Annotated in this window: 49 protein-coding genes and 1 tRNA gene (1 of these 50 running past the window's edge); 24 read left to right on the forward strand and 26 right to left on the reverse strand. The window is 68.4% G+C overall.

All coding sequences use genetic code 11. The features are described from left to right. The 3 genes from ACZK39_RS00005 to mobF all read right to left on the reverse strand — a co-directional run. On the reverse strand, positions 1-3,367 hold a 3,367-nt coding region (locus tag ACZK39_RS00005; protein ID WP_527252174.1), incomplete at its 3' end, for a helicase-like domain-containing protein. A 101-nt stretch (positions 3,368-3,468) separates the two neighbouring features. Beyond that, positions 3,469-3,846: a TnpV protein gene (locus ACZK39_RS00010; RefSeq protein WP_463612193.1), complete on the reverse strand. Its 378-nt coding sequence runs from the start codon at positions 3,844-3,846 to the stop codon at positions 3,469-3,471. 103 nt (positions 3,847-3,949) lie between these two features. Beyond that, a complete protein-coding gene (gene mobF / locus ACZK39_RS00015) occupies positions 3,950-9,646 on the reverse strand; it encodes a MobF family relaxase (protein WP_463612194.1) in 5,697 nt (1,898 codons plus the stop codon). Between the two features lie 116 nt (positions 9,647-9,762). On the opposite strand from mobF, the gene ACZK39_RS00020 reads away from it, so the two are divergent. The 6 genes from ACZK39_RS00020 (at position 9,763) to ACZK39_RS00045 (ending at position 13,806) form a co-directional block, all read left to right on the forward strand. Next, on the forward strand, positions 9,763-10,146 hold the full coding sequence (locus ACZK39_RS00020; RefSeq protein ID WP_463612195.1) for a hypothetical protein: 384 nt from the start codon (positions 9,763-9,765) through the stop codon (positions 10,144-10,146). A gap of 477 nt (positions 10,147-10,623) precedes the next feature. Beyond that, positions 10,624-10,695, forward strand: a tRNA-Val gene (locus tag ACZK39_RS00025). Positions 10,696-10,744: 49 nt separating this feature from the next. After that, on the forward strand, positions 10,745-11,515 hold the full coding sequence (locus ACZK39_RS00030) for a sirohydrochlorin chelatase (RefSeq protein ID WP_463612196.1): 771 nt from the start codon (positions 10,745-10,747) through the stop codon (positions 11,513-11,515). Between the two features lie 29 nt (positions 11,516-11,544). Then, positions 11,545-11,961 carry a peptide-methionine (R)-S-oxide reductase MsrB gene (msrB, locus tag ACZK39_RS00035; RefSeq protein WP_182782835.1) on the forward strand — a complete coding sequence of 139 codons (417 nt, stop codon included), beginning with the start codon at positions 11,545-11,547 and terminating at the stop codon, positions 11,959-11,961. Between the two features lie 61 nt (positions 11,962-12,022). Then, positions 12,023-12,604, forward strand: coding sequence for a DUF3000 domain-containing protein (locus ACZK39_RS00040; RefSeq protein WP_459054358.1), 582 nt, complete (start codon positions 12,023-12,025; stop codon positions 12,602-12,604). Further along, positions 12,601-13,806 (forward strand): HRDC domain-containing protein, encoded by a 1,206-nt coding sequence (locus ACZK39_RS00045; RefSeq protein WP_182782836.1) that lies wholly within the window; start codon positions 12,601-12,603, stop codon positions 13,804-13,806. Before ACZK39_RS00040 ends, ACZK39_RS00045 begins: the two co-directional genes overlap by 4 nt. Here the strand turns inward: ACZK39_RS00045 and dxs are convergent. The 5 genes from dxs to ACZK39_RS00070 all read right to left on the reverse strand — a co-directional run bounded on the left by dxs (position 13,803) and on the right by ACZK39_RS00070 (position 22,317). Beyond that, positions 13,803-15,719 carry a 1-deoxy-D-xylulose-5-phosphate synthase gene (gene dxs / locus ACZK39_RS00050; protein WP_182782837.1) on the reverse strand — a complete coding sequence of 639 codons (1,917 nt, stop codon included), beginning with the start codon at positions 15,717-15,719 and terminating at the stop codon, positions 13,803-13,805. The two genes, ACZK39_RS00045 and dxs, sit on opposite strands and share 4 nt — an antisense overlap. 47 nt (positions 15,720-15,766) lie before the next feature. Further along, complete coding sequence (locus ACZK39_RS00055; RefSeq protein WP_182782838.1) at positions 15,767-16,156, reverse strand: hypothetical protein; 390 nt, start codon at positions 16,154-16,156, stop codon at positions 15,767-15,769. Positions 16,157-16,268: 112 nt separating this feature from the next. After that, positions 16,269-19,088, reverse strand: coding sequence for an aconitate hydratase (locus tag ACZK39_RS00060; RefSeq protein WP_182799744.1), 2,820 nt, complete (start codon positions 19,086-19,088; stop codon positions 16,269-16,271). 86 nt (positions 19,089-19,174) lie between these two features. Next, the gene (locus ACZK39_RS00065) at positions 19,175-20,329 is read right to left on the reverse strand and encodes a class I SAM-dependent RNA methyltransferase (RefSeq protein WP_463612197.1); all 1,155 of its coding nucleotides are present in this window, start codon (positions 20,327-20,329) and stop codon (positions 19,175-19,177) included. Further along, positions 20,326-22,317: an APC family permease gene (locus ACZK39_RS00070; RefSeq protein ID WP_182782841.1), complete on the reverse strand. Its 1,992-nt coding sequence runs from the start codon at positions 22,315-22,317 to the stop codon at positions 20,326-20,328. Before ACZK39_RS00070 ends, ACZK39_RS00065 begins: the two co-directional genes overlap by 4 nt. 113 nt (positions 22,318-22,430) lie before the next feature. On the opposite strand from ACZK39_RS00070, the gene ACZK39_RS00075 reads away from it, so the two are divergent. Continuing rightward, positions 22,431-23,078: a potassium channel family protein gene (locus ACZK39_RS00075; protein ID WP_459056572.1), complete on the forward strand. Its 648-nt coding sequence runs from the start codon at positions 22,431-22,433 to the stop codon at positions 23,076-23,078. Positions 23,079-23,085: 7 nt separating this feature from the next. After that, positions 23,086-23,757 carry a potassium channel family protein gene (locus ACZK39_RS00080; RefSeq protein WP_182782842.1) on the forward strand — a complete coding sequence of 224 codons (672 nt, stop codon included), beginning with the start codon at positions 23,086-23,088 and terminating at the stop codon, positions 23,755-23,757. On the opposite strand, the gene ACZK39_RS00085 is transcribed toward ACZK39_RS00080, so the two are convergent. From ACZK39_RS00085 to ACZK39_RS00100, 4 genes are read right to left on the reverse strand one after another with little or no spacing between them, the layout of a single operon-like run. Then, positions 23,745-24,110, reverse strand: coding sequence for an OB-fold nucleic acid binding domain-containing protein (locus tag ACZK39_RS00085; RefSeq protein WP_459054353.1), 366 nt, complete (start codon positions 24,108-24,110; stop codon positions 23,745-23,747). The two genes, ACZK39_RS00080 and ACZK39_RS00085, sit on opposite strands and share 13 nt — an antisense overlap. Before the next feature lie 4 nt (positions 24,111-24,114). Next, entirely contained in the window at positions 24,115-24,807 is a 693-nt protein-coding gene (locus ACZK39_RS00090; protein ID WP_370585734.1) for a DUF3710 domain-containing protein, read from the reverse strand. A 9-nt stretch (positions 24,808-24,816) separates the two neighbouring features. Beyond that, positions 24,817-25,245: a dUTP diphosphatase gene (dut, locus tag ACZK39_RS00095; RefSeq protein WP_182783101.1), complete on the reverse strand. Its 429-nt coding sequence runs from the start codon at positions 25,243-25,245 to the stop codon at positions 24,817-24,819. Positions 25,246-25,256: 11 nt separating this feature from the next. Next, the gene (locus tag ACZK39_RS00100) at positions 25,257-25,706 is read right to left on the reverse strand and encodes a DUF3093 domain-containing protein (RefSeq protein ID WP_459054352.1); all 450 of its coding nucleotides are present in this window, start codon (positions 25,704-25,706) and stop codon (positions 25,257-25,259) included. 60 nt (positions 25,707-25,766) lie between these two features. Between ACZK39_RS00100 and ACZK39_RS00105 the strand changes: the two genes are divergently transcribed. Next, positions 25,767-26,060, forward strand: coding sequence for a DUF4235 domain-containing protein (locus tag ACZK39_RS00105; RefSeq protein WP_182782845.1), 294 nt, complete (start codon positions 25,767-25,769; stop codon positions 26,058-26,060). A gap of 29 nt (positions 26,061-26,089) precedes the next feature. On the opposite strand, the gene ACZK39_RS00110 is transcribed toward ACZK39_RS00105, so the two are convergent. Next, positions 26,090-26,386 (reverse strand): DUF4193 domain-containing protein, encoded by a 297-nt coding sequence (locus tag ACZK39_RS00110; protein ID WP_182782846.1) that lies wholly within the window; start codon positions 26,384-26,386, stop codon positions 26,090-26,092. Positions 26,387-26,567: 181 nt separating this feature from the next. Here ACZK39_RS00110 and sepH point away from each other — a divergent pair, with 181 nt between their 5' ends. Beyond that, the gene (gene sepH, locus ACZK39_RS00115; RefSeq protein WP_182799743.1) at positions 26,568-27,446 is read left to right on the forward strand and encodes a septation protein SepH; all 879 of its coding nucleotides are present in this window, start codon (positions 26,568-26,570) and stop codon (positions 27,444-27,446) included. A gap of 18 nt (positions 27,447-27,464) precedes the next feature. Here the strand turns inward: sepH and ACZK39_RS00120 are convergent, their stop codons facing one another. The 4 genes from ACZK39_RS00120 to ACZK39_RS00135 are packed head-to-tail and all read right to left on the reverse strand — an operon-like array spanning position 27,465 to position 31,033. After that, entirely contained in the window at positions 27,465-28,115 is a 651-nt protein-coding gene (locus tag ACZK39_RS00120; RefSeq protein ID WP_182782848.1) for a thymidine kinase, read from the reverse strand. After that, a complete protein-coding gene (locus ACZK39_RS00125) occupies positions 28,108-29,352 on the reverse strand; it encodes a glycosyltransferase (protein WP_463612198.1) in 1,245 nt (414 codons plus the stop codon). The genes ACZK39_RS00120 and ACZK39_RS00125 overlap by 8 nt, the downstream gene beginning before the upstream one ends. Then, positions 29,349-30,470, reverse strand: a complete 1,122-nt coding sequence (locus ACZK39_RS00130) for an alkaline phosphatase family protein (RefSeq protein ID WP_459054350.1) — start codon at positions 30,468-30,470, stop codon at positions 29,349-29,351. Before ACZK39_RS00130 ends, ACZK39_RS00125 begins: the two co-directional genes overlap by 4 nt. Then, positions 30,470-31,033 (reverse strand): DUF5998 family protein, encoded by a 564-nt coding sequence (locus ACZK39_RS00135; protein WP_370586093.1) that lies wholly within the window; start codon positions 31,031-31,033, stop codon positions 30,470-30,472. The genes ACZK39_RS00130 and ACZK39_RS00135 overlap by 1 nt, the downstream gene beginning before the upstream one ends. A 36-nt stretch (positions 31,034-31,069) precedes the next feature. Between ACZK39_RS00135 and ACZK39_RS00140 the strand changes: the two genes are divergently transcribed. The 3 genes from ACZK39_RS00140 to ACZK39_RS00150 are packed head-to-tail and all read left to right on the forward strand — an operon-like array spanning position 31,070 to position 35,092. Further along, positions 31,070-32,098 (forward strand): App1 family protein phosphatidate phosphatase, encoded by a 1,029-nt coding sequence (locus tag ACZK39_RS00140; RefSeq protein ID WP_459054349.1) that lies wholly within the window; start codon positions 31,070-31,072, stop codon positions 32,096-32,098. A gap of 25 nt (positions 32,099-32,123) precedes the next feature. Beyond that, on the forward strand, positions 32,124-34,565 hold the full coding sequence (locus tag ACZK39_RS00145; RefSeq protein WP_463612199.1) for a DNA gyrase/topoisomerase IV subunit A: 2,442 nt from the start codon (positions 32,124-32,126) through the stop codon (positions 34,563-34,565). A gap of 35 nt (positions 34,566-34,600) precedes the next feature. Continuing rightward, positions 34,601-35,092 carry a beta-class carbonic anhydrase gene (locus ACZK39_RS00150; protein ID WP_463612200.1) on the forward strand — a complete coding sequence of 164 codons (492 nt, stop codon included), beginning with the start codon at positions 34,601-34,603 and terminating at the stop codon, positions 35,090-35,092. A 1-nt stretch (position 35,093) separates the two neighbouring features. Here the strand turns inward: ACZK39_RS00150 and ACZK39_RS00155 are convergent, their stop codons facing one another. Continuing rightward, positions 35,094-35,786 carry a FadR/GntR family transcriptional regulator gene (locus tag ACZK39_RS00155; RefSeq protein WP_459054347.1) on the reverse strand — a complete coding sequence of 231 codons (693 nt, stop codon included), beginning with the start codon at positions 35,784-35,786 and terminating at the stop codon, positions 35,094-35,096. 106 nt (positions 35,787-35,892) lie between these two features. Between ACZK39_RS00155 and ACZK39_RS00160 the strand changes: the two genes are divergently transcribed. From ACZK39_RS00160 to ACZK39_RS00175, 4 genes are read left to right on the forward strand one after another with little or no spacing between them, the layout of a single operon-like run. Continuing rightward, positions 35,893-37,587 (forward strand): L-lactate permease, encoded by a 1,695-nt coding sequence (locus ACZK39_RS00160; RefSeq protein ID WP_463612201.1) that lies wholly within the window; start codon positions 35,893-35,895, stop codon positions 37,585-37,587. A gap of 14 nt (positions 37,588-37,601) precedes the next feature. Further along, positions 37,602-38,354, forward strand: coding sequence for a (Fe-S)-binding protein (locus ACZK39_RS00165; protein WP_463612202.1), 753 nt, complete (start codon positions 37,602-37,604; stop codon positions 38,352-38,354). Continuing rightward, complete coding sequence (locus ACZK39_RS00170) at positions 38,351-39,823, forward strand: lactate utilization protein B (protein WP_463612203.1); 1,473 nt, start codon at positions 38,351-38,353, stop codon at positions 39,821-39,823. The genes ACZK39_RS00165 and ACZK39_RS00170 overlap by 4 nt, the downstream gene beginning before the upstream one ends. After that, positions 39,787-40,470, forward strand: a complete 684-nt coding sequence (locus ACZK39_RS00175; protein WP_182782858.1) for a LutC/YkgG family protein — start codon at positions 39,787-39,789, stop codon at positions 40,468-40,470. Before ACZK39_RS00170 ends, ACZK39_RS00175 begins: the two co-directional genes overlap by 37 nt. A 30-nt stretch (positions 40,471-40,500) precedes the next feature. Here the strand turns inward: ACZK39_RS00175 and ACZK39_RS00180 are convergent, their stop codons facing one another. Then, on the reverse strand, positions 40,501-42,579 hold the full coding sequence (locus tag ACZK39_RS00180; RefSeq protein ID WP_182782859.1) for a DNA gyrase/topoisomerase IV subunit B: 2,079 nt from the start codon (positions 42,577-42,579) through the stop codon (positions 40,501-40,503). Between the two features lie 88 nt (positions 42,580-42,667). On the opposite strand from ACZK39_RS00180, the gene ACZK39_RS00185 reads away from it, so the two are divergent. Next, positions 42,668-42,868 (forward strand): DUF7455 domain-containing protein, encoded by a 201-nt coding sequence (locus tag ACZK39_RS00185; protein WP_182782860.1) that lies wholly within the window; start codon positions 42,668-42,670, stop codon positions 42,866-42,868. Here ACZK39_RS00185 and nudC read toward each other — a convergent pair. From nudC to ACZK39_RS00200, 3 genes are read right to left on the reverse strand one after another with little or no spacing between them, the layout of a single operon-like run. Continuing rightward, positions 42,855-43,685: an NAD(+) diphosphatase gene (nudC, locus tag ACZK39_RS00190; RefSeq protein WP_463612204.1), complete on the reverse strand. Its 831-nt coding sequence runs from the start codon at positions 43,683-43,685 to the stop codon at positions 42,855-42,857. The genes ACZK39_RS00185 and nudC overlap by 14 nt on opposite strands. Beyond that, positions 43,682-46,861, reverse strand: a complete 3,180-nt coding sequence (locus tag ACZK39_RS00195) for an ATP-dependent DNA helicase (protein WP_463612205.1) — start codon at positions 46,859-46,861, stop codon at positions 43,682-43,684. Before ACZK39_RS00195 ends, nudC begins: the two co-directional genes overlap by 4 nt. Continuing rightward, positions 46,858-49,953 (reverse strand): PD-(D/E)XK nuclease family protein, encoded by a 3,096-nt coding sequence (locus ACZK39_RS00200; RefSeq protein ID WP_459054340.1) that lies wholly within the window; start codon positions 49,951-49,953, stop codon positions 46,858-46,860. The genes ACZK39_RS00195 and ACZK39_RS00200 overlap by 4 nt, the downstream gene beginning before the upstream one ends. Positions 49,954-50,032: 79 nt before the next feature. On the opposite strand from ACZK39_RS00200, the gene ligD reads away from it, so the two are divergent. From ligD to ACZK39_RS00220, 4 genes are all read left to right on the forward strand, one after another. Continuing rightward, the gene (gene ligD, locus ACZK39_RS00205) at positions 50,033-50,974 is read left to right on the forward strand and encodes a non-homologous end-joining DNA ligase (protein WP_182782864.1); all 942 of its coding nucleotides are present in this window, start codon (positions 50,033-50,035) and stop codon (positions 50,972-50,974) included. Positions 50,975-51,011: 37 nt separating this feature from the next. Then, positions 51,012-51,800 (forward strand): PP2C family protein-serine/threonine phosphatase, encoded by a 789-nt coding sequence (locus ACZK39_RS00210; RefSeq protein ID WP_463612206.1) that lies wholly within the window; start codon positions 51,012-51,014, stop codon positions 51,798-51,800. Between the two features lie 29 nt (positions 51,801-51,829). Then, a complete protein-coding gene (locus tag ACZK39_RS00215; protein WP_182782866.1) occupies positions 51,830-52,054 on the forward strand; it encodes a DUF3107 domain-containing protein in 225 nt (74 codons plus the stop codon). A 92-nt stretch (positions 52,055-52,146) separates the two neighbouring features. After that, entirely contained in the window at positions 52,147-53,577 is a 1,431-nt protein-coding gene (locus tag ACZK39_RS00220) for a DEAD/DEAH box helicase (RefSeq protein ID WP_182783103.1), read from the forward strand. Positions 53,578-53,580: 3 nt separating this feature from the next. On the opposite strand, the gene trpS is transcribed toward ACZK39_RS00220, so the two are convergent. Both trpS and ACZK39_RS00230 read right to left on the reverse strand, forming a co-directional pair. Further along, positions 53,581-54,675 (reverse strand): tryptophan--tRNA ligase, encoded by a 1,095-nt coding sequence (gene trpS, locus ACZK39_RS00225; RefSeq protein WP_463612207.1) that lies wholly within the window; start codon positions 54,673-54,675, stop codon positions 53,581-53,583. Positions 54,676-54,730: 55 nt separating this feature from the next. Beyond that, positions 54,731-55,582, reverse strand: a complete 852-nt coding sequence (locus ACZK39_RS00230) for a PHP domain-containing protein (RefSeq protein WP_182782868.1) — start codon at positions 55,580-55,582, stop codon at positions 54,731-54,733. Positions 55,583-55,624: 42 nt separating this feature from the next. On the opposite strand from ACZK39_RS00230, the gene ACZK39_RS00235 reads away from it, so the two are divergent. Next, positions 55,625-56,095, forward strand: coding sequence for a DUF2505 domain-containing protein (locus ACZK39_RS00235; protein WP_182799728.1), 471 nt, complete (start codon positions 55,625-55,627; stop codon positions 56,093-56,095). Between the two features lie 6 nt (positions 56,096-56,101). Here the strand turns inward: ACZK39_RS00235 and ku are convergent, their stop codons facing one another. Both ku and ACZK39_RS00245 read right to left on the reverse strand, forming a co-directional pair. Then, positions 56,102-56,899 (reverse strand): non-homologous end joining protein Ku, encoded by a 798-nt coding sequence (ku, locus tag ACZK39_RS00240; RefSeq protein WP_182799727.1) that lies wholly within the window; start codon positions 56,897-56,899, stop codon positions 56,102-56,104. Positions 56,900-56,917: 18 nt separating this feature from the next. After that, entirely contained in the window at positions 56,918-57,388 is a 471-nt protein-coding gene (locus tag ACZK39_RS00245; protein ID WP_463612208.1) for a DUF6912 family protein, read from the reverse strand. Between the two features lie 19 nt (positions 57,389-57,407). On the opposite strand from ACZK39_RS00245, the gene ACZK39_RS00250 reads away from it, so the two are divergent. Next, positions 57,408-57,671: the 5' portion of a cupredoxin domain-containing protein gene (locus ACZK39_RS00250; RefSeq protein WP_463612209.1), read on the forward strand. Its footprint extends 102 nt past the window's final position; only the first 264 of its 366 coding nucleotides appear in the window; it begins with the start codon at positions 57,408-57,410; its stop codon lies beyond the right edge, outside the window.

Below are 57,671 nucleotides of genomic sequence, written 5' to 3' on the forward strand. Positions count from 1 at the left end.
CGGACTTCGCGACGGTGAGCAGTTGCGGGAGGGGGGTGCCGTCGTGGCGGGGGGTGATGGTGGGGACGGGCAAGTTGAGGTCGGCGGCGGTTTTCACGTCGCCGAAGGAGTGGAACATGGTGAGCAGTTCGGGAACGTTGGTGAAGCGGGCGAATCTGGCGCGGAGTTGGAACTTGTCGCCGGTGATGTTGGTTTCGAAGCCGGTGACCACTTCCCCGAAGGTCGCGGCCCAGGAGTCGAAGTCGTTGATCCCGGCGTCGGTGAGGAGGTGGGGGGCGAGGTAGTGCTGCATGACGTACATCTCGGTGACGGAGTTCGCGATCGGGGTGGCGGTGGCGCCGGTCATCACCCGATGCCCGTAGCGCTCACGCAGGAACCACAGTTTCGCGTCGAGGTCCTGGGACCGTTGTGAGCCGTCGATGGAGGCGCCGGGGATGTTCGAGGCGACGCGCAGGTTCTTGTAGTCGTGGAGTTCGTCGATGACCAGGTAGTCGATGCCGGTTTCTTCGAAGCTGATCCCGGGGTCGCGGGGCTGGTCGAGTTTGGCTTTGAGTTTCTCTTCGGCGCGCAGGATCTGCTTCTCGATGGCCTTGACGCGGGACTCGGCGCGGCCCCCGGCGTCAGCGAGCCGGGTCAGGGCGGCACGGATGTCGCGGGTCTGTTCGGTGAGGTAGTCCAGTTCCCGGCGCGGGTCCAGGGAGATGGCTTGGAAGGCGGTGCGGGTGAGGATGACCGCGTCCCAGTCGTTGGCGGCGACGCGGGCGACGAACGCGCGGCGTTTGTCGGCGGTGACCTCATCGGCGCCGGCGGCCAGGACGGTGGCGTGGGGGTAGAGCTGCATCCAGTCGCGGGTGAACTGCGCCAGCAGGTTGTTGGGCACCACGATCGCGGGTTTCCGGATCATCTGGAGGCGTTTGAGTTCGGTGGCGCCGATGATCATCTCCGCGGTCTTCCCGGCGCCGACGACGTGGAACAGGCCCACGGATGGCTCGTTGAGCATCCTCGCGACCGCCGCCCGCTGGTGCGGCCGCGGGGTGAACGAGTTCACCAAACCGGGGAACGTCAGCTGTTGACCTTCGGCGCTGTAGTCGCGCAGCACGATCGAGTTGAACCGGCGGTTGTACTCGGCCTGCAGCCGCGCACCACGCTCGGGGTCCTCCCACACCCACCCGGCGAACCGCTGCGCCAGCAGGCGGGCTTTCTCCTGCGCGGCCTCGGTTTCGGTGGCGTTCAACGTGTCGATCTTGCGGCCGTCACGGTCGGTGTGGGAGTCCTTGACCAGGATCTGCGTCTGGGTCAGGAGACGTTGGATCAGTTCGGGGGCAGTCAGCCGGCGGGTCCCCCAATCGTGGGTGGCCGACATCGACCACTTGTTGCCCTCGACCACCCACTCGGAGCCATGAATATGAGTCACCTTCGCCTGCCGATCCTGGAGGATTTCACGCATGAACAAGGTGTGATCCTCGGCCGGGATCCACACCGCCCCCAGCGCGGCGGCGATGTCACCTGGCCCCAGATCGGGGGGCAGCACGGCCCGCAGCGCGGTCACGTTGTGATGCCAGCGGGGATCGACGGCGGCCGCCTGCCGGGCGAGGTCGAGCTTGTCGCGGACGTTGCCGGAGAGGTACTCGGCCCGCAACACCACACCGCTGCTGTCACCCTCGCGGGTGGGGGTCTCGAACACCAGATCATCAATCCGTTGTCGTGCCTGGGTCTGGTCGCAGCCCAGCAGGGCGGCGATGGTGGGCAGGTCGACGCGACCGAGGGTGTCCAGGCTGACACTGACAGCATCCGAAGGTGTCTCGGCCAAGGTGACGGGTTCCCGGGGCACGATCTGCCGGGCGGTCAGCAAACCCGCGGGCAGAGCCAGGCCGGTGTCGTCGTCGAAGCGTTCCAGGGCCGCGACCAGCGGACCGTAGGGGTCGAGGCGGGTCACCAGCCGCACCGCCGCCGGAATCAACCGCGCCGGTCTGCGGGTCGGGTCTTTCGGCTGCGTCAACGTGAACCGGTTGATCGGCCCAAACGTCTCGACGTAGCGTTCCCACGACCGCAGCAGCCTTCTCCGGTCCTCCTCCAACCCGGAATCACCATCGGCGGCGGTGGTCTCGCCCGCGATCACGCCTCGGGCCTGGTCCCGCAACTCGAGCAGGGCCAGCACCTCCACGTGTTGCCTGACCGGGACCTCCACCGCCACATTCACGCCCTCCGCCACCACGGTGAACCGGCCATCAGGGTGCGCGCTCAGATGCCCATCCCGCTCAGCCACCCCCTCCCCCACCACCACAGGCGAGTCGCCGGTGGCAGGGGTGAACGTCCACCCCCTCTCCCGCGCCTGCCGGGTGATCCCCGCCAGGGCCGCGCGGAGGGCCTCACTGGTGTCGATGTCGGGGGTGGGGGTGATGTGGAGGCCCGCCACACCGTGCATCCCGACCCGACACTCCGGCTGGCCGAGCACCAGCGACGGGTTGCTGGTCAGGCGACGGTTGACGTGGAGAGTCTCCTCGGTGCCGTGGGGTCCGGGGAGGGTGACCGGGTCGGTGAAGACCCAGTCATCCTCCCCCGGAGCCTCCCCTTCGACGCGGCGGCGGAGGATCAGCAGGTCGGTGACGGCCTCGGTGCCGGCGGCCGCAGTGTGGGCACCGCTGGGGAGCCGGATGACGCCGACCAGGTCAGCCAGGTGGTGCAGGTCGCGGCGATGCGCCGGGTCACGCGAGTCGAGGGTGTAGTGGCTGGTCAACACCGCCACCAAACCGCCGGGGCGGGTCAACTGCACCGACTTGGACAAGAAATGGTTGTGCATCACGTAGTGGTGCGGGTTGTGCAACGGGTCATGGAGCCGGACATCAGCAAACGGCACGTTCCCGACCACCGCGTCGAAGTACCCGCCCGGCAGGCGGGTCACGGCAAACGACTCGGCACGAATCCGCGCCGCTGGATACAGCAGGGCGGCGATGGCGGCGGTGGTCGGGTCCAGCTCGACGCCCATCATCGACACCGCCCCGGGGGCGGTCCCGATGAACACCCCCGCCCCGCAGCCCGGCTCCAACACCCGCCCCCCAGTGGTGGGGGCGCCGAGCTCGATCAGCGTGTCCCAGATCGCTCGGGCATACTCCACATGCGTGTAGTGCGCGTTGATCGTGGTGCGGCGCGCCGCATCGTAGGCGGCCGGGTCCAGCAACTCCCGCAACATCTGGCGCCGCTGCGCATGATCCGGTCGGGACTCGTCGAAGATCTGCGACAGGCCCTGCGCCCCCCACGACCCCCACCGGGCCAACACCTCCTGCTCCCCTGGCGTCGCAGGCCGGCCCTCGGCCTGCACCCGGCGCAGGACGCGGATCGCGGCCACGTTGGCATCGAACCTGGCCACCGCCCCCGACGGCGCCAAACCGTCCTGCCCCCCAACCCGAAACCCCACCCCCACCACCGGCCCGGCTGCCGCGCCGGCTGCGGTCGCTGGTGGGGTGGGGGTTACTGGTCCTCGATCAGGCCCGTCTTGTCGTGGATCGCGTGGTGGGCCTCCATCAGCAGCTGCAGGATCGAAGAGGTCTGCGGGTCGAAGCCCGCGTTCTCGTCGTCTTCTTCCAGGGTTTCCGGTTCCGGGGTCAGCATCTCGGCCCGGACGATCTCCTCGGCCTGCATCCGGATCGCGTTGAGCCGACCCACCTTCTCCCAATAGGTTTCGCCGGTCGGGTCGGGGCCCTGCATCTGCTCGGCCAGCCACACCACCCGCGTCTGGGCCTCCTGCCCCAACGTCGAGAAGAAGTGGTTGGGATCCTCCAACGCCGCGTACCTGGCCGGGGCCAGCATCTGCCACGACTGCTCCGCGAACCGGCCGTACTGATTCATCAACGGACTCCTCATCTGCGCTGAGCCACAACTCCTCAAGCGAGGGCTGGACAAAACGGGATCGACTTCTAGACGCCATGCCTTCGAAGAACCCCAACTCAGGTCACACACCGCGTGAACCATCATCGCGACCCACCCCTCTCCACAATCCTTGTAGCGTCATCATCTCGGGCCCCTCCGACACCTTCGAACCGGCGGGCCTCTGGCTGGCGAGGTTGCGCAGCACGTTCCGCAGCCCCGCTACCACCTTCTCCGGGTCGCGACCCGCCAGCCTCCGAGCCAGGGCGGTGAGGTCGGTGCCGGCGGCCTGCAACCTGGTCAGATCCGCCTGCACACTCCCCCACCCTTCACCCAGCAGGGTCGGGTTCACCGCTTGAGCCCAGGGACGCCAGTCGACCTCCACCGCAGCCCCCGGCTCGTGGTGTGCCAGGGTCGCGGCCGCCACTGCGGCCGGCACCCTCGCCAGCCGCCTCGCCAACAGCGGTATGTCGGCGCCGGCGTGGTGAAGTTCGTCGAGCCCGGCGGCGAGATGCGGCCACTCCCCCACCCCACCCAGGCCGGTCAGGTCGGCCCAGGACTGCCAGCGGTCGGCTGGGGGCTGGTCGAGGCGGCGGCGCATCTGCCTGGTCTGTTCGCGTGCGTGGTCGGCGGCCGCGGCCGGGGTGATGGTCCAGGCGTTGATCCGCGTCACCAGGTGTCGGGTCTGCTCCTCCGGCACCATCGCCTGGTGCTGCTTCCAGGTGGCTGGGGGGCGGGCGGCGAGGATCTCGGCGACCTGCCGGCCAGCCTCGGCGGGGTGGAGGAACGTGACCCGGTCACGGATCATCACCTCCCCCTGCACCGTGGTGGCCGTGACCAGAGCGTCGTGGAGGGCGTCGCGGCCGTGCTGTTGGAGTAGCTGTGCTGGGTCACCACCGGCGGGGAGGAGCAGGCGGCGTGGGTCGAAGCGGTGCTGCGCGAGGAGCCAGAAGGTGTTCTCGGCGGCGACGTGGCCGGCATTGTCAGCGTCTGTGGCGAGCAGCTGGGTGGGTCCGTCGCGCAGCAGCAGCGTCTGCTCCGGGGTCAGCGCGGTTCCCAGCGGTGCGACGCCGACGAAGGCCCCGTGGCCGGCGAGGGTGACCGCGATCGCGTCCATCGGCCCCTCCACAATCACCGGCGTGGCGGTGCCATGGAGGAGGTGGTGGCCGTAGAGGACGTCTCGTTTCGCAAACAGCGCGCTGGCGGGGCTGTTCAAGTATTTCGGGCCGTGGTCGTCGCCGGCGTCGGGGTGCCGGCGGCCGACGAACCCGACGATGACGCCTTCATGGGTGATGGGGAGGATGGCGCGGTCGCGGAAGCGGTCGATCACCGTGCCCTGCCGGGTGGTGGTGGCCACCCCCGCCGCGAGCAACTCGGCGGTGTCGAATCCTTGCTTCCGCAGCGCACTGACCAGGGAGGTCCAGCCCGCGGGCGCGTGCCCGACCCTGAACCGGGGGTCGCCGGCAAGATCCTCCCCGAACCGCTCCCTGAAGTAGTGCTGGCTCCATGAGCCGGGCAGCTGGGCCTCGAAGAACCCGGCCGCCGCCTCGGTGACCTGGGCGAGGCGCTGCGGGGTGTGGGGGGTCTCGGCCCAGCGGTCGGCGGCCGCGAACCCCTGCCGCAGCTCGACCTCGGTGAAGTCCGGATCGGTACGCTCCCGCAAACTCGCCGCCTTGGCGAGGTCGGCGGTGCGGGTGGACCAGTCGATGTCCTCGATTCCCTCAGGCGGCAGCTCGTCGGGATGCGGCGGCTCCTCCACCTCGTCGGGAGGCGGGGTGGTGAGGTGGTGTGTGCGCCACAGCATGGCCTGACATGCATCATCGAACCCGGACACATCCACCGTCGGGGTGATCAGATTGTCGAGGTGGTGTCCGTGGTCGGTGGCGTGGGTGATCGCGGCGGCCAGGTGGGGCCACCAGGGGCTGGCCTCCAACTCCGCCGCCGCCTCATACCCGAGCCGATCAACCAGATCCGATTCCCAGGCGGGGAGGGTGGGGCCGTCGGCGGCGGCGAGGTGGCGGGCCAGTCGCCACCACAACGCGGCCGCTGGCTGTTCCGCGGGCAGTGGCCCGTCGGCCACGGCTGCGGCGAGGTGCTCGGTGACGGGCACCCCGGCCTGATGGAGCGAGGCGAGGCGGTGCGCCAGGACGACCGCGTAGGGGTCGCGCGGCAAGTCGTGGCGGATGTCGCGCAGCAGATCGGTCCACACCCCCACCGGATGCGCAGGCCGCAACCGATCCAGGAGACGCTGCTGCCAGCGGTGCGCCGCGGCACCGAGCTGCGCGGGGCCGGTGGGGCGCCGGTCTGCGCGGTCGACCTGCCACGCCGCCCGCCACACCTCCACCTCCCCCACACTCGACGCCGTCAACGTCTGCCCGGGCAGCGCCCACACCGGCCGCGACACCACCGTCGCAGCGTCACGGACCTCGACAGCGAAGTCCTCCACCAGGTGGTGGCGCGCCGCCAGATACGGTCCCCACTGCGGATGCGCGGTGAGGGCGGAGGGGATGGCGGGGAGCCACGGCAACGGCCCCACCCCTGCGGGGTCGGGGAGTCGCCAGGTCAGCACCGCCGCCGGATCCGCAGCCGTCCCCAGCTCACGGGCATCGACCGCCGCCCGCAGAACTTCCAGCGGCGTAGCGGCGCTGTCGGCGGCCGCGTGCAGGAGATGGGACCGCAGCGTCGGCCACGCCGGGCAGGACGTCAATTGCTCCACCACCTGGTCGGCATGCTCATCCAACTCGGTGGCGGCGTCGGCGTGCAGCTGCTCGATGGCCACCGTGACCGCGTCGGTGTAGCGGGCGGCCGCGAGCCCCAGCCTCGTGTACGGATCGGTGGCGTGGCGGGCTTCGGTGGTCACCGATCGGGAGGATCCGTCCCGGGCCAGGACCTGCTCGAGGACGTCGCCGGCGGTGACCGGCCGCAGCGTCGCGGGATGGATCGGGGCATTCTCCTCTCCCCCGTCGACGACCTGCACATACGCCTCGTTCGAGCGGCGGCCGCGGCTCATCGCCACATACAACTGCTGCCTGCTCTCCGTCCCGGTCAGCACCGTGTGGGTGGTGTCGACCGTGACCCCCTGAGCGCAGTGCACCGTCACCGCGTACCCCAACTCCACATGCTCCAACACATACGCCGGCGGCAGCACGACCCGCAGCCCGGTGCTGCGGTGGACTGCTCGGAGTGCGCCGGCCGGGTCGACGCCGGTGACGGTCCACCGGTCGCCGTTCTTCACCCAATCCGTCGCGCTGATCGGGATACGGCGGTCGTTCATCCGGGTCACGATCACATCCCCTACCGATGCCACGTTCCCATCCGACAACCCCACCACCACCGCCGGCGGCGTGTCGTCGGGGGTGTCGGTGAGGCGGTGGTCGCGGGCCCACCGGTTGAGTTGGGCGACGCTTTCTCGGGTGCCGGCCAGCATCACGCTGTCGAGCCCCGCTCCACGATCGTGGAGCCAGCCGGCCAGCGCGTCACGCAGCACGGTCTCCTCGGAGCCGGCATGGATCCGTCCCTGGTCGAGGTAGAAGCCCAGCGCCTCGAGCCGGCCCTCCCGCAGCGCCAGCGATGCTGCTGCTTCTGCGGGGTCAATGAAGCGCATCACCTCGGTCAGCTGTACCGCGCCGTGGGTCTCGGTGATGTCGCGCAGCACGCCGCCGGCGCCGACCGCGGCGAGCTGCTGATCATCACCGATCAGCCGCACCGACGCCCCCCGCCCCATCGCGAACCCGACCACCACTGCCAGGGTGGGGGTATCGGCCATCCCGGCCTCGTCGACGATCACCAACGTCTCCGCACCGATCAGAGCCTCAACGCCCGCTGGGCTGTGGTGGAGGTCGTGGGCGATCTTCGCCAGCGTCGCCGAGGCTCCGACCTGCTCCCCCAGCACCCCGGCCGCGACTGCGGAGGGCGCCAGACCCAGCACGGTGCCGCCGCTTTCCCGCCACGCGCCGGCCAACACCGCCAACGCTGTGGTCTTGCCTGACCCGGCCGCTGCCAACCCCCCCTGCACCCGGCAACCGCTGGTCGCCATTTGCCGCACCAGCTGGATCTGCCCCGCGTTCAACGCAACACCGCCGGCGGTGGAGGCCAGCAGCGCCACCGTGACGTCGACCTCCTCGACCCGCCGCCCATCCGTCCTGCCGGCGGCCGCGGTGATCGTCTCCTCCGCTTCAATCACGGCGGTGGAGGTGAACCGGCGACCCCCGACGGTGCTGTAGACACTCTCCCCATCACTGCGGCGCAGCAGCTGCGGATCACTGACCGGATCGGTCCAGCCGGCCACCGGCAGACACCTGGCGGTCGCGGCCGCCAGCAGCGCGGCGGTCAACTCCTCCGCCTGCCGCGGGGTGGTGGCGCGTTCCCGGGCACGACGTGACGCCTCGGCCTGCAGGTGCCACACCGTCCACGACGCCCGCGACAGACCCATCCGGGCCACCATCTCGCCGGCCACAGAGTCGACCCATTCCGTGGTGACCGGAGGCCCCGACTGGTGGCCGGCGGCGGTCACGTCGGTGAGCATCCGGGCCACCCCGTCGCCGCCGAGGACGGCAGCCGCTTGGGTCGCCCAGGTGGTGCGCTGCTCGGCCAGGGAGCGGGGTTCGTGCTTGGCCTGCCGGGTCTCCAGCGTGGCCTGCTGCGCCAACGCGATCGCCTCGGCCGGCGTCGGCGGCCGGCCATGCGCGTGCTGGAAGTCGACTGCCAACTCCGCCTGACGGGCCTCGATCGCCGCCCGCCGGCTCGACCACGCCTCCCGCAACCGGGCCGGCACACCCAAGATCTCCCGCACCACCCGCTTACCCGCATCACGCGCCGTGTCGACCGCGAACCGGACCCCGAGACGGGCCACCAGATGGGCCTCCAGAGCCGTGTTGTACACCTCCGAGATGCTCACCATCCCCGCATGCAACGGTCGGCCGTCGACCGCCAACCACGCCCCATCCAAGGTCTGGACCTTGTTCGCGACAGCGACATGGGTGTGAAGATTCGGATCCCCCGCCCGCGAATCCCGATGCGTGAACGCCGCCGCGATCAGGCCGGTGACCTCGACCTGCCGCACCCCACCATGCCCACGCCTCGAGAACAGGACCCGCTCCTCCAGATACCGCAGCGCGTCCGCGACAGCCGCGTTGTGAGCCTCCTCGATCTGCGCCGCCACCTGCTGCGGCGCCACCGCCCACAGGGCAGACACCGACTTCACCGGCGTGAACGTCACGTCATACCCGGCGCACGCGATCGTCGGGTTCCTCGTCAACGTCGCCACCTCCGACGACAACTCCACCCCGCTCGGCGCCCTCCCCATCCAAGCCTCGAAACCAGCAGTGGCGAGCTCGTTGCGGATACCGGCCCGCACATCCACCGGCACCGTCCCACCACTGCCCAGCCCGTTGGCCGCAGCCCACTGACTGCACCGGATCGCGACCTCCTGCTGGAACACCGTGGCCGCCGTCCGCACCTGGAACGGCGACCCCAGGCGGGCCGCTCGGCGGATCTGCGCGGGCGTCGCGTCGGCCTGGAGAGCAGCCAGCCGGGCCTCCATGTCCGGATGGAACCCGGCCCCGAACAAGGCACGCATCTGCGCCTCCGACACCGCACTACCCGGCTGCATCTCCAACGCTTCCAGGCCGGCGCCGACCCACCGTCCGGGCACTTCACCCTTCTCCGTGTAGTAGCTCGTCAGCGACGCGTGCCCCTTCTCCGTCGAATCCTGGACAGCAACCTGCCGGGTCAGGTAGTCATACCCCGACCCGGCAGTCAGCTTGTGCAGAGACGCCGTCACACCCCCTACCAACCCGAACCCGACCCGGCCACAGCGTGAACCAACTCCGCTGAATCTCATGGGACCGAGCCCGGGAATCACGCGCGTGTCGGCCGCCGGAGGAGCAGACTCATCGCATGAATCCCGAGCTGGGCGCCGACTACCAGTTGCTCGCAGACGTAGCGCAGGTCGTCCAGGTCCTGGCATGGATCGCCATCCTCGTCGGAGCGTTCCTACGCGAAAGCGGCACCCGCGAGTACCTCAGCAAGGGCACCGAAGCCCTGGGATGGGTCGCCCTGATCGGCTCCGGAATCGTGGGCTCGCAGATAGCCGCCCAGCAGACGCTGAACTGCTCACTGTGGGGGCGAGACTGCATCGAGACAGACGCTCAAGCCTGGGCCAACCTCTGGGAACACCTCCTCAAAGGCATCGTCTACGACGCGGTCGTCGGCGGCGTCGCCGAGCTCGTTGGATGGTCCGCCGCCCGGCTACGCAAGAGCCGGCAAACCTCCGGACCATGACGCGCAGACCCACGAACACGAACGTACCCCCAGCCGATCCGCGGCCCACGCCAACCACGCGTGATGTTGCATCAGATGCAACAACCCGGCCTTCTGCTGGAGCACGGTGCCCTTTGAGTGTGAGTGGAGAAGCATTCATTCGGAGGGCAACCAGACGGCATAGTCTCGCCTTGTGACTCCTGAGTTGTTCGCCGTCGTGGTCGCTGGCGGCTTCGGCGTCACCGGCACGATCGTCGGCGTCGTGATGACGACGTGGTTGGGGCGGTCCGCGGAACGGCGGCACTTGGCCGCTGAGGATGATCGTCGTTGGCTCGCTGACCGACGGCGGGTCTATGTGGCGCTTGGCGAATTCGAGCGGCCGACCACGTCAAGCGATAACCAGGAGAGCTGCGCCATCCGATCACCCGGCAATTGGAGCGAGTACCCGACGTCGGTTCGCGTTCTCCCGCGGATTCCACTAGACTCCCGTTTCGCTAGGGGCGATTGGCGCAGTGGTAGCGCGCTTCGTTCACACCGAAGAGGTCGGCGGTTCGAAACCGCCATCGCCCACTCTAGATCCTCGAACCGCCATGCTCTGTGGCCCGATGAGAGAGAGTCGATGACGGCGCCGGCAATCGTGCTCGTGGCTGACGGCCCGGACGACGTGCCGGTGTCGGAGGCGCTACGTTCCATTGCTGCGGCCCTCCGCGACTCCCGGCCGGACCTGCGCATCCACCTCGCCAGGCTGGGCGGCGTCTCCCCCAGGCTCGAGGACGTCATCAAGGCCCTGGTTGCCGACGATGTGGCCGAGGCCGTCCTGGTGCCCCTGGATCTTGTCTCGGCCGCTGCGCACCCCCCGGAGTTGGACACCTTCTCGCACTCCTCGGACATCCACCTCGCGGTGAGCCGCCCCGTCGGCCCTGCGGGCGAGGTGCTCAACATCCTCGACGAACGGGTGCGGGAGGCCCTTCACCGAGGGGGCGCCCTGGAAATCGACGGACTCATCCTCACCGCCCCGGGTGGTGGAGACGTGCGTGGCTCCTCCCTTCTGGCACGCAGGGCACGGCAGTGGTCCGCCCACCACAGGTTGCCTGTCCAGCTCGCCGTCGAGGACGGAGACGGAACGGCAACCGCTGCGGCCGTCCAGTCGCTGCGCATGCAGGGCCGGAGACACATCGCGGTGGGCAGCCTCCATCTCACTCCCACGCCCGCCTACCGCGCCCACGCGCAGGCCGCGCTGCGGGCCGGCGCCGTCGCCGTCACCGCCCCCATCGGGGACAACCCACACCTTTGCCAGCTCATCCTGGCGCGCTACGCCTTCGGCGCCATGGAGTTGCTCGACGGGACCCCAACGCGCCTACCCGACGGCCTGGACGGCGACGACTCCTGAGCCTTGACTCGGGTGCCTAAGCTCGATCCATGACAGAGCCTTACGTCGCCCCCGTGTCCAAGACCGACGACCAGTGGCGCACCGAGCTGTCGCCGCTGGAGTTCAAGGTGTTGCGCCAGGCCGGCACCGAGATGGCCTACACAGGGGAATACACGGACACTGAGGATGAGGGCATCTACGAGTGCCGCGGGTGTGGCGCCGAGCTCTTCCGCAGCACCGAGAAATTCCACTCCCACTGCGGATGGCCCAGCTTCTTCTCCCCCTTGGCCGAAGAACGGGTCCGCTACCTGCGCGACGATTCCATCCGCGGGCGGACCCGGGTGGAGGTCCGCTGCGCCGCATGCGACGGACACCTCGGCCACGTCTTCGAGGGCGAGGGCTACGAGACGCCCACGGACCTTCGCTACTGCATCAACTCGGTCAGCCTGCGCCTCAGGCGCGCCTAGCCGGGCCCGCGCCCGGCGCGCCATCGCTGGATCGGATGCGCCCCGGCCTAGGCTGTCACCCGTGCCAGCGAACGTGACCCCCATCCCCCCGGAGCCGTTCGCGCGGGCGCTGCGAGAGCTCGAGTCCATGACCTGGAGGCGCGGGTTCAACACGGACGAGATCGGGTCCCCTCAGCGGATCGCGCCCTTCTCGGTGGCCATCGAGGCCGAGCTCGCCGGCACAGACGAGCCCCTAGCCTCGGGGAGACTCATCCTCCTGCACGATCCCTCCGGGAACGAGTCCTGGGGTGGAACCTTCCGCCTCGTCACCTACGTCCGCGCCGACGTCGAGATGGAGATGGTGACCGATCCACTGCTGCCCGAGGTTGCATGGTCGTGGTTCACCGAGGCGGTTGAGAGCCGCGGCTGCCTCGCGCAGGCGCTGGCCGGGACGGTCACGGCTTCCTACGGGAGGGGCTTCGGGGAGATGGCCGACGAAGACCGCGCCGAGGTCGAGCTCCGCTGTTCCTGGACCCCCACGCTGAACGACCGGCACCCGCTGACGAGCCACCTTGCCGCATGGGAGGATCTCGTGGGCCAGGTGGCGGGCCAGCCGCCCCTTCCCCCCGGCGTGGCCACACTGCCCCTGGGCCGGCGCTCGTGACCTACGTCGAGCAGAGCCGCGAACCGCTCCGGCCCGTGGTCGCGGACGCGCCCTCCCTCGCTGCGTGCCTGGCCGCGCTGAGCGCCGGCACGGGTCCAGTCGCGTTCGACACAGAGCGCGCCCACGGGCACCGCTACTGGCCGAAGGCCTATCTGCTCCAGATCCGTCGGGAAGGAGCGGGCACGTGGCTGATCGACCCCATCGCGTTCGAGAACGACGGGCCGGCGGACCTCAGCAGCCTGGTTGAGGCCTGCGGCGAGGCCACCTGGCTGATCCATGCCGCAAGCCAGGACCTGCCCTGCATGCGTGAGATCGGCATCATTCCCCCGCAGCTCTTCGACACCGAGCTGGCGGCACGACTCCTCGCGAAGCCGGGTGCCAGCCTGGGCGCGCTCCTCCTCGCGGAACTCGGGGTGCGGCTCCGGAAGGCCCACTCCGCGGACAACTGGTCCAAGCGCCCGCTGCCCGACTCCTGGCTGACGTACGCAGCGTTGGATGTGGACTACCTGCTTGAACTCGCCGTCATCCTCGGCGATGAACTCCGCGCCACCGGCCGCGACACCTGGGCGCACCAGGAATTCGACGACGCCCTCACGCGGTTCACCGCGGTGCCGGAACCGAGGGTGGACCCATGGCGACGCCTCACCGGCATCACCACCCTTCGCACGCCCCGGCAATACGCCGTGGCACGAGCTTTGTGGCTGGAGCGCGACGCCATCGCGCAGCGACGCGACCGGCCTCCCGGCTGGATCCTGCACGACTCCGCAATCCTGGAACTGGCCGTCCGAGCCAGGGAGGCGGTCCCCACCCGCGCCCAGGCCCAGGCCCTCCCCGGCTTCAGCACCCAGCCCGGGCAGCGCTTCCTCACCAACTGGATGGGGGCGCTGGATGAGGTCAGGGCCATGCCGGAAGCCCTTTACCCACCCCGGCGCGGACCGCACACCGGCGTGCCCCACCCCCGCACCTGGGACCGGATCAACCCGGAGGCCGCCGAGCGGTGGGCCAAGGTGCGTCCGGCCGTCGACGAGTTGGCGTGCGACCTTGGCGGGCTACAGCCGAGTCTGGTGGCTCCCCCTGCGGCACTGCACGGAGCGCTGTTCGAGCACAGCGTCGTGACACGGGACGCGCTGATCGGTCTGGGTGCCAGGCCCTGGCAGGCGGACTTCCTGGAGCCCCTGATAGCCGAGGCCCTCGACAGCTAGGCCGGACGCCCCGCAGTCTCCTCCAGCTCTGATCCGCTCAGGACCACACCCAACACCTGCAGGGAGGTCTTGGCAGCCGTCAGTCCGATCTCCTCGAGCACCTCGTCGCGTGATCCGTGGGCAAGGAAGCGCTGCGGGATACCGAAGGTGAGGACCCGCGTGGCGGCGCCGGTATCGGCGAGCCTTGAGCGGAGCTTCTGGCCGACGCCACCCTCCACCAGGTTGTCCTCCAAGGTCACGACGAGATCGTGCCCGGCGGCGAGGCTGACGAGATCCTGGCTGACAGGCAGGGCCCACAGCGGATCGGCAACCGAGGCGGGCACTCCCTGGTCCCCCAGCCGCTCTGCCACGCCCAGGCCCATCCCGGCGAACTGGCCGTAACCGACGATGAGCACCCTGGCTCCCTCGGCTCGACGGAGGATGTCAACGCGGGCCAGTCCCTCGCCCACATGGGCCACAGCCGCGATCTCGTCGGGGAGGCGCTCCTTGGAGTAGCGCACCACCGTGATGGCGTCATCGACCTCGACGGCCCGGTCAATGGCGGCCACCAGCCGCGCCTGGTCCCGCGGAGCCGCCAGCTGCAGCCCTGGCACGAGGCCCATCAGGCTCATGTCCCACATCCCGTTGTGGCTCGGGCCGTCCGTCCCCGTGACACCCGCCCTGTCCAGGGCGATGGTGAGGCCCACACCGTGCAGCGAGGCGTCCATGAGCACCTGATCGAAGGCACGGTTGAGGAACGTGGCATACAACGCCACCACCGGGTGCAGGCCGGAGCGCGCCATGCCGGCCGCTGACACGATGGCGTGCTGCTCGGCGATGCCGACGTCGAAGGTGCGGTCCGGGAAGGCCGCGGCGAACCGGCCGAGCCCCGTGGGGTACAGCATCGCAGCTGTGACGGCCACCACGTCGGGGCGACGCTGACCCACCTGCACCATCGCCTCGGCGAAGGCGTCGGTCCAGGTGGCCTGCACTGAGGCCGACAGCGGCTCGCCGGTGATCTCGTTGATTCGGCCGACGGCGTGGAACCTGTCTTCCTCATGCTCCTCCGCAGCCTGGAAGCCGCGACCCTTCCGGGTGACGCAGTGGACAAGAACCGGTCCCCCGAAGTGGCGGGCCTGCTCAAGGTGATTGGTGAGGGAGGTGATGTCGTGGCCGTCGAGCGGGCCCATGTACTTGATCCCGAGGTCCGAGAACATCGACTGCGGGGCGACAACGTCCTTGATACCGGTCTTCACGCCGTGCATGAGGTCATAGACGGGACGCCCCACCAGCGGCATCCGGTTCACAGTGCGCTTGATCAGGCTGAGCGTCTTCTCGTAGCGCTGGTCCGTGCGGAGCCCTGCGAGGTGGTTCGCGAGGCCGCCCACCGTTGGGGTGTAGGAACGGCCGTTGTCGTTGACCACCACCACGAGGCGGAGACCGGGGGTGGCCGCGATGTTGTTGAGCGCCTCCCAGGCCATGCCGCCGGTGAGGGCGCCGTCGCCCACCACGGCAACCACCGTGCGCTGCTCGCCGCGGAGCCGGAATCCCTTCGCCAGACCTTCGGCCCACGACAGGGCCGTGGACGCGTGCGAATTGGCCACCCAGTCGTGCTCGGACTCGGCCGGCTCCGGGTAGCCCGACAGCCCGCCGCGCTGACGCAAGGTGTCGAACCCGGCCGCCCGGCCCGTGAGGATCTTGTGCACGTAGCTCTGGTGGCCCGTGTCGAAGATGACGGGGTCCGACGGCGAGTCGAACACCCGATGGATGGCGATGGTCAGCTCAACGACGCCGAGGTTGGGCCCCAGGTGGCCACCCGTCCGGCTCACCTTCGTGATGAGGAAGGACCGGATCTCGGAGGCGAGCTGAACGAGCTGCCGCCGGGAGAGCGCACGAAGATCGCGTGGGCTCTGGATCGATTCGACCAAGGACATGCGCACAATAGTAGGCCCTAACACCAGAGCACCCCCGCTACGAACCGCTACAGCCTGGGCACGAACCGCGCGTCCCGGAGCGCCTGTTCCACCAGATCTACTCCCCTGGCCACCCGGGTGAGCCGTGCCTCCTCCTGCTGCAGGAGGGCTGCGGCCTGATCCGCGGTGGATGAGTCCACAGCGCCGGCCAGGGAAGAACGCAGGCCCGTGAGGCCCGTCCTGGTGGCCAGCAGCTGCGAGGCGACGAACTCCCCCGCCAGGCGTGCCAGTACCACCGGATGCCGACGTAGCAGCTGGTATCCCCGATACTCCGCGGGGCAGCAATCCAGAAGATAGCCCTCGGCCGAGGCGAGCCACCCCTGCGAACCGGGCGGCCGCACCGTGCCCGGCCACCCAGGCGGCACATAGACCCGGATCATTTCGTCATCATCGAACATGTGTTCTATTGAATCTCATGCCCCCGACAGAAGTAAAGACCTCGACCAGACCAGGGAGACGCAAACGAGGCGACCCCCCGAAGGGGACCGCCTCGTTTGCGCGACGACAGGCTCAGCTCCTGGCGAGATTTCGGAGCACGTACTGCATGATGCCGCCGTTGACGTAGTAGCCGCGCTCCCCCGGCGTGTCGATGCGCACGACCGCCTCGAAGACGACCTCGGTGCCGTCCGGGCGGACCGCCTTCACCGTCATGGTCTTCGGCGTGAAGCCCTCGTTGAGTTGCGTGACTCCCGAGACGGAGAAGGACTCCTCACCCGTCAACCCCAGCGTCTGGGCGGTCTGGCCCTCCGGATACTGGAGCGGGAGGACGCCCATGCCGATCAGGTTGGAGCGGTGGATCCGCTCGTAGCTCTCGGCGATCACCACCCGGACGCCCAGCAGTGCGGTGCCCTTGGCCGCCCAGTCACGCGACGAGCCGGACCCGTACTCCTTGCCCGCCAGCACCACCAACGGAATGCCCGCTGCGGCGTAGTTGACCGACGCGTCGTAGACGGTGGTCACCGGGCCCCCGTCGACCGTGAAGTCGCGCGTGAAGCCGCCCTCGGTGTCCGGCGCAATCTGATTGCGCAGCCGGATGTTGGCGAACGTGCCTCGAATCATGACCTCGTGATTGCCGCGGCGCGATCCATAGGAGTTGAAGTCTTTCCGCTCAACCCCATGCTCGGTCAGGTACCGGCCGGCCGGCGAGTCCGCCTTGATGCTCCCCGCGGGCGAAATGTGGTCCGTGGTGACAGAGTCCCCCAGCTTGAGCAGCACCCTGGCGTCGGACACGTCCTCGACCGGTGTGGGTTCTGCGGGCATGTCGTCGAAGTAGGGCGCCTTCCGCACATAGGTGGAGTCCGCATCCCACTCGAAGGTCTCGCCGTCCGGGGTGGGGAGCGACCGCCAGCGCTCATCGCCGGCGAACACGTCGGCGTAGCGGGTGACGAACATCTCCGCGCTGATCGAGTCGTTGATGACTTCGTCGATCTCGGCCTCGGTGGGCCAGATGTCGCGCATGAAGACGTCGTTGCCCTCCGGATCCTGCCCGATCGGATCGTTGAACAGGTCGATGTCCATGGTTCCTGCCAGCGCGTAGACGATGACAAGCATCGGCGAGGCGAGGTAGTTCATCTTGACGTCGGGATTGATCCGGCCCTCGAAGTTGCGGTTTCCGGAGAGGACCGCCGAGACCGCCAGGTCGTGGGCATTGACGGCGTCGGTGACCTCCGGGATCAGCGGACCGGAGTTGCCGATGCAGGTAACGCACCCGTAGCCGACCAGATTGAATCCGATGGCGTCGAGGTAGCTGGTGAGCCCGGAGCGGTCGTAGTAGTCGGTGACCACCTGCGAGCCGGGGGCCAGCGACGTCTTGACCCAGGGCTTGCGGGTGAGACCGCGTTCGACCGCCTTCTTCGCCACCAGGCCCGCGCCGATCATGACGCTCGGGTTGGAGGTGTTGGTGCAGGAGGTGATCGAGGCGATCGTCACGGCGCCGTGATCCAGCTCGAAGGAGGTCCCGTCGGCCAGGGTCACCGGTGCCGCGGCATGCACGCGGGGGCGCATCGTGTGGTGTGCCGGGTCCGACGGGGCCGGCGAATCGTCCACGCTGCTCGGATTCACTCCGGTGGGGTCGGAAGCCTCCATCGTCGCCGCGACGGCCCGGTCGTAGCCGGAGTAGGCGTCCGCGTCATGCGGGGCTCCAACGAACCCTGCGACCGCTTCGCGGAAGGCCGCCTTCGACTCGTCGAGACGGATCCGGTCCTGCGGACGCTTCGGACCTGCGATGGAGGGGACAACGGTGGCGAGGTCCAGCTCGATGTACTCGGAGTACTGCGGCTCGACGCTCGGGTCGTGCCACAGCCCCTGCGCCTTCGCGTAGGACTCCACGAGGGCGATCTGCTGCTCGTCGCGTCCGGTGAGCCTCAGGTATGCGATCGTCTGCTCGTCGATCGGGAAGATGGCGATGGTGGAGCCGTACTCGGGGCTCATGTTGCCGATCGTGGCGCGGTTGGCCAGCGGCACCGCCGCCACGCCGTCGCCGTAGAACTCGACGAACTTGCCCACCACCTTGTGCTCACGCAGCATTTCGGTGATGGTGAGGACGAGGTCTGTCGCGGTGGTGCCCTCGTTCAGCTTGCCGGTGAGCTTGAAGCCCACGACCCGCGGGAGGAGCATCGAGACGCTCTGCCCGAGCATGGCCGCCTCAGCCTCGATTCCGCCGACGCCCCACCCGACGACGCCCAGGCCGTTGACCATGGTGGTGTGCGAGTCCGTGCCCACGCAGGTGTCGGGGTATGCCTGCAGGACGCCGTTCACGACGCGAGGGAAGACCACACGCGCGAGGTGCTCGATGTTGACCTGATGCACAATGCCGGTGCCAGGCGGCACGACCTTGAAGTCGTCGAACGCCTTCTGGCCCCACCGGAGGAACTGGTAGCGCTCGCGGTTGCGCTGATACTCGATGTCCACGTTCGCCTCGAAGGCGCCGGCGATGCCGAACACCTCCGCGATGACGGAGTGGTCGATGACCATTTCTGCGGGCGAGAGGGGGTTGACCTTCGACGGGTCCCCACCGAGCCCCGCGACCGCCTCGCGCATGGTGGCCAGGTCCACCACGCATGGCACGCCGGTGAAGTCCTGCATGATGACGCGGGCGGGCGTGAACTGGATCTCATGATCGGGCTGAGCGGCCGGGTCCCAGGCGCCCAGGAACGCGATGTCGTCGCGGGTGATGTTGGCGCCGTCCTCGGTGCGCAACAGATTCTCCAGGAGGACCTTGAGGCTGAAGGGCAACTTCTCCGAGCCCGGGACCGCATCGACCCGGAAGATCTCGTACGAGGTGCCGTTGACGTCGAGGCTCGCCTTGGCCCCGAAACTGTTGACGCTCATCCTTCTCCTTAACTTGGCACTCGCCAAACTGTCTTGATATCAAGATACCATGGTTCACGCATGCGCGGCGCCATCGCCGGTCCCCGTCAGTCTAGGGGTTGGTCAGGGGCGTCAGGCCGAGGGCGCAGGATCGCCACGCACTCCACATGGTGGGTCATGGGGAACAGGTCGAAGGCCCTGATATCAACCGATCCGTAGCCGAGCTGGGCAAAAGTGGCGAGGTCCCTGGCGAGCGCGGCAGGGTCGCACGCGACGTAGGCCACCGCTCGTGGTCCCCGATCGACGATCGCGCGGACTACATCAGCGCCGGCCCCCTTTCGAGGCGGGTCGAGCACCACGAGGTCGGCCCACTCGGGCAGGTCGCGGTGCCCCCGCTCAAGGGCGCCGGCGACGAAGTCGGCCTCCGGCACGTTGCGGCGGGCCAGACGCACCGCCTCGCGTGACAGCTCAGCCCCCAGCACCATGCATCCGGCGTCCACGAGGGCGCCGGCGAAGAGCCCGACCCCGCAGTAGAGATCGAGCACGCGATCTCCTGGTTCCGGCCGTAGACCCTCCAGCACCGCGCCAGTGAGAGTGTCCGCGCTGTGTGGATGGACCTGCCAGAATCCGCCGGGGGCCACCTCGTAGGTTCGGCCCCGCACGCGTTGCCGCACAGTGGCCTCACGTCTCCCCCCGGCAACGGCGGTCACGACGGTGCGATCCTCGCCTACCGTGACCTCGAGCTCTCCTCCGGGGCGGGCCTGGAGCGTGAGTTCGGCCACCGTCGGCCCGGGCGCCGCTATCAGGCAGCCGCCCTCGGGCAGCGCGACGATCTCATGCGAACGCCGTGCCCGGAAACCCACCCGGCCTGCCTCGTCGACGGCGTAGCGCACCCGCGTGCGCCAGCCGGTGAGCCCCCCGGGGACCGCCTCGACCGTTCCGTTCCAGTCGACTCCAGCCAGCCGCTGAAGCTGTTCGGCCACGACGGCGGTCTTCAGCTTCAACTGGGTGGGTTGGTCAGCGTGTTGCCAGTCGCACCCCCCGCATCGCTCGGCGATGGGGCACGGCGGCTCAACCCGGCCGTCGGAGGCCTCAAGCACCTGGGTCACTCGCGCCCGGTCAAACCGTCTTCCCGTCTCAGTGATCTCCGCGACTACCCGCTCCCCCGGAAGCCCCCCGGTGACGAACAACACCTTGCCCTCGGCGCGGCCGACGACGTACCCGCCGTGCGCGACCCGCTCGAGCCGCACCTCAACGCTCATCGCCTGCGTGGCTCGGAGGCCTTGTTGGCGGCCGCCTTCGCCTTGCCGGACGACTTCAACTGATACGGCACGCTCGTGACCATGACACCAGGCATGAAGTGCAGGCGGGTACGGATCAGCAGCGCCGTCTGGTTGTGAAGCAACTGCTCCCACCAGTGGCCCACGACGAACTCGGGGATGTAGACGATGACCACGTCGCGCGGGTTCTCGCTGCGCAACTCGTTCACGTACTTGATGAACGGCCCGGTGATCTCGCGGTACGGCGAGGCGATCACCTTGAGTGGGGTGCCGAAGTCCTCCGCCTCCCACTCGTCGAGGATCCGTTCCACCTCGTCGTCGTCCACGGCGACGGTGACGGCCGTCAGCGTCGTGGAGCGGGCAGCACGGGCGAAGGCGATGGCACGCAGGGTCGGGAGGTTGACCCTCTGCACCAGGACCACTCCACGCACCCGGCTCGGCAGGGCGCGATCCGAGTCCGGCCTGAGCGCGACCTCCTGCTCGACAGCCCGGTAGTGGTTGGAGATCGTCAGCATGAGTGCGAACAGGACGGCCATCGCGACGACCGCCAGGTACGCCCCGTGCGTGAACTTGGAGATCAGCACGATGATGAGGACGATCCCAGTGGCGGCGGCGCCGACCGTGTTGATGATGCGAGCCCGGACCATCCGCTTGCGTGCGCTCACGTCCTGCTCCCCACGGAGGGCGCGGGTCCAGTGGATGATCAGGCCCGTCTGACCGACGGTGAAGGACAGGAAGACACCTACCACGTACAGCTGGATCAGCGCGGTGACCGACGCGTCGAAGGCGAGGACGAGCACTGCGGCCGCGACAGCGAGCATGACGATGCCGTTGGAATAGGCCAGCCGGTCCCCGCGGGTGTGCAGCTGGCGCGGGAGGAAGCCGTCCCGGGCGAGGATCGACGCCAGCGACGGAAAGCCGTTGAAAGCGGTGTTGGCGGCCAGGAAGAGAATCAGCATGGTCGCGGTGATCACGATGTAGAACCCGGGCTCGAACCAGTCCATGAACACGACACGGGCCAACTGGCCGGTCACGGTGTGCGCCGCGCTGTGGATGGTCTCGCCGGCGGCGTTGACGTAGTGGGTGCCCGACAGTTCGTCGATCAGGTGCACCCTCGTGAGGTTGGCGAGCACGATGATGCCGAGGAGCATCGTGATGGCCAACACCCCCAGCATGGTGAGCACACTGGCGGCGTTCGTGCTCTTGGGCTTGCGGAAGGCCGGGACACCGTTGGCGATGGCCTCCACGCCGGTCAGCGCCGCGGCACCTGACGAGAACGAGCGCGCCAGGATGGCGACCATGGCCCACCCGGCGAACTCCGCGCTACCCTCGGGGGCTACGACGATGAGGTCTCCGGTCTCACTCACCAGCTCCTCCCCTAATACCAGGATCCGGAACAGCCCGATCCCGATCATGAGCAACATGGAGCCCATGAAGACGTAGCTCGGGATGGCGAACATGGCGCCGGACTCTCGCACCCCCCGGAGGTTCATCAAGGTCAGGAAGAAGATGACTCCGACAGCGGTCCACGCCTCGTAGCCGTCAAGGAACGGAGCCATGGCCTTGGCGTTGATGACACCGGCGGACACGGACACCGCGACCGTCAGCACGTAGTCGACCAGCAGCGAGGCCGCGACAGTCAGGCCCGCGTACCTGCCCAGATTCACGGTGGCGACCTCGTAGTCACCGCCTCCATTGGGGTAGGCGTGAACCGTCTGCCGGTAGGACATCACCACAATGGCCACGACGACCGCCACCGCCACGCCGATCTGCCAGGAGAACATGAACCCGGCCATCCCCGCCAGGGACAGCGTGATCAGGATCTCATCCGGGGCATAGGCCACAGAGCTGAGCGCATCGGAGGCGAAAACGGGGAGGGCCAGCCTCTTGGGCAGGAGCGTCTCCCCCATCTGGGCGTTGGTGAGACGCCGCCCCACCACCATGCGCTTGAGCGCCGACATCACGTTCACGGGGTTACGGTAGACCTCTTGTCCTCCAAAGTCATTGCGCAGCCCTCCTCCCCTGGGGTGTAGGTTCTGTTGCGAGAAGCCGCCGAAGGAGTCATAGGGTGCACATCGTCATCATGGGCTGCGGCCGGGTGGGCTCAATGCTTGCCACCGGCCTCGAGAAGCGTGGCCACAGCGTCGCCATCATCGACGTCAGCGTGGATGCGTTCCGCCGCCTGGGTCAGGACTTCAAGGGCCTGACCATCAAGGGCGTCGGGTTCGACCGCGAGGTCCTCGAGGCCGCGGGGATCCGCAAGGCCGACGCATTCGCGGCGGTGTCCTCCGGCGACAACTCAAACATCCTCGCCGCCCGCGTGGTTCGGGAGAACTACCACATCGACAACGTTGTGGCGCGCATCTACGACCAGGGTCGGGCAGCCGTCTACGAGCGTCTGGGCATTCCGACGGTGGCCACGGTGAAGTGGACCGTCACGCAGGTGCTGCGTCGGCTCCTGCCCGAGGGAAGCGAGCCCGTCTGGCGGGACCCCACAGGGACCGCCCGCCTGCTCCAGATCCACGTCCACAGTGGATGGGTGGGACGACGGATCAGCGAGTTGCAGTCAGCGGCCGGGTCTCCGATCCCCTTCGTGCAGCGCGTGGGTCGCGGGCTGGTGCCGGACCGCGACACCATCTTCCAGGACGGCGATCTGATCTACATCGCGTGTCACACGGACCGCACCGATGAGCTGGAGACGCTCTTCGCCTATCCCCCGGCCAAGCACTAGGAGAGTCATGCGCGTCGCCATCACCGGGGCCGGAAACGTGGGCCGGTCCATCGCCCGGGAACTCATCGCCAACGGGCATCAGGTCCTCCTCATCGAGCGCGATCCGGCGGCCATCAAGCCGGACTCGGTGCCGGGGGCGGACTGGTTCCAGGCCGATGCCTGCGAGTTGCAGTCCTTGGAGGAGGCCGAGCTTGAGAACTGCGACGTGGCCATCGCCGCCACAGGAGACGACAAGGTGAATCTCGTCCACTCGCTCCTGGCCAAGACCGAGTTCGGGGTGCCACGCACGGTGGGGCGGGTCAACCATCCCGGCAACGAATGGCTGTTCGACGCGCAGTGGGGGGTGGACGTCTCCGTGTCGACCCCGCGCCTGATGTCGGCGTTGGTGGAGGAGGCTGTCTCCACGGGGGATCTGGTTCGGCTGTTGACCTTCAACAAGTCGACCACCCATTTGTCCGAAGTGACGCTCCCGCAGTCGTCGCATCTGGCCGGCCGCAGACTCAGAGACGTTGAGCTACCGGGCGACACAGTCCTGGTGGCCGTCATCCGGGACGGCGCTCCCCTGACCCCCGAGCGCGATCGCGCCTTCGAGGGCGGCGACGAGCTGCTGTTCCTGGTCACGCAGGAGTCCGAGGCGGATCTGGCGGCGATGTTCGCCACCGACGTCTACGACGACTGAGGCACGATCTCGAAGTCGGGGTTGTACATCACGCAAACCCCATCTGCCTGGGCCAGGCGGCCGTCGACCCGGATGTGTTTGCCCGGGAGCAGACACTCCAGCCTGCTGCGTCCCATCCAGACGAGCTTCACTGTGCCTGAGCCGTCGCTGACTTCGGCCTCGAGCCATCCGTGTTGCGCATCCGACGTGACGGCGGTGATGGTTCCCTGGAGAACGACGCGTGAGCGCATCTGGCACGAGGTCAGCGGTTGGGCTCCGCTGTCCTCGGCCTGCTCCAGCAGCTCACGGGCCTCCAATTCCTCGTGGGAGAGAAAGTAGCGCCGCAGTCGATCAGCCACCGAATGCTTGCCCACGGGATCAGCCCTTCGCCTCAGGCACCCGCATCGGCAGCAGACTGCCCGGCGCGGCCGGGGTGTTGCCGCGACGCACCACCAGGTTGCTGAAGAACTCGAACAGATGGAGCGCGATCTCCTCGTCGTCGGGTTCGAAGGTGGCCTTGCCGAGGAGGACCCCCCTCAGGACCCAGCCGGGTCCAGGCACCAGCCATGTCCGCGACAGATGCATCGCGGGATTCCCGTTCTGGTCCTTGACCGGAAGCGCGCGCCGCAGCTCGGTGCCGAACGGTCCCTTCACAGCCTGACAGCGGCCCCCCTGCTGACGGGTGGACTCGATCACCTCGTCGCGGATCTCGCCGGTCATCGACGACTTGGCCGGTCCGGCGAACACTGCCACCTCCAGCGCGGATCGACCATCCCCGACGAGCAACGACTGCACCTGATTGGTCTCGCGGTTGACCTGCAGCTGCAGCGTCATGTCCTGGAAGGGCGTAAGAATCAGGGGTCCCATGTCCAGGCGCCTGACCTCGTCCGCGTCGGCTTCCAGGTCCACCTCGGAGATGTCGAAAGGGCCTTCCGCACGGGTGAACTCGGCGTCCCAGCGCTCGGAGTCTCCTAGCGGGAGTTCGTCGTCCTCCTGCTCCGCTTCGACGTCGGTCATCTGCTCGATGTCGTCGTCGAGGTCTTCGCTGCGCTTCTTGCGTCCGAAAATCACTGCTGTCCCTTACTCGGTGGAGGTGGAGAATCCGCCCGTAGAACCATAGCCACCCGTGCCTCTGGGGGTGTCATCGAGGGTGTCGACGGCGGTGAACGAGGCGCCGACGAACGGGATCACCACCAGTTGGGCGATGCGGTCCCCCGCGCTGAGGCTGATGGGCTTCTCGGGGTCCAGGTTGATGAGGCAGACCTTGATCTCGCCGCGATACCCGGAGTCGACGACTCCTGGTGCATTGACGATGCTGAGGCCGTGCCGGGCGGCCAGACCCGACCTTGGTGTGACGAGGCCGACATACCCGGACGGCAGCGCGACACGAACTCCCGTGCCGACCAGTGACCGCTCCCCGGGACGGAGCACCACGTCTTCTGCGGCCCTCAGATCAGCCCCGGCGTCGCCTGGATGCGCGTAGGTCGGCAACTGCCCGGGGCTCACCATCGCTTCGACGATCACGGATTCCCCCTGACTGCTTCGAGGGCTGCCGCCAACTCCTCGGGGTGACGAGTGCTCACCAGCCAGTACGGATGCGGATCCGCCGGATCCGCCAGGTCCACGCGTACCAGATCGGTGATGAACGGGCGGGTGAACAGGAAGGCGCGATGATCAGCCTCGGGACCGTAGGCAGTGCGGGCCGACGAGCCACTCAACGGCACCACGCCGGCGATGTACTCGCGCGTCAGCCGGTGCCGTCCGGCAATGAGAGCGTCGTGGTCGACGGCGACGAGCGTACGGCTGTACGCCACCAGCGCGAGCAGGAGGCCGACGGCGGCCAGGACGGAGAAGGCTACGGCCGGCTGCAGCGGGACATAGGCCACAACCGCCACGGCGAGGCTGAGCCAGAAGAGAAGGGCGATCACCGCCCACCACCAAGGCACGTGCAGACGTTCGCGGTAGGTCACCTTTCCACAGTACCTCGAAGCACTTAAGGTGGCAGTGTTGGTCCGATCGAAAGGAACCCCATGGCCCTGACTGAGAAGCTCATGTGGAAGCTCTACGCCGGAGTGCTCGGCGCGCTCACCACCCTGGTCGCCCAGAAGCTGGTCACCAAGGTGTGGGAGGCGTCCACGGGCGAGCCGGTCCCGGACATCAACGATCCCGAGACCCCGATGGCGAGGGCGTTCATCTGGGCGGCGGCCAGCGGACTTGGAGTGGGCATGTCCCAGATCGTCATCAACCGCTTCATTCAACGGCGCTGGGTGACCACATTCGCCCACCAGGGCCCAAGCAAGCTGCGCAACAAACTGGACCTGTGACGCCCACCCCTGAGGACAGGTGGAGCCGCTCAGACGCAGTCGACGCAGTAGCTCTGCCCTCCGCGGACCTCCGCGAGCTGGCTCTGGGACTTCACGAGAAAGCATGACGCACACGTGAACTCGTTGGCCTGGCGCGGGAGAACGCGAACTGTGAGCTCTTCGTGGGAGAGATCCGCACCTGGAAGCTCGAACGATTCGGCAGCCTCGACCTCGTCCTCGTCAACCTTGCCCGAGTTCTTGTCGTTGCGACGGGTCTTGAGCTCCTCGATGGAGTCCTCGCTCATTTCCTCATCGGTCTTGCGGGGTGCGTCGTAATCGGTTGCCATCCGTCAGTATTCCTTCCTGTGCCGCGAACGGGGCTATGTGTATCACATCGGGAGCCCTCGTGGTATCCCGGCCCGGCCCTCGCCTCGACACCATTGTGCGCGGCCACGCAAGCAGATGACGCCCGGGCGGGTGGGGCGCTGGTAAGTTGTGGGAAATAACCTGACCGGACGAGGAACAATAGTGAATGCTCTGACCCCCCGCGAAATCCAGCTGCGGATTCGCTCGGGCGCCTCAGTGGCTGAGGTCGCCGAGGATACGGGCATGGAGATCGAGCGCATCGAGGCCTTCGCGGGCCCTGTGCTGGCGGAGCGCGAGCATGTGGCCCAGTCTGCGCAGACGGCCACCGTCCGACGGCGTGGCGAGGCAGGGACGCACAGGCGGTTGGGGGATCTGATCGGGCAGCGGTTGAGGTCCAGGGGCATCGACGCCGATGCCATCGAGTGGGACGCCTGGAGGCAGCCGGATCTCAAGTGGCGACTGTTGGGCCGGCTCGCACTGGATGTGGAGTCCCGCTCGGCCGAGTTCATCTTCGACACCAAGGCCCGCATCTGCGTGGCCCACAATTCGGATGCACGCTGGATGATCGGCGAGGAGTCCGCGGACGCACTGACTGGCGAAGAGAACACCGTCGATTTCACTGACGAGATGGCGCTGGTCCGGGCCATCTCCGTCTCCGAGTCGGGGGCGCCTGGGGACGACGTGCCGGCCTCAGAACTGATGCACGACGGGAACGAGGACACGTCCCAGCTCGATCGCCTCTACGACATGCTCAGCGGCATCAGCGAAGATTCGGTGCGCATCTACACCGGCATCCTGGATGATGAGGCGCCCCGCGAGGCACGGCTCAGCGAGTCCGCGGAGGAGGAGCTCGAGGACGCAGCCCTGCCGGATTCCGACGACGCATCCGAGGCGTCCCCGCCCGTCGCCGAGGACGCGGAGCCTGCTCAGGAGCCGCTGGTGGACGCCGGAGAAGAGCCCCAGAAGCCCCGGCCACGCCGGCGGAGAGCCAAGATCCCCACCTGGGACGAGATCATGTTCGGCGGGCCCACACCCTCGTAGAAGTCCATTGTCAGGACACTAGAAGTCGTCGGGATCGAAGGGCAGTGGTTCCGCCGTCAGGGTCGCCTTGGCTCGGGTGGAGGTCATCCGACGACGATGGTGTGCCCGGCACAGCACCTCGTAGCGCACTTCGGCCCCGTCGCCGGTGTCGCCGACCACCACCTGGGATCCCTCCGTCACCATCAGCCCGCCCACCGTGCGCGCGTTGTGGGTGCCCCGAGACCCGCACCAGCACAGGGGCCCCAGGGGCAGCGTCTCCACCCTGTCGGCTAGTTCGATGAGGCGCTGAGCGCCTGGGAACAGCCTGGTCCTGAAGTCTGACAGGATCCCGAAGGCGTAGACGTCGAGCTGGAGTTCGTCGACGATCCGCGCCAGCTGATCGATGTGCTCGGGACTGTAGAACTGCGCCTCGTCGCAGACGAGGTAGTCCACGCGCTTGCCGGTGGTCAGCTCAGAGATGACGTAGCGCCAGAAATCGAAGCCGTCGTGCACCTCCAGGGCCGGAGCGCTGAGGCCCAGCCTGGAGGCGATCACTCCCTCCCCCGCGCGGTCCTGCGAGGTGAAAACCCGGCCTTGGCGACCGTGGGACGACCGCGTGTAGTCCAACTGCAACGCCAACGTGGACTTGCCGCTGTCCATGGGTCCGGTGTGGAACACGAGCTCAGCCACGCGTCGCCTTTCGCTCGATGAGGTCCGTGTAGGCCTCGACGTACAGCTCGGCCATCCTCGCCGGAGCCAGATCGGGCATCAGCTCAGCCGAGGCAGACGCCATGGATGCCCTCAAGGGGCCGTCCGCCAAGGTACGGAATCCCTGGGCCATGGAGGTCACGTCGGGACCGGTGAGGAGCGCGGTCCGCGGCGAAACCCCCACCGTCAGCCGATCGTCGCAGTACATCACCGGCAGTGACGCGGAGACGGCCTCTGCGATGACCAGCGCCTGCGAATCGAAGCGGTAGGAGCTCAGCACCAGGGCGTCCGCGTTGCGGAACTCGTAGGCCAGGGCGGATGTGGATGACAGGTGCCACCGGAAGTCGATCGAGTCGCATCCCCTCGCGAGCGCCTTCAGTCTGTCGCGCTGGTCGCCGTCACCGACGATCACGAGCTCGGCGCGGGGAAGCGCGGCACGCCGGAACGCCTTGATCATCACATCGAGCCGCTTCTCCTTCGCCAGCCTGCCCACCGAGAGGAACCGGACCGCGTCGTCGCCACGTTCGCGGGGGGCCTCGTCGATCGCCCGCTTCATCCGGCGGTTGTATCCCGTCGGCACCACGTAGCCAGGCAGGCGCCTTCCCGCGGCCTCATCGATCAGGTCGCGCATGAATGGCGACGGCACCGTGTAGGCGTCGGCCAGCTGCGCGATCGTGGCGAATGATCTCCAATCGGTGCGGGCGGCCAGGCCACCCGTCTCACTGGTGGAGGCTGGCAGCCTCGTCGACGGGGCAGGACCACCGCCGCGCGCAATGCGGAGGCCGGGCAGAATCAGTGCCTGGTATCCGAGGGTGCCGAAGGTTGCCCCGTAGACGGTCTGGTGGGTGCCTGCGATGTTGGCGTGGAAGGTGTGCAGATGCGGGATGCCTTGAAGCCGTGCGATCCGGGCGCCGAGTCCGAGGGCCCCCCGCTCGGTCTGGGTGTGCACCACATCGAAGGTCGCCACCTCGCTGATGAGGCGCGCCCGTCTCTTCGACCAGTGGAGGATGCTCAGATGCGCGGGCAGTCCCTCCACGTACAGGGTGGGGCACTCGATGACGCGCCCGATCCGCGGCTTCTGCAGGTGCCGGTCCGGCGCGATCAGGGTGACCTCGTGACCCAGTGCCGTCAGCTCCTCCAACTGGGTCTCGACTGAACGTCCGATTCCCCCGGATGAGGGATAGAAGTCGTCGATGAGGATGGCTATGCGCAACCTCACCGGCCACCGCCGTGCATGAGAAGCGGGACCTCCATCTCGGCGGCTGTGAGCGACCCGTGCATGCCGACGAGGCTGAATTCCCCCGGACTCTGCCTGCTCATGACCGCGTAGTCCGACGTCATCGCAGCCACGACGTCACCGATCCTGGCCGCGCTCAACCCCGTCACCTGCGGTCCGAACCACCCCGCTTCGATGGCCTCCTCCCGCCGCAGCACATGTGCCCGCTCGCCCAGTACGCTCTCCCAGGCCCAGGCGAGTGCGCGCGGGTCCTCGCCATGGATGTGCCGGAACCGCGGCTCGCCGCCGAGGAACGAATAGCCCGCGAGCCTCGGCTCGTCCTCCGCCACCACACGGGACCCCGACGGCACGTTGACCATGCCGTGGTCACCCGTGATGAGCAGGCAGACATCTGCTGGGAGCGCCTCGACCAGGTGCGTCACCAGATCGTCGACCATCGCCAGGCGTTCCAGCCATTGCCAGGAGCCCACGCCGTGGCCGTGGCCGTCGTGATCCAGCATCCGCTCGTAGCCGTAGACCACCTCGGCAGTCTCGAGGGCCTCGAGCACGAGTCCGGAGAACTCCTCGGCGGCTCCCTCCACGGCGACAGGGAAGAGCCTGCTGCCGCCGAACGCGAGGCGGGTCAGAGCGCTTCCCGCAAAGCGTCCGAGGGTCACTGCCGCGGAGCCACGACCCGACGAAGCGAGGCGTTGGAAGAGCGTGGGGGTCTGGGCGAAGGTACCCAGATCCTCCGGCCCACCTTCCCAGGTGAGCGCGTTGATGACGCGCGAGACGCTGGGTTCGAAGAAGGTGTACCCCACGATGCCGTGCTCGCCAGTGGGCACCCCGCAACCCAGCGAGGTCAGCGACGTGGCCGTCGTGGAGGGCACCGAGCAGGTGAGCCTCGGCGCGTCACGCGCGAGGCGCGACATCGTCTCAGCGTGATCGCCGAACTCCAGCAGCTGATGCCAGCCAAGTCCGTCAACCAGCAGCAGCACGTACCTGCGCGCCCGCGGAAGCGCGATGATCGGCGTTGTCGCGTCCAACGTGGCCATAACGCTGGGCAGCAGGTTGGCCAGCGCCAGATCCTCGTAGCGGGGCTCCACGAAGTCTGAGCGCATCAGCCGACCACCGCCTGCAGACGAACGCCGAAGGCGACGAGCCGACGCGCGTTGTCTCCGTCGGCCTGGGGGCTCATCCGGACCGTGATGTCGTCGGGCTGGATCACGCCCGTGTACCCGTGGTCCGCCTCACAGGCTGGATCCTCGCAGGCCGCGGGGCCGAGGTCCACGCGCCTCGCAGCTCCCCACACGATCGTCAGCCACGCCTCGCTGAGCCCGGAGCGGTTCTCCGGATCCTGCAGTGCGCGCGTCACCACGACGGAATCGACCGCCCGCAACGCCACCACCTCGGCAGTGGCCACCGCCTCGGTCTGAGCGCCCTCACCCTCGTCGATGTGGCAGATCAGCAGCTGCCGCGCGGTGCGCACCAGCACAGTCATGTGGCGGTGGAGCTCGTGCCCGGCAAAGGTGGCCTCGTGCTGGACGAGGAAATCGAGCAGCTCCCGCTGGCCCAGCCCCAGCGCCACCGTCTCTGCCACCAGACTGGGGTAGAACCCACACTCTGCGATCTCGGCCAGGAGCTGCGGCGGCAGGGCATTGACGATCTCGACGGACTCAGGCACCCGCCCATTCTGGCACGTTGCACTAGGTTTGGGGTCATGGCTTCCCGCCCCTTCATCGCCGCCCGGATCGAGGATCGGATCAACTCTCTGGTCAATCGCGCCCTCAACAAGCGAGGGTGGGAGGAGTCGATCCTCGCCTTCACCGGCTACGGCACCTCGGAGCAGTTGCGCATCCTCGGTCGAGTGGTGCTGCGCCCGTCGGCTGACCTCGGGATCGTCCAGGCTGCCTCTGCGCTGATCTATCGCCGGGGTTGGCGCAACTTCCTGGGCTCAGCGAAAGTCGGGGCCAGGATCACCGTGGTGATCGGCGATGTCCGGATCCCGGTCCATGCCGACCGGGGCGGGTACATCGACGTGCGGGTCCGCAACCCCGGGCTGCCACCGGGTTGGCACTCGGTCACGCTCGAGGGCGCGGGCGGATCCTCGGCCCTGGCCAGCCTGCAGGTGATCGCCGACGACGTCGATTTCGGGATCGTGAGCGACATCGACGACACCATCTTGTCCACCTGGCTCCCTCGTCCGATGGTGGCCGCATGGAATTCGTTCGTCGTCACCGAACAGGCTCGTCAGGCAGTTCCGGGCATGGCCAGGCTCTACCAGCAGCTCCTCGCCGCCCATCCTGGCTCCCCCATCATCTTCGTCTCCACCGGCGCGTGGAACACCTACCCGATGATCCAACGGTTCACCGCCCGCCACGGGATCCCCCAAGGAGCGATGCTCCTCACGGACTGGGGGCCCACCAACACTGGCTGGTTCCGCAGCGGCCCGGATCACAAGCGCCGATGCCTGCGGGAGCTGGCCCGCGACCTTCCCCAGATCAGGTGGTTGCTGGTGGGAGACGACGGGCAGCACGATCCGGACCTCTACGCCGAGTTCGCCGCGCTGCAGCCGGAGCACGTACGGGCCCGCGCCATCCGTCAGCTCACGCCCGGCGAGCACACACTGGCCCATGGCCTCCCGATGAAGGTCCCCGCCACCGAGGAGCGCTGGGAGCCGGACATGGCGCCGGAGGTGCGCGCCCCGGACGGCGACGGATTGGGCGATAGGCTGCGCGGGTTGCTGTAGCGGACCCAGGCGAGGAGGCGGCCCCATGGCCAAGCCGACGATCGACGACGAGACCTTCGAGGACGAGCACATCCTCGACGTCAACGTCACCGAGGAGATGGAGACCAGCTTCCTGGAGTACGCCTACTCGGTCATCTACTCCCGCGCTCTTCCAGATGCGCGGGACGGGCTGAAGCCTGTGCAGCGACGGATTCTCTTCGCCATGGACGACATGGGCATCCGCCCGGATCGCGGGCACGTCAAGTGCGCCCGCGTGGTGGGTCAGGTGATGGGCCTTCTGCACCCGCACGGAGACGGGGCGATCTACGACGCGTTGGTGCGGGTGGCCCAGCCGTGGTCCATGCGCCTGCCGTTGATCGACGGCCATGGCAACTTCGGCTCGCTGGACGCCGGCCCCGCCGCGATGCGCTACACCGAGTGCCGGATGGCCACCCCCGCCGTGGCCATGACCCGCGGACTCGACGAGGACACCGTCGACTTCAAGGCCAACTACGACGGCAAGGAGTCGGAGCCCGTCGTACTGCCGGCGGCCTTCCCGAACCTGCTCGTCAACGGCGCCACCGGGATCGCCGTCGGGATGGCCACCAACATCGCCCCCCACAACCTCATCGAGGTGGTGGCGGCGCTGCAGCAACTGATCCGCAACCCGGACATCGGGCTCGAGGACCTGATGCGCCACATTCCCGGACCGGACTTCCCCACCGGTGGAAAGATCGTGGGGCTCGACGGGATCCGTGATGCCTACGCCACCGGCCGCGGCACGCTGAAACACCGGGCGACCACACGCATCGAGAAGGTCTCGGCCCGACGGATGGGAATCATCGCCACCGAGCTGCCCTACATGGTGGGCCCCGAGAAGATCATTGAGCAGATCAAGAAGGCAGTCGACGACAAGAGATTGACCGGCATCGCCGACGTCAAGGACCTCACAGATCTGGCCAACGGCACCCGCCTGGTGATCGAGGTGAAGAACGGGATCAACCCCGAGGCGCTGCTGGAGCAACTGTTCAAGGTGACCAAACTGGAAGACACCTTCGCCATCAACGCGGTGGCGCTGGTCGAGGGACAGCCCCGCACACTGAGCCTGAAGGAGATGCTCGAGGTCTTCCTGGCGCACAGACTGGAGGTGACGCTTCGGCGCACCCAGTTCCAGCTCAGGAAGGCCGAGGACCGCCTCCATCTGGTGCGGGGGCTGATGGTCGCCATCGCCGATATCGACAACGTCATCGCCATCATCCGCTCGTCCGCCGACGCGGCCGAGGCACGCGGCAGGCTCACGGTGGCCTTCGACCTGACCGAGACGCAGGCCAACTACATCCTGGACATGCAGTTGCGCAGGCTGACGCGTTTCTCCACGATCGAGCTTGAGAAGGAGGCTGCCGAGCTGTCCGACCTCATCGCCGGACTCCGCGACATCGTCGACGACGACACAGTGCTGCGTCGCGTCGTCAGCAGCGAGCTGGCAGACGTGGCCAAGCAGTTCGGGACCCCTCGCCGGACCGTGCTGCTCGCCTCCTCTGGTGGCGCCCCGACGGCGGCCGCCCCTCTGGAGGTGGCAGACGACCCGTGCTGGGTGCTGCTCAGCGGATCCGGCCTGGTGGCGCGAACGGACGCACAACACGACCTCTCCCCCGATGGGCGGGCCCCGCACGACGTCATCGTCTCCCGCGTGAAGACCACGGCCCACGGCGAGTTCGCGGTGGTGACCAACAGAGGTCGGTTGATCCGCTGCCGTTCGATCGAGCTGCCGACCGTGCCCCTGACCGCGTCGGCCCCGAGCCTCCAGGGCGGTAGCCCAGCGCACGAGCTCTGGCCGTTGGCGGCCGGCGAGCGCCCACTTGGTCTGACCACGCTCGGAGGGGAAACCGCTGGCCTGGCCGTGGGCACCGCCCGTGGCGTCGTCAAGCGCGTCACGACGGAGGTCCTGACCAGGGACGCCTGGGACGTCATCGCGCTCAAGGACGGCGATGAACTGATCGGCGCCGTCGAACTGGCCGACGAGCAGGCCCACCTCGCCTTCATCACCTCCGACGCGCAACTGCTCCACTTCCCCGCCTCGTCTGTGCGCCCCCAGGGCCGCTCCGGCGCCGGGATGGCAGGCATCAAGCTGGCGCCGGAGGCCCGCGTCATCTGGTTCGGTGCGACAGACCCGGCCGCGGACGAGGCGGTGACCATCTCGGGATCGTCCTCCTCGCTGCCCGGCACCGAGTCGGGTATGGCGAAGGTCTCCCCGATGAGCGAGTTCCCGGCCAAGGGGAGGGCCACCGCGGGCGTGCGTGCTCACCGCTTCCTCAGGGGCGAAGACACTCTTCTCATCGCCGCCATCGGCGCAGCACCGGTGGTCGCGGCCGCTGCGAGCGGCTCTCCCGTAGAGCTGCCGACCGCTCACGGTCGCCGCGACGGCTCTGGCGCACCACTGTCCCAGCCGGTGGCCGCACTCGCAGGACGCGGCTCTGCGAGGGGGTAGGACCGGTAGCATCACGGACGGAAGGGAGGCCCATCATGAGCTTCGAGGATCTGCTCACCAGCAACCTGGCCTATGCCGACGGGTTCACCGACGGCGGTTTCGACGGCATCGCCCAGGCCGGCGTCGCCATGGTGACCTGCATGGATTCCCGGATCGAGCCGCTCGCCATGCTTGGACTCCGGCTGGGCGATGCGAAGATCCTGCGCTCGCCCGGAGGCCGCGTCTCCTCCTCGGTCCTCACCGGCTGTGTCCTGAGCGTTCAGCTGCTGCATGTGGACCGGATCATGATCGTGCCGCACACTCGCTGCGCGATGGCCTCGGGCACGGACGATGACATTCGCAGGGTGATCGCCGCCAAGACCGGGATCGACACCTCCTGGATCTCGTTCGGCGCCAGCCCCGACCAGCAGGCACGGCTGCGGGCCGACGTCGACATGGTGAACAACCATCCGCTGATCAAGGGTCAGGCAGAGGTCGGCGGCTTCATGTACGACGTGGACACGGGTCTGCTCACGCAGGTGATCTGAGTCACCGTGAGCCGGGCAGCAACACCCGGTGTGCTCCTCGGATGTGTGCCTCGCAGAGGTTGGCCGCGTTGGCGCCGTCGCGGGCGCTGAGCGCGCGGTGGATGCCCGCATGCTCCGCCAGTAGCCGCAGCCGCAGCGCCTCCCAGTTCGGGATCCGCTCCTCGGCCCCGAGGATGGGCCGTGCCACCGCTTCGCGGATCGCGATGGTCATGTCGCGGATCAGCCGGTTGGCGCCCAGGCCGGCGATCGCGACGTGAAATGCCGTGTCGAGCTCGTTGAACCGCGCGGTGTCCGAGACCGCGACCATGGACTCGGCCAGCCTGCCCAGGTCCGCCAGCGACGCGTCGTCCGCGTGGACCGCAGCCGCCTCCGCAGCAGCTCGCTCCAGCACCACGCGCGTCTCGGTGAGTTCGTCGAAGGAGATCGCGTCCAAGGCGACGTGCAGCTTGAGCATCCGCCCCAGCGCCGGACCTTGACTCGCGGCCACGCGGGTTCCCCGCCCTGGACCGGTGTGGGAGGTGATCACCCCCTGCGCCTGCAGGACCTTGATCGCCTCCCTCACCGCGCTGCGGCTGGTCCCCAGCTGCGTGGCCAGCTCCCGCTCGTTCGGGAGCCTCGCGTCCTTGCTGACCCTCCCTGCCAGGATCTCACTTGTCAGGAAGTCCAGGGCTGTGTCGAATCCGCCGGCGGTCATTGACCCATTGTGGCGCACAGGGAAAGTCTTGACATGGGTGCCATCGCCACCGTATGGTCAGACCAGAATATTTTGGTCTGACCATATGAACGACGGAGTTCAGCAAATGCTCTTGGAAACCTTCCAACCAGTCACCAATCCCCTTGGTGCCCAGTGGCTGTCAGCCCTCGTGGCGGTGATTCCGGTCGTCGCCATGTTGGTCACGCTCGGGCTCCTCCGCTGGAAGGCACACCACGCCGGCCCCTTCTCCTGGGCCCTGGCCCTCGTGGTGGCGGTCACCGCGTTCGGCATGCCGGTCACGACGGCTCTGGCCACCAGCGCGCACGGGTTCGTCTACGGCATCTTCCCCATCGTGTGGATCCTGCTGACCGCCATCTGGATGTACGAGGTGACGGTGGCCTCGGGCCGCTTCGAGGACCTTCGCCGCACGTTCTTCCTCATCAGCGACGATCCCCGCGTGCTGGCCCTGCTCATCGCCTTCAGCTTCGGCGGGTTGCTCGAGGCCCTCGCCGGGTTCGGGGCGCCAGTGGCGATCACCGCCGCCATGCTCGTGGCGATCGGGTTCTCCCCCCTGCGCTCGGCGATGATCGCGCTGCTCGCCAACACCGTCCCTGTGGCCTTCGGTGCGGTCGGCCTCCCCGTTCTGATGGCCGCCAAGACTGGCGGCTTCGACGATGTCCTCGCCATCTCTCCCATCACCGGTCGCATCACGGCGATGCTGTGCCTCGTCGTGCCGTTCCTTCTGCTCCATGTCATGGACGGCAGGCGCGGCCTCAAGGAGGTGTGGCCGTTCGGTCTCGTGGTGGGACTCAGCTTCGGGGTGACGAAGTGGATCGCCTCCGCCAGCCCCCTCTGGAACCTCACCGAGGTGTTCGCGGCGGTCGCCAGCGTGGGTGTGGCCATCGTCTTCCTCAAGGTGTGGCATCCCACCGGTGGTGAAGAAGCCACCGAGCGGATCGGAATCCCTCTCGACACCACCGTCGAAGGCCACGACCGGCACACGATGACCTCCGACGTCGGCGCGGCGGCGCTGACCGGCCGACGGATCGTGATGTCCCTGGTGCCCTACATCCTCGTGATCGTCGTCTTCGGCCTCGCTGCCCTCCCGCCGGTCAAGGCGGCCCTCGTCAGCACCGATATCAAGATCCGTTGGCCGGGCCTGTCGGAGATGCTCAACGTGGCCGGGGACCCAGCCACTCACCAGACCTACACCCTGGCCTGGGCGTCCACCCCCGGCATCCTGCTGGCCCTCGTGGCCGTTGTCACGGGCCTGATCTATGGCATGTCGCTCGGTCACATCTTCCGGGTGCTGTGGGCCAATGTGAAGAAGCTGAGGTTCGCCATGCTGACCATCGGCTCGGTGGTGGCGCTCGCCTACGTGATGGGCGACTCGGGACAGACCCTCGCCCTGGGCCTGTTTTTCGCCGGTGCCGGGATGGTCTACCCGTTCGTGGCTCCGGTGCTCGGCTGGATCGGCGTCTACGTCACCGGCTCCGACACCTCGGCCAACATCCTCTTCTCCGGCCTGCAATCCAGTGTCGGCGCCGAGATCGGCCCCGGGAGCCATCTCGGAACCGAGGACATGCGGGCACTCCTGGTCGGTTCAAGCGCCGCCGGCGGCGTGGTGGGCAAGATGATCTCACCGCAGTCCCTCACAGTCGCCGCCACTGCCATCGGCATCGCCGGAGCCGAATCCGTCATCCTGCGGCGCATCATCAAGTGGAGCATCATCCTCCTCGCCCTCCTGTGCCTGATCTCAGGCCTGATGTCCACGCCAGTGCTCAGCTGGCTGCTCCCCTGATCGAAAGGCCAACGATGACCACTGCACCCCACGTCGCACTCTTCGCGACCTGCATCACAGACACGATGAAGCCCTCCATCCCGATCGCGACCGTCACGCTCCTCGAACGCCTGGGCTGCCGCGTCTCCTACCCCGAGAAGCAGACCTGCTGCGGGCAGATCATGACCAACACCGGCTACTGGAAGGAGGCGCTGCCCACCGTCCGCAACTACGCGGCCAGCTTCGGCGCCTACGACTACATCGTCGCCCCCTCCGGATCCTGCGTCGGTTCGGTGCGGGAACAGCACGCGATGCTCGCCCGCCACGCCGGAGACTCCGGGCTGGAGGCCGAGGCCTCGGCCGTGGCCGCCCGCACCTACGAACTGACCGAGTTCATCGTCGACGTCCTGGGCGTCACCGATGTCGGTGCCTACTTCCCCCACCGCGTGACGTACCACCCCACCTGCCACTCGATGCGCATCGCGAAGGTCGGGGACCGGCCGCTGCGCCTCCTTCAGGAGGTCCGCGGGATCGATCTGGTGGATCTGCCCAACGCGGACCAGTGCTGCGGCTTCGGCGGCACGTTCTCGGTGAAGAACCCTGAGGTCTCCGTGGCCATGGCCTCCGACAAGGCCCGTCACGTCCGCTCGACGGACGCTGAATACCTGGTGGCCGGCGACCATGCCTGCCTGATGAATATCGGTGGCGTGCTGCACCGTCAGCGCGCCGGCATCAAGACCATCCACCTGGCCGAGATCCTGGCCACCACCGAGGAGGCACAGCGATGAACACCCGTCGCACACCGGAGCCCGGCTCATGGTTGGGCATTCCCCCGTTCCCGGAGGCGTCGAAGGGAGCCCTGGAGAATGCTGAACAGCGCAAGAACCTGCGCCACGCCACGGGCACCATCCGCGGCAAGCGCGTCCTGCGCGCGGCCGAGGTCGAGAACTGGGAAGAGCTGCGTACCGCCGGCGCCCAGATCAAGGACCGTGTCGCGCGTCACCTCGAGCAGTACCTCCTGGAGGCGGAGGCATCCATGACCGCGGCGGGCATCACGGTGCACTGGGCCCGCGACGGGGCCGACGCCAACCGCATCGTCTCCGACATCGCCAAGGCCAAGGGCGTCGACGAGGTGGTCAAGATCAAGTCCATGGTCACCCAGGAGATCGACCTCAACGAGCACCTCGAGGCGGAGGGCATCGCGGCGTGGGAGACAGACCTTGCCGAGCTCATCGTGCAGCTCGGACACGACCTGCCCAGCCACATCCTGGTGCCGGCCATCCACCGCAACAGGTCCGAGGTGCGCGAGATCTTCACCGAGGAGATGGGGCGCTACGGCGTCGCTGCGCCCGACGGAATCTCCGATGACCCCACCGAGCTGACCAACGCGGCCAGGGCCCACCTGCGGGAGAAGTTCCTCCGCGCGAAGATGGGCGTCTCCGGCGGCAACTTCATCGTGGCCGAGACCGGCACTCTGGTGATCGTCGAGTCCGAGGGCAATGGCCGCATGTGCCTCACTCTTCCCGAGACCTTCGTCTCCATCGTCGGCATCGAGAAGATCCTTCCGACGCTGGAGGACCTCGAGGTTTTCCTCAAGCTCCTCCCCCGGTCCTCCACCGGCGAGCGGATGAACCCCTACACCTCGTTCTGGACGGGCGTCACCCCTGGTGACGGTCCCCAGGATCTGCACGTGATCCTGCTGGACAACGGGCGGACCAACGCACTCGCCGACCCTGTGGGGCGTGCAGCGCTGCGGTGCATCCGATGCTCGGCCTGTCTCAACATCTGTCCCGTGTATGAACGGGTCGGCGGCCACGCCTACGGCTCTCCCTACCCCGGCCCCATCGGCGCCATCCTCGGACCGCAGCTGCGCGGGATGGAGGCGCCCAACGACCGTGCCCTGCCGTTCGCGTCCACGTTGTGCGGCGCCTGCAACGACGTGTGTCCCGTCCGGATCCCGTTCACAGACATTCTCGTCCACCTGCGTCACAAGGCGGTCGAGTACAAGACCTCCAAGCATCCCACCGGCGAGCAGGCCATCATGAAGGGCGCCGGATGGGTGATGGCCGACGGCTCGCACCTCGAGACGGTCCAGGTGGGCAGCCGGCTCGCGGGGCGGATGTTCAAGGGCAGGTGGCTGGGCCCGATGCCCATCCCGATCGCATCCCGATGGCTCAACGCCCGGGACACCGAAGCTCCACCCACCCAGACCTTCCGCCAATGGTGGAAGAAGAACCACGAAGGGGGCGCGAAGTGAACGCGCGAGATGAAGTGCTTCGCCGCGTGCGGGAGGCCACGAAGGACGTCACTGAGCCCCGCCCAGAGGTCGACGTGCCCGTCGAGTGGACCTACGGACAGCCCTTGGCCACAGCGGACGTTCTCGCGGACTTCGTCGAGAAGGTCGAGGACTACAAGGCGACGGTGACCCGGTGCGGGCAGCAGGAGGTGGGCCAGGCCCTGGTCTCCGCGCTGCAGAACCTGGGCGCCACCAGCGTCGTGGTGCCTGGCGGGTTCCCGGAGGAGTGGACTGACGCGCTGAGTGCTGCGGGCATGGTCCTGCACTCCGACGAGCCGCCGCTGACCCACGCTCAGCTCAACGTGATCGACGCCGTGGTGTCGACCTGCGCGGTCGCCATGGCCGACTCCGGCACCATCGCGCTCGACCATTCCGCGGGGCAGGGACGCCGAGCCCTCTCGCTGCTTCCAGATCGGCACATCTGTGTGGTGCGTTCGGATCAGGTGGTCAGCGATGTGCCCGAGGGGATCGCGCGGCTGGCACCCGCCCTGAGGGGGCATCGACCGGTGACCTGGTTGAGTGGGGGCTCCGCCACCAGCGACATCGAGCTCAGCAGGGTCGAAGGCGTGCACGGACCCCGCCACCTGTCGGTGGTCCTGGTCGACTGATCCACCCCTGCCTGGTGGAGGCCGGCCGCGTCACGCGTCGATGCGGTCGGCCTCCAACGCGTAGGCGCCCTCGATGATGAACTCCTTGCGCGGGGCGACGTCATTTCCCATCAGCATTTCGAAGACCCGCTCAGCGTCTGCCGCGTCGTCGACGGTGAGCCTCCGGAGGGTGCGGTGCTTCGGGCTCATCGTGGTGTCGGCCAACTGGTCCGCGTCCATCTCACCCAGCCCTTTGTAGCGCTGGGGCTCCTTGAAGTTCTGGCCGCGCTTGGTCAGTTCGGCAGCCTTCCTCTGGTACTCCGCGTCCGAGTAGGTGTAGATGTACTTGTCGTAGCCCTTCTTCGGGTTGATCAGCTCGAACCGGTGCAGCGGCGGCACGGCCGAGAACACGCGGCCGGCCTCGACGAGCGGGCGCATGTAGCGGAAGAACAGGGTTGCCAGGAGGCAACGGATGTGGGCGCCGTCGGAGTCCGCGTCCGCCATGAAGATGACCTTGCCGTAGCGGGCGGCCTCCACGTCGAACGTGCGTCCCGACCCGGCGCCGACCACCTGGATGATCGAGGCGCACTCGAGATTCTTCAGCATGTCGCCCACCGACGCCTTTTGGACGTTGAGGATCTTCCCCCTGATGGGCAGCAGTGCCTGGAACTCGGAGTTGCGCGCCACGTTCGCGGTACCCAGGGCCGAATCGCCCTCGACGATGAACAGCTCGGTGGCGTACACGTCGTTGGAGCGGCAGTCCTTCAGCTTGGGTGGGAGAGTGGAGGACTCGAGCGCGTTCTTGCGCCGCTGGTTCTCCTTGTGCGCCCTGGCCTGCACACGGGTGCGGGAGGCGCTCACCACCTTCTCCATGAGCGTGCGGGCCACGGGACGGATCGCAGCCTTGGAGCTGGTGAGGAACTCCCCCATCTCGCGCTCGATGATGCCGGCCACCAGCTTCTGAACCGGCGGCGTGCCGAGGACCTCCTTGGTCTGTCCCTCGAACTGGGGCTCCGCCAGCCGAACGGTCACCACGGCGGTGAGCCCCTCCATGCAGTCGTCCTTGAGCACCTCCTCGCCCGCCTTGAGCAGGCGTGTGCCTTCCAGGGACTTGACGAACGCGCGGGTCAGTCCGCGCTCGAAGCCCGAGACATGCGTGCCGCCCTTGGGTGTGGCGATGATGTTGACGAAGGACTTCACCGCCGCGTCGTAGCCGGTGCCCCAGCGCACCGCGACATCGACCTCCAGTTCGCGCTCGACGTCCGTCGGGGTCATCGCGCCCGTTTCGTCGAGCATGGGGACCGTCTCGACGAAGGAGTCCGTTCCCTGCAGTCGGATGACGTCCGTCAGCGGTGCGTCCGAAGCGAGGAAGTCCGCGAACTCCGTGATGCCGCCGAGGTGGACGAACGACTCCCTGACCGACTCCCCGGTCCGCGCGTCGTCGACCTGGATCCGCAGGCCCGGCACGAGGAAGGAGGTCTGGCGTGCGCGGTCGTGCAGGTGGCTGAGGGACAGCTCGGCGTCCGCAAGGAAGATCTGACGGTCCGGCCAGTAGCGGACCCGCGTGCCGGTGGTGGCCTTGGCCACGCGGCCCGTCTTCCGGAGGCCGCCCTGGGGTGTGAACGGCGCGGAGGGGCCGTCGCCGGCGAAGACTCCGGGTACCCCCCGACGGAAGCTCATCGCCCAGGTGGCCCCGTTGCGGTCCACCTCCACATCCAGCCGCGAGCTGAGCGCGTTGACCACGGAGGCTCCGACGCCGTGCAGACCACCGGTGGCGTTGTAGGAGGAGTTGCCGAACTTGCCTCCTGCGTGCAGCTTGGTGAACACCACCTCGACGCCGGAGAGCCCGGTGCGGGGCTCGGTGTCCACGGGGATGCCGCGGGCATGGTCGACCACCCCAACCGACCCGTCGGCGCCGAGTGTGACCTCAATCTCGCCGCCGTAGCCGGAGAGTGCCTCGTCAACGGAGTTGTCGATGATCTCCCAGAGGCAGTGCATGAGGCCGCGGGTGTCCGTGGATCCGATGTACATGGCCGGCCGCTTCCGGACCGCCTCCAAGCCTTCAAGAACCAGCAGATTCTTGGCTTCGTAGTCTCTGGAGTGTGGTTGGTTGCTCTTCGGGCTCTGCACCGGCCCAGATTACCCACGTCAGACAGGGAACATTGTGGAGGCCAGCTACGTTTGATTACCAAGAAGCACCAGAGGTGAGGAGCCCACAATGACTGAAGTAGCCATCGACCCGACGCTCACCGCTATCGATCGCTGTGATCGATGCGGTGCGCAGGCATATCTCCGCGTGTTCCTGCGCAACGGCGGCGAACTGCTGTTCTGCTCGCACCACGCGACACAGCACCGCGAGAAGCTCACCGAGGTGGCAGCCAGGATCCAGGACGAGACGGACAGACTCAGCCGGCAGTGATCCAACGCTCGATCAGGTGGCGCGCGATAGACGCCCTACCTGGCAGCGTGACAGCACCGGACTCGACGGCGGCGGCGAGGTCTCCGCGGGTGTAGTAAGCACCTTCGGCGATCTCGTCGCCGTCGACGTTGATCCGGGAATCCACCGCACGCCCCGTGAACCCCAGCATGAGGGAGCGTGGCATCGGCCATGGCTGGCTGGAGACGTACTCCAGCGTCTCGAGGACAACACCCACCTCCTCCGCGACCTCTCGGTGGCACGCCTGTTCGGCAGACTCCCCCGCTTCGATGAATCCGGCCACGATGGAGACCCGGGTGGCCTGCCACTGGCTCTGGCGGGCCAGCAGGAGCCGATCCTCGTGGTCCGTGATGGCGACGATGACGCACGGATCGATCCGCGGGAAGGCCAGGGCGCCACACGCCGGACAGATCCTCCTGGCGCCGGCGAGGTCCGGCACGGTGGGGGCGGCGCATCGCTCGCAGACGGGCGCCTGCAGATGCCAGCGGGTCAGCGCTACCGCTGCCGCCAGGGGGTGGTGCTCGGAAGGATCCACGTCCCTCCATCCCAGGGGTTCGCCGTGCAGGGAAGCCACCGGTCTGGCGAACCAGGGCCTGCCGTCGAACAGGCCGAGCAGAATGTCCTCGGGGCGGCGATCGCCCGCTCCCTCGAGCGGCTTCGGGCGGCCGCCCAGCGAGGCGACGTTTCCCTGGGCATCCACCTCAAGGACGACGGCGGCCCGCCACGATGCGTCGATATCACCCGCGACGCGCAGGCCGGGTGCCCGATCCAGGCCGGACGGCACGCTCCAGTGGTTCATCGTGGTTCCATTCCCGCCTTCAGCGCCGCATCGATGAGTGATGCGGGGGCCTCGACGAAGCGCAATTGGTCTGCCAGGACATGGTAGAACGCCGCGCCCACCCGTGCGGGGTCCAGCCCGCGTGCTTCCGCCCAGGCCTGCCGGTACACCGCCAGCTGCAGTGGATCCGCGCGACGCGTTGAGGTCTTCCAGTCCACCACCAGGTACTGGTATCCGTCGCGGTCCCACTCGTAGACGGCGTCGATCCTGCCGCGGAGCACGTGGGACCCCCGCGACATCACGAACGGCACCTCCACCCCCAGCGGTGTGAGGTGAGCGAACCGGCCGGCCTCGAACGCCGCCACCAGCCGCGTGAGCTCACCCGGCTCCGCCGTAGGTCCCCCCTCCATCTCCTCCAACGGGGCGGGCAGCTCGAAGCGATCCTGGAGCCAGGCGTGGAACCGGTCTCCCACCCGGGCCTCCTGCGACGGGGGCCTGGGCATCCGTCGCAGGAGTGAGGCGGCGAACGCGGACGGATCTGTGCGCAGCGCCATGAGGGCCGTGGCTGAGAGCCCCTCCGGCAGGACGACGCCGCGGTCGTTTCTGCGGTTGGCGAGAGCAGCCAGGTGCCGGGCGCTCTCGTCCCACGCCGCCACCCGGGCCTCCTCCTCGGCAGACAGCGTGCCGGACAGCCACGTCCAAGCCGCGCGCTCCGACTCCGTCGCGCCCACCATGCCTGCCGCCTCCCGCACCAGGTCCGAGGCCGTCCGTCGAGCGGCCACGACATCCGCGTCGAGCGCGGCCGGCCAGGCCGCCCGGGTCGGCGTCGCTGGCACGGGGTTGGTGTCGGCTCCCCGCGTGGCCACGTCGAGATAGCACTGGGCAGCATCAGCTGCCTCCCGCACTACGCTGAAGTAGGGCGACTCGCTCCGGGGCCGCACGTTGCCTGGGGTCCAGACGTGGCTGGAGGCGACGAGCAGCCGTTTGGCCCTGGTGACCGCCACGTACGCCAGCCGGTCCTCTGACAGTCGGTGGTCGGCTTTCGTGGCCTCACGGTAGGCGCTCAGCCCGTCCTTGGTGTAGTGGCCCAGCTGCGGAATGCTCGAGGCGTCGCCACGAAGGGGGGCGGGGAGGCTCTCCGCGCGGCTGGGCCAGGTTCCCGATCGGGACTCGGAGGGGAACACCTTGTCCACGAGGCCTGGAAGGAACACGGTGTCCCACTCGAGGCCCTTGGCGCGGTGAACGGTCATCAGCTTGACCGAGTCAGCCTCGGTGGGCACGGACTGCTGCAGCCCCTCCCCGAAGTCTTCTTCCGCGTCCAGGTAGGCGAGGAGACCGGTCAGGCTCCCGTCGCCGTCGACGTCCGTGTAGCTCGCCACCTCGGCGACGAACCGGGCCACCTGGCTGGTCTCGGAGCCGCCTGCGAGGAGTTCGGCCTCCAATCCCAGGGTGGCGATGACCCGGGTGACCAACTCCGCCACAGGCTCTGAAGCGTGCCGCCGCAGTTCCTCGATCTCCAGGCCGAACCTGCGCAGCCTGTCCCGCGCGGCAGCGCTGAAGGGGAGTTCCCCCGGGTCCGAGACGGCGTCGAGCAGGCAGAGCACCTCGCCGGGGTCGGCCTGCGTGACCGCGTTGGCGAGGGCGTCGTCGAGACCGCTGGGCGCGCGCGGAACGCTGGCCACCTGCCTGGCCCGTTCGCCGAGGAGCTCCAGATCCCCGAGTCCCAGCTGCCAACGCGGGCCCGCAAGCAGTGAGATGACTGCGGGGTTGGCCGTCACATCGTCCATCACCCGGAGCGTGGACACGATGGGAGCCACCTCCGGAAGTGCCAGCAGCCCGCCGAGGCCCACGATCTCGACCGGAACGTCCCGCGTCCGCAGCGCCTCGAACAGCGGCGCCAGCAGTGCGTTGCGGCGCACCAGGATGGCCTGATCCAGCCAGCTGGTGCCGGTCTCGTGGCGAGCCACCACGCTCTCGGCGATCCATTCCACCTCGTCGGCGAAGGTGTCGAAGGTGGCCGCTGCCACCATGGCGCTGGGCGCGTCTGGGGGGGCCACGAGGGAGACGCCAGCCTCGCCCGGGGCTGAGGCGAGTCCCCGCGCCAGCGCATTGCCGACGTCGAGGATCTGCTGCCCGCTGCGACGGTTGATGCTGAGGGTGTGGCGCGATGCAGGGGTACCGTCGCCGCGCCGGAACTGCATCGGGAACTCGAGGATGTTGCCCGACGCCGCCCCCCTCCACCCGTAGATGGCCTGGTAGGGATCACCGACGGCCGTGACGGGGAACCCCATGGCGTCTCCGGACGGCGGTCCGGTGAACAGCTCGCGGAGGAGGCGCGCCTGAGCCGAGGACGTGTCCTGGTATTCGTCCAGCAGAACCACCCGGAAGCGGCGGCGCAGCTCCTCGCCGACGGCTGGCACCTGGGTGACCAGCCGCACCGCCTCGCGGAGCTGGTCAGCGAACTCGACCACGCCGAGGCTCTGCTTCATAGCCTGATACTGGCCGACGAGGTGCAGCAGCTCGCGGCGCTCGGCGGTCGCGTCCAGGGCCCTGGCGACGTCACGCATGGTCCGGCCCCGGTACAGCGGTGCCTCGGCGAAGCGCTGCTCGGCTCGGGCGCACTCCTCTTCGACGTCCGCCGAAGTGACCAGGTGCGACTGCATCTCCGCGTCGAGCGCCAGGACGCGCTCCGGGATGCTGTGGTGGCTCAGCCGGCTGATGCTGTGGAAGGGGCCGGGCGCGTCGGCCACCACCCGGGTGGCCAGCCGGAATCGACTCGCCCCGGTGACCATGACGGGGTCCCTGTCGATGCCGATCCGCAGCCCGAACTCGCTCACCAGCCTGGCCGCGAACGAGTCGTAGGTCATGACCAGTTCCGCGCCCTCGCCGTCGATCCCCGTCAGGACCCCGGCCCGGTCCAGGGCGGAGGACACCCGCGCGGCCAGTTCTGCCGCCGCCTTACGCGTGAACGTCAATCCGAGAACCTCTTCCGGGCGCACCTGCCCGGTGCCCACCAACCAGACCACGCGGGCGGCCATGACGGTGGTCTTCCCGCTGCCCGCGCCGGCGATGATGACCGCAGGCTCCAGGGGTGCGGTGATGGCGTCGAGCTGCTCCTGGGAGAAGGGGATCTGCAGGGCGTCGATCAGCTGCTCCGGGGAGGAGAACGGTCGCCTGCGGAGGGGATGGATGGTCACCGCGCAACCCCCGTCCTGGGCCCCTTGGCCGGGCAGGACGCGGCGAACGCACAGTAGCGGCAGGCGTCGCACTCCACCGCGTCAAACCGGGCCTCCCGGATGATGTCCACGCCTTCCGCGATCCGATCGTGGACCCAGGTGGGTCCGGGCCCGGGCTCCACGCCGGCCAGCCGCGGTACCTCGTCGATGGAGGGTTGCGCCACCAGCGTCGGCAGGGCATCACCGCTGCGGAGGAACAACAGAGCGGGCGGAGCCACTGAGCGCTCTCCGGGCGCCAGGTCGTCGAAGGCGCCTAGCGATGCCGCAAGTTGGTAGATGCCCAGCTGGGCGTGATCCGCCACGTCCGCCTCCTTCAACACCCGCCGTCCCGTCTTCATGTCGACGACCCGCAGCCGCCCGTCCGGCTGCCTCTCCAACCTGTCCACTGTCCCGTCCAGCACAACCTCCGTGCCCGCAACTGTCAGCGGCACCCTGAACCGACGCTCGACCGCCAGGAGGGTGTTGGGATTGTGGTGGTGGTATCGCGAGAACCTCTCGATGGCCTGATCGATCTCAGAACGCTCAGTGACCGACAACCATTCCGTCTCGAAGGGGATACGCAGCCACACCTCATCCAGTTTCGCGCGCATCTGGTCAGCCGAGAGGTTGTCGGTGGCGGCATGCTTGGCCAGCAGGTGCACCACGTCTCCTACGGAGGCCCGGGACTTGCGGCCAGCCTCAGCCTTGGCCCGCCGCGAGAGGAACCAGCGGCGCGGACACTCCAGCAGGGTCTCCAGGGATGATCCTGTGATGACCACCGGGCCGCTGTGTTCGGCCGACGACGACGTAGGCCCGGCCGTCCCCCACCACTGATCGGGATCAGCCCCCGGGAAGGCCCGGCTGCCGTCCTGGGTGGCTGCCGCCGCCAGGCCCGCCAGTCTGAGGGCGGCGGCCCGGCGCAGGCCGGGCGAGGACGATTCGTCGACCGCCGCACGACGAAGGTCGCCTACGAGGGCGGAAGCTGAGAGCAGCTTGTCCGGCCTGCCGTGGATGCGCTCCACCTCGACCCCCAGCTCGGCTAGGAACCTTGACGGCCGGCCGCCCTCGCCGTCGACACCCTGGACGCCGCTGACATGCAGCGCTGAGCGGGCGCGGCTGCACGCGACGTAGAACAGCTGACGCTCATTGCCGAGCTGCGGCACCGCTCCGGGGGATGCCAGCTCCTCGGGGCCGAGCCGATCAGAATCGAGCAGGAGGCCGGCCCTGGTCAGCCTCGGCCAGAGGCCCTCCTGCACGCCGACCACCCACACCCGCTCCCAGCCCAGGCCCCGGGTGCGGTGCGCGGTGACGACGCGCACGCCCCTGCCCGCCGCGGTCAGCTCACGGCCGGTATCCGCCGGGATCTCCTGGCCCGAGATCTCACCCAGGAACGTCTGCGCGCCGGCGGCGCCACGCAGGTCCTCCTGCCTCGAGGCGAGGTCGAACAGTTCCACGATGGCGTCGAGATCCGCATTGGCGCGGCGCGAGCCCCTCAGCGCCTGCTCGCGCAGCCGGTCCGCCCACCCGGTGCCGTCCCACAGGTGCCAGAGCGCCTCCTGCACCTCCGCGCCGCCCGCCATCATCGCCGACGCTTCCGCCAACAGCGCGGCGAGGGCACGCAGCGCTTCGGCCTCCGCGGACTCGAGTCCCTCGAGGAGCAAGGGGTCAGCGAGGCTCTTCGCCAGTAGGGCCTGGGAGTGGCCGAGCTGGCGGTGCCTCGCGAGGAGCTGGCGCCCCAGCCGACGCTGCGCCACCCCGTCGAGGCCGCACAGGGGAGACGAGACCAGCAGCCGGGCCTCATCCGCCTCGGGCCCCGAGGTCCTCGCCGCGACCGTCAGCGCGAGCAGCAGGGTGGAGACGGCCGGCTGCTCGGACAACGCGATCTCGTCTCCCGAGACATCCACCGGTACCCCGAGCCGCAGCAGCTCTCTGGCGACGGCGCTCAGCTGCGTGCGCCCCGCCCGGGTCACCACGGCGAGGTCCGACCAGGCCAGCCCATCGACCGCCACGCAGTGCCGCAACTCCGCCGCGACATGGGCCAGCTCCGCCGACTCGTCATCGAAGACACGGGCGTGCGCCTCCCCCACGCCCGCCACCGGCGTGGGCGACGGGGGCGCGAGCCGAGGACCGATCCGGACGCTGAGCGCATCCAGCGCCCCGGCAACCCGGGCGGTGGCCCGATGGCCTTGCCCCAGCGTCAGCAGCCGCGCACCCGGAAGCTCCGCGATATCCGCCAGTGCGGTGGGGCTGGCGCCCCGGTAGCCGCCGATCCGTTGCCGGGGGTCCCCCACCGCCAGCAGGGGGAGACCCAGCCCCGCAAGGTCTGCCAGGAGGCCCACCTGGGCGGGGTCCGCCTCCTGGACGTCGTCGATGAGGAGGGCGTCGAACGACGCCCCGACGCCCGACGCGACACCCGGCTCGGTGAGCAGCAGGCGGGTGCGGTAGACGAGTTCGGTGTAATCCAGCGTGCCGGAGAAGTCCCCCACCGTGAGGTAGTCCTCCATGAATCGTGCCGCGGCGGCGAACGTCTCATCCCCCGCGGCGACGGCGAGCCCGGCCAGGCGCTCAGGATCCAGAGACAGCTGCCTGGCTCTGGCCAGGACCTCGCGCAGCTGACGGGCGAAGGCCCTGGTGCCCAGTGCCGCCCTGACCGACTCGGGCCACGCGTCCGGGCCCATGCCGGGGATCAGCTCGCGGATCCGCTGCTCCTGCTCCGGCGCACGGAGGAGACGCCAGGGGGCGTCCTCGTGGGGCCAGTAGCGCCGCAGGAGGCCCAACGCGAGGCCGTGGATGGTGGTGACCTGCGGGTTCACCTGAGCCGCCGTGATCTGTCGGCTGATCTCCCTGCGCAGCTGCTGCGCGGCCGAGCGTGAGTGCGACAGCACGATCAGCCGCTCGAGGCTGCCCCCCTCACGGACGCGCCGCGCCGCGGCCGCGGCCAGGAGCGTGGTCTTTCCGGTACCCGGTCCCCCGACCACAACTGTGACTCCGCGGACTGGCTCCGTGGCCGCCAACTGCTCGCCGGTGAGGATGTGCGCCTCGACGGGAGGTGGCGGAAGGACCCGAAACTGCATGGGTCCTATGCAACCAGCAACCCCCGACATTTCCACACCGCCCCGTGGCAGGCTTGGCCTCGAGCGGAGGGCAGAGGCCATGAGTGAGCGCATAGCAACCGAGATCGACGGGCTTCCACTCGCGTTGAGCAACCTGGACAAGCCGCTGTTCCCCTCCGGGTTCACCAAGGGTGAGCTGATCGCCTACTACGTGGAGATCGCGGACACGATGCTCCCCCACCTCCACGATCGCGCACTCACCCGGGTCCGGTTCCCCAACGGGACATCAGGCGAGTCGTTCTACGAGAAGAACGTCCCGCCGGGGGCCCCAGCCTGGGTCTCGTCGGTCGATGTTGCCACCTCCGCAGGCACCGTCACCTACGTCACGGCCTCCCGCCGCGCGGACCTGGCCTGGTTGGCCAACCTGGCCGCCGTCGAGCTCCACACACCCCAGTGGCGGGTCCGTGACGCCACCGGTTCACCCGATGGGATCCTGCTCAGCGGCCCGGACGAGCCGCGCTCCACGACGCTCATCGTCGATCTCGATCCAGGCCCGGGCATCACCCCCGCCGACTCGGCCAAGGGGGCGATCCTCGCCGCCACGGTGCTCGCGCAGATGGGCCTCGAGGCCTTCGCGAAGAGCTCCGGCAACAAGGGGCTCCAGCTGAGCGTTCCGATCCGGCCGACCCCCGCCTCGCACGTCCACGCCTTCGCGATGGCGCTGGCCCAGCACCTCGCGCAGCGGTATCCCCGGCAGTTCGTCGCCGTCATGAGCAAACAGGCACGGGCGGATCTCATCTTCGTCGACTACGGGCAGAACCTGGCCGCTCGCAATACCGTCACCGCCTACTCGGTGCGCGGGCTTGACTCACCGTCGGTCGCCACTCCGCTTACCTGGGAGGAGGTCGCCGCACTCAGCCCTGACGCCCCGGTCCGGGTTACTCCGGCGCAGATGCTCGAACGGGTCGCCGCCCACGGTGATCTCTGGGTGGGCACCCTCCCGACTGCGGACTCGCCGGTCCTGCCGCCCCCCGAGTTCTGACAGGATGGAGCCAGCACCCGCACCGGACGGAGGACGCATGAAGTCTGAGCCGAACCCCTCCTCCAGAGCTCACTATGTACGCGAGCCGGCCTTGTGGGTGGGCGGGTGCAGCGACACGGGGCTCAGACACCACACCAACCAGGACGCCATGTCCATGGCCGTGCGTTCCGAGCCCAGCCCCGCGGCGGTGGTGGCGGTTGCCGATGGTGTGAGCACAGCACGGGGCTCCGAGCTGGCCTCGCTCGTCGCCGCTGAGACCGCGGTAGAGGTCCTGATCAGGCGGCGTGCTGCGGGCAGCAGCGAGGCGGACGCCTTCGTCGAGGCGTTCGAGGAGGCCAACCGCGCGGTGGTCGCTGCGCACGACGACCCCTCGGCGTGCACCCTGATCGCGGCCACGGTCGAGGATGGGCTGATCACCGTCGCCAACGTCGGGGACTCCCGTGCCTACTGGCTGGGCGACGACGCCGTGGCGAGTCAGCTGTCGACGGACGACTCCCTGGCGCAGGCCCGGATCCTGCTCGGGATGACCCGGGCGGAGGCGGAGCAGTCCATCCAGGCCCACGCCATCACCAAGTGGCTGGGGCGCCAGGCCTCCGACGTGACCCCCTCGGTGGTGACGCTGCGCCCCACCTGCGGGGGATGGCTCCTTCTGTGCACCGACGGGCTGTGGAACTACGCCAGCTCACCCGAGGCGATGGCGGGGCTGGTGGCCGGGCGCACGGGGGCCGAAGGGGCGGGGTCCCTGGCTGAGGAGCTCGCGCTGTGGGCCAACAGTCAGGGCGGCAAGGACAATGTGACGGTCATCCTCGTGCGCCTGGAACCCTGAGCTTGGCAGCTCTGGCTAGAGTGGCCACTATGGAAGTCAAGATCGGCATCACCGACATCCCCCGTGAGGTCACCATCGACGCCACCGCGTCCCCGGATGAGCTGATCACACAGCTCCGTGAGGCCGTCGAGCACTCCACGCTGCTGGAGCTCACCGACGACAAGGGGCGCCGCGTGCTCATCCCGGGCCAGCGGATCGCCTACCTCGACCTGGGCTCCCCCAGCTCTGGCAGGGTGGGCTTCGGCGCGGTGTAGCCGGCCTGCGTTAGACTGAGGGCCTGCGGGCAGCAACGCTCCGCCTCCGGTGCGCCAACCGTGCCGTGAGTTCTTCCAGATTGGTTTGAGCCCTGAGCGACAACGAGACTCCGGTCGACGAGACCTTCGCCGACCTCGGCATCCACGAATCCATCACCTCGGCTCTGGCCGAGGTGGGGATCGTCCACCCCTTCGCCATCCAGACGTTGGCCATCCCCCTGGCCATCAGCGGCACGGACCTGATCGGTCAGGCCCGCACCGGAACCGGAAAGACGCTGGCTTTCGGCGTCAGCCTTCTCCACCGTATGGTCACCACGTCCGGCGGTGAGAAGCCCACGCACGGCAAGCCGCGCGCTCTTGTGGTGTGTCCCACCCGAGAGTTGGCCCTCCAGGTCGGGCGAGACCTCGACATCGCCGGGAAGCACCTGAAGATGCGGGTCCTCACCATCTACGGTGGCACCGGCTACGACGAACAGCTCGGTGCGCTGGAGTCGGGAATCGACATCGCGGTGGGCACCCCCGGCCGCCTGCTCGACCTCGCAGACCGCGGCGCACTGGACCTCAGCCGCGTGCAGGTGCTGGTCCTCGACGAGGCCGACGAGATGCTGGACCTCGGCTTCCTCCCGGACATCGAGCGCCTCCAGCGCAAGGCGCCCAAGGACCGCCAGACGATGCTGTTCTCGGCCACGATGCCCGCCCCCATCCTGACCCTGGCCCGTGCCACGCTCAACAGGCCGGTCAACATCCGCGCCGAGGGTCACGACGCGAAGATGACCGTGCCGGACATCGACCAGTACGTCTACCAGGCCCACGACCTGGACAAGCCCGAGATGGTCGGGCGCCTGCTGCAGGGCAACCAGACCACCAAGGTCATGATCTTCTGCCGAACGAAGCGCGCGGCGCAGCGGCTCACGGACGAGCTGGTGGATCGCGGGTTCGCCGCGGCAGCCATCCATGGTGACCTCAACCAGGAGGCCCGCGAGCGGTCCCTGAAGAAGTTCCGCGCCAACACCATCTCTGTACTGGTGGCCACCGATGTGGCGGCGCGCGGCATCGACATCGTGGGCGTCAGCCACGTCATCAACTACGAGTGCCCGGACACGGATGCCACCTACGTCCACCGCATCGGGCGCACCGGTCGCGCTGGGAACTCCGGTGTCGCGGTCACGTTCGTGGACTGGGCAGACCTCCACCGCTGGAAGTTGATCAACCAGTCACTCAACCTCGAGCTGGCGGAGCCTGCGGAGACCTACTCGTCGTCGCCGCACTTCTACACCGACCTCGACATCCCAGAAGGCACCAAGGGGCGGATGCCGGGCCACGTGGCGTCGCGTGCGAAGGCAGTCGACGCCCGGCACTCCCCCGCGGAGGGGCCCAAGCACCGGTCGCGGCGCTCGACGGAGCCCGCCGGCGACCACCCGGCACAGGACAAGCACGCCGAGGCTGAGCGCAAGCCCCGCCGTCGCCGTCGCCGCACGCGCGGTGGGGTCGAGGTCGCGGCCGAGACGCCCGCTGCTGAGTGAGGCTCAGTACACCATCCGCATCGCCCGATGGACCTCGCTGAGGGTCTGTTCGGCGACGTCGGTGGCGCGGCGGTTCCCGGAGGCCAGGACCTCCTCCAGATAGCCGGGGTTCCCGACCAACTCGGCCCGGCGCACGCGGATGGGTGCGAAGAAGTCGTTGACGGCCGAGGTGACGAGCTTCTTCAGCCCGCCTCCGCCACCGTCGCCGATCTCGTCGGCCACCTCGACGGGGTCGCGGTCCAGGCAGAGCGCAGCGAGGTTGACGAGGTTGGACACCTCTGGGCGGGCAACGGGATCGTAGGTGATGTGACGGTCCGAATCCGTCACGGCCCGCTTGAGGAGCCTCGCCGTCTCGTCGGCTGTCATGCCCAGCTCGATGGTGTTGCCCTTCGACTTCGACATCTTGGTGCCGTCCAGGCCGAGCACGGTCCCGGACTTGCTCAGCAGCGCCTCGGGCGCGGGGAAGACGGGACTCGCCTCGTCCACACGGCCGTACCGCTCGTCGAAGCGACGGGCGATCACCCGGGCCTGTTCCAGGTGCGGCAGCTGGTCCTTGCCCACCGGCACGAGGTTCGCCTTGCAGAAGAGGATGTCCGCGGCCTGGTGCACCGGATAGGTGAGCATGAGCCCGGACATGGGGCGGTCCCCCGTGTCGTCGAGTTCGGTCTTGACCGTGGGGTTTCGTCGTAGCTCGGCATCGGTGACCACGGAGAGGAACGGAAGCATCAGCTGATTCAGGGCGGGGATCTGGGAGTGGGTAAAGATCGTCACCCGCTCCGGGTCCAGACCGACGGCGAGGTAATCCGCGAGCAGCGAGTACACGCGCTCCCTGATCGGCCCCACCCCGTCGCGGTCCGTGATCACCTGATAATCGGCGATCACCACGAACGTCTCCACCCCGAGAGCAGCCAGGCGCACCCGGTTCTGAAGCGAGCCGAAGTAGTGCCCGATGTGCAGGTTTCCGGTGGGGCGATCTCCCGTCAGGATCCTGAAGCCGCTGGGATCCTGCGCGATCTTCTGCTCGATCTCGACGCTGCGCTGAGTCGAACGTGCCAGGGACGCCTCGGGATCGAACGTGTCATCGGGGGAGAGCGACATGGGCCTTACCTGCCTAAACGGGACGCGATGGGATGCGAGGCCCAAGAATAGCGTCCTAGACGACGCCTCCCCGTCGCCGGATGCGGGCCAGAAGATCGCGGTAGGCGGAGGGTCGGGTGAGATTGGCTCCCAGCGGGTTCCGCTTCTTCCCGAGACCGTGGTAATCGCTCGAGCCGGTGCGCACCAGTCCCACCCGGGCGCCCATCTCGAAGAGCAGGGAGCGGGTCTCCTCGTCATGGTCGGGATGCTCCACCTCGATTCCCTCCAGGCCAAGCTCCCGGGCCAGGGACTCCAGGTAGGGCGCAGGCAGCACGGTCTGCCCGCCTCGACCCCATGGATGGGCGATGACGGCCACACCTCTGGCTGCGTGCACCAGCTCGATGGCGCGCTCCAGTGGGCACGCGTATCGGTGCACGTAGCCCGGCCTGTCGTCGCCGATCCACAGCGCGAATGCCTCGTCCCGGTCAACGACGTAGCCCTTCGCCACGAGTGCGTCCGCTACGTGGGGACGGCCCAGAACGGGGGCTCCGTTGGCCGCGGTCATCACGTCATCGAGGGTGATCGCGAGCCCGGCTTCATTGAGCTTGGCCACCATGGCCGGAAGTCTGTGCGTGCGCCCGAACCGGATGCGTGCGAGCTCTGCGTTGAGCTCCCTGTCAAACGGGTCACAGCCGTAACCGAGCAGGTGGACCGAGCTGCCGTCGTGCTCGGTGGACATCTCGATCCCGCCCAGCACCTTGACCCCGATGCGCTTGCCCGCCTCCTGCGCCTCGCCGACGCCACCGAAGGTGTCGTGATCGGTGAGGGCAATGACGTCCAGCCCTGCCTCGAAGGCCTTCATCACCAGGCTGGTCGGGGTGTCCGTCCCGTCGCTGACCCGGGAATGCGTGTGCAGGTCGATCCTCATGGGGCAATCCTAGGGATCCGGGATGGCCACTAGGCTGGCGGCATGGATTTGGATTACACCCACCAGTACGCTGCCGACCCGTCCTCTGTAGTTGCCCTGATGCGCAACGAGGAGTTCATCGCTGATGTGGCCCGGCACGCCGGGGCTCTCGAGCACAACGTCTCCATCGGCCAGGAGTCCACGCGGCTGGAGATGAAGCTGCCGGTCCCGGGGAACCTTTCCAAGTTCGTGGGGCAGACGGTATCGCTGACGCAGATCTTCCGATTCCAGCCACCGGAGGTGGACGGCAGCGTCCGCGGCGTGGTGGACGTGGAGGTGCCGGGCATGCCCATCACCGTCAACGCCGCAACACTGTTGAGCCCCGAAGGCGCCGGCACGCGGGGTCACTACACGGGCGACCTGGCGGTGCGGATTCCGCTGGTGGGTAAGAAGGTTGAGGGACTCATCGAGCCGTTCATCCGTGACGCGTTCGCTGGGCTGGAGCGCCGCGCGGCCGTGTGGCTGGCACGCTGAGCGAGATCAGCTTGCGGCGGCCTCACGCCGCTTCTTCGCGGCCTCCACAGAGGCCTTGAGCGCCGCCATGAGGTCGACGACATCCCCCGACGGGGCTGAGGTGTCCGTCGAGGCCGGGGCCGGCGTGCCCGCGAGCTTCGCCTCGACCACCTCCAACAAGGCCTCGCGGTAGGAGTCCTGATAGGCCTCCGGCTCGAATGTGCCCTCCAATTGGGCGATGAGCAGCTTGGCCATCTCCATCTCCGCGTCCGAGATCTTCACCTCGGACGACGGCGCCGCGAACTCGCCGTCACGCAGTTCATCCGGCCAATACATGGTGTGCAGGAGCAGCAGATCGCCCTTGGGCCGAATCAGAGCAAGGGACTCGCGGCTGCGGAGAGCCACCTTCACCACCGCCACCTTGTTCTCCTTGGCGAGCGCCTCTCTCAGCAACACGTAGGGCTTCTGCCCGGCGGCCTCCGCCTCCAGGAAGTAGGTGCGCTGGAAGAACCCCGGGTCCACTTCGTCCTGGTCGACGAACTGGACCACCTCCACCGTCTTGAGGGTACTCAGCGGGAGATTGGCGAAGTCCTCGTCCGTCAGGACCGCGATCCTGCCATCGGCCGACTCGTAGCCCTTGGCGATGTCCGCGTAGGCCACCACTTCCCCGCACTTCTCGCAGACGCGTTGCTGACGGACCCGGCCGCCGTCGCTGGAGTGGACCTGCCGAAAAGACACGTCCTTGTCCTCGGTGGCCCCGTACAGCTTGACCGGGATGGACACCAGTCCGAAGGACACGGCGCCTTTCCAGATGGATCGTGGCATGCTCGCGACTTCCCTTCCTCAGGTTCCTCGCCGATATTCGACTCGGTCGTTCCACAGCAGCTCGTGCGATTGCAGCAACGCCTGCACCTCAGGCAGATCCCATGCCTGGTCGATGGTCAGGCCGCGTGCAATCGCGGCGGCGTCGGCAAAGTCCACCCCCTCCTCCTCGGCGAACCATGCTGTCATCGCCGACACGGGGCAGCTGCTCAGGCGCACCTCACCGTTGAAGGGGTCCTCGGCCGGCCCGATCAGGTCCGTGGTCACCTCAGCCACCACCACCAACCGCACGCCGTGGGTTGTCAGCCCCGCCAGCGAAGCCAGGATCAAGGCCGCGTACTCGGCATCCTCGGACTCCGCCTCGAGATAACCCAGCTCGGCGAGCAGCTCAGGAGTCACCGTGTAGGCGGGCCTGTTGACGACGGGCAGGTCGCCCGCGAGGACGCCCAACTCGCCTTCCGCGATCGGGATGAACACCAGCTGACGCTTCACGTGGCCAGCCTAGATGCAGGTGGCGCGTGATCGGAGTAGGTTCGACGACGACATGGTGCGCAAGATCCTTATTCTCCTCACGTGGGCCGTGCTCAGCGGCCTCTCCGCCTGCGCGGCTCCCGCCGCGGCACCGCTGACGATCGAGCTGGAGGTCACAGACCCTCCGGCCGCTACGCGTCGGGTGGACGTCCCGCTGGGTGCCGAAGTGACGCTGCGGATCACTGTTCCCTCCGAGGATCGCGCCCACGTCCACGGCTACGAGATCGAACAGGATCTGGTGGCG

The organism is Tessaracoccus luoxuelianae (assembly GCF_055326245.1).

What these genes read in the sequence shown, in the direction of transcription:
- ACZK39_RS00010 (WP_463612193.1), bottom strand. Translation starts at nt 3,846, where the DNA reads ATGAATCAGTACGGCCGGTTCGCGGAGCAGTCGTGGCAGATGCTGGCC.
- ACZK39_RS00020 (WP_463612195.1), top strand. Translation starts at nt 9,763, where the DNA reads ATGAATCCCGAGCTGGGCGCCGACTACCAGTTGCTCGCAGACGTAGCG.
- ACZK39_RS00030 (WP_463612196.1), top strand. Translation starts at nt 10,745, where the DNA reads ATGACGGCGCCGGCAATCGTGCTCGTGGCTGACGGCCCGGACGACGTG.
- msrB (WP_182782835.1), top strand. Translation starts at nt 11,545, where the DNA reads ATGACAGAGCCTTACGTCGCCCCCGTGTCCAAGACCGACGACCAGTGG.
- dxs (WP_182782837.1), bottom strand. Translation starts at nt 15,719, where the DNA reads ATGTCCTTGGTCGAATCGATCCAGAGCCCACGCGATCTTCGTGCGCTC.
- ACZK39_RS00055 (WP_182782838.1), bottom strand. Translation starts at nt 16,156, where the DNA reads ATGTTCGATGATGACGAAATGATCCGGGTCTATGTGCCGCCTGGGTGG.
- ACZK39_RS00060 (WP_182799744.1), bottom strand. Translation starts at nt 19,088, where the DNA reads ATGAGCGTCAACAGTTTCGGGGCCAAGGCGAGCCTCGACGTCAACGGC.
- ACZK39_RS00065 (WP_463612197.1), bottom strand. Translation starts at nt 20,329, where the DNA reads ATGAGCGTTGAGGTGCGGCTCGAGCGGGTCGCGCACGGCGGGTACGTC.
- ACZK39_RS00075 (WP_459056572.1), top strand. Translation starts at nt 22,431, where the DNA reads ATGGGCTGCGGCCGGGTGGGCTCAATGCTTGCCACCGGCCTCGAGAAG.
- ACZK39_RS00080 (WP_182782842.1), top strand. Translation starts at nt 23,086, where the DNA reads ATGCGCGTCGCCATCACCGGGGCCGGAAACGTGGGCCGGTCCATCGCC.
- dut (WP_182783101.1), bottom strand. Translation starts at nt 25,245, where the DNA reads ATGGTGAGCCCCGGGCAGTTGCCGACCTACGCGCATCCAGGCGACGCC.
- ACZK39_RS00105 (WP_182782845.1), top strand. Translation starts at nt 25,767, where the DNA reads ATGGCCCTGACTGAGAAGCTCATGTGGAAGCTCTACGCCGGAGTGCTC.
- ACZK39_RS00110 (WP_182782846.1), bottom strand. Translation starts at nt 26,386, where the DNA reads ATGGCAACCGATTACGACGCACCCCGCAAGACCGATGAGGAAATGAGC.
- ACZK39_RS00130 (WP_459054350.1), bottom strand. Translation starts at nt 30,470, where the DNA reads ATGCGCTCAGACTTCGTGGAGCCCCGCTACGAGGATCTGGCGCTGGCC.
- ACZK39_RS00140 (WP_459054349.1), top strand. Translation starts at nt 31,070, where the DNA reads ATGGCTTCCCGCCCCTTCATCGCCGCCCGGATCGAGGATCGGATCAAC.
- ACZK39_RS00145 (WP_463612199.1), top strand. Translation starts at nt 32,124, where the DNA reads ATGGCCAAGCCGACGATCGACGACGAGACCTTCGAGGACGAGCACATC.
- ACZK39_RS00150 (WP_463612200.1), top strand. Translation starts at nt 34,601, where the DNA reads ATGAGCTTCGAGGATCTGCTCACCAGCAACCTGGCCTATGCCGACGGG.
- ACZK39_RS00155 (WP_459054347.1), bottom strand. Translation starts at nt 35,786, where the DNA reads ATGACCGCCGGCGGATTCGACACAGCCCTGGACTTCCTGACAAGTGAG.
- ACZK39_RS00160 (WP_463612201.1), top strand. Translation starts at nt 35,893, where the DNA reads ATGCTCTTGGAAACCTTCCAACCAGTCACCAATCCCCTTGGTGCCCAG.
- ACZK39_RS00165 (WP_463612202.1), top strand. Translation starts at nt 37,602, where the DNA reads ATGACCACTGCACCCCACGTCGCACTCTTCGCGACCTGCATCACAGAC.
- ACZK39_RS00170 (WP_463612203.1), top strand. Translation starts at nt 38,351, where the DNA reads ATGAACACCCGTCGCACACCGGAGCCCGGCTCATGGTTGGGCATTCCC.
- ACZK39_RS00175 (WP_182782858.1), top strand. Translation starts at nt 39,787, where the DNA reads ATGGTGGAAGAAGAACCACGAAGGGGGCGCGAAGTGAACGCGCGAGAT.
- ACZK39_RS00185 (WP_182782860.1), top strand. Translation starts at nt 42,668, where the DNA reads ATGACTGAAGTAGCCATCGACCCGACGCTCACCGCTATCGATCGCTGT.
- nudC (WP_463612204.1), bottom strand. Translation starts at nt 43,685, where the DNA reads ATGAACCACTGGAGCGTGCCGTCCGGCCTGGATCGGGCACCCGGCCTG.
- ACZK39_RS00200 (WP_459054340.1), bottom strand. Translation starts at nt 49,953, where the DNA reads ATGCAGTTTCGGGTCCTTCCGCCACCTCCCGTCGAGGCGCACATCCTC.
- ligD (WP_182782864.1), top strand. Translation starts at nt 50,033, where the DNA reads ATGAGTGAGCGCATAGCAACCGAGATCGACGGGCTTCCACTCGCGTTG.
- ACZK39_RS00210 (WP_463612206.1), top strand. Translation starts at nt 51,012, where the DNA reads ATGAAGTCTGAGCCGAACCCCTCCTCCAGAGCTCACTATGTACGCGAG.
- ACZK39_RS00215 (WP_182782866.1), top strand. Translation starts at nt 51,830, where the DNA reads ATGGAAGTCAAGATCGGCATCACCGACATCCCCCGTGAGGTCACCATC.
- trpS (WP_463612207.1), bottom strand. Translation starts at nt 54,675, where the DNA reads ATGTCGCTCTCCCCCGATGACACGTTCGATCCCGAGGCGTCCCTGGCA.
- ACZK39_RS00230 (WP_182782868.1), bottom strand. Translation starts at nt 55,582, where the DNA reads ATGAGGATCGACCTGCACACGCATTCCCGGGTCAGCGACGGGACGGAC.
- ACZK39_RS00235 (WP_182799728.1), top strand. Translation starts at nt 55,625, where the DNA reads ATGGATTTGGATTACACCCACCAGTACGCTGCCGACCCGTCCTCTGTA.
- ku (WP_182799727.1), bottom strand. Translation starts at nt 56,899, where the DNA reads ATGCCACGATCCATCTGGAAAGGCGCCGTGTCCTTCGGACTGGTGTCC.